This is a genomic window from Bhargavaea cecembensis (genome assembly GCF_001619585.1).
In the GTDB taxonomy this organism is placed as follows: Bacteria; Bacillota; Bacilli; order Bacillales_A; family Planococcaceae; genus Bhargavaea; species Bhargavaea cecembensis_A.
In genome coordinates this window covers 56,012-113,682 of record NZ_LQNT01000001.1, presented here as the reverse complement: position 1 = coordinate 113,682, position 57,671 = coordinate 56,012, and the positions used below count along the sequence as shown (strand labels likewise).

General features: G+C 54.5%; 51 protein-coding genes (1 of these 51 cut by a window edge). 11 read left to right on the top strand and 40 right to left on the bottom strand.

The genetic code is table 11. The annotated features are described in order from the left end of the window. The 8 genes from hflC to citZ form a co-directional block, all read right to left on the bottom strand. Positions 1 to 572, bottom strand: partial view of a protease modulator HflC gene (gene hflC / locus AV656_RS00620; protein ID WP_082818542.1) — the 5' portion only. The gene continues 481 nt to the left of window position 1, outside the view; only the first 572 of its 1,053 coding nucleotides appear in the window; its start codon is at positions 570 to 572; the stop codon falls past the left edge of the window. Next, positions 562 to 1,545 carry an FtsH protease activity modulator HflK gene (gene hflK / locus AV656_RS00615; protein WP_063177836.1) on the bottom strand — a complete coding sequence of 328 codons (984 nt, stop codon included), beginning with the start codon at positions 1,543 to 1,545 and terminating at the stop codon, positions 562 to 564. The genes hflC and hflK overlap by 11 nt, the downstream gene beginning before the upstream one ends. Before the next feature lie 145 nt (positions 1,546 to 1,690). Continuing rightward, positions 1,691 to 2,854 carry a two-component system histidine kinase PnpS gene (gene pnpS / locus AV656_RS00610; protein WP_419865544.1) on the bottom strand — a complete coding sequence of 388 codons (1,164 nt, stop codon included), beginning with the start codon at positions 2,852 to 2,854 and terminating at the stop codon, positions 1,691 to 1,693. A 350-nt stretch (positions 2,855 to 3,204) separates the two neighbouring features. After that, a complete protein-coding gene (locus AV656_RS00605) occupies positions 3,205 to 3,927 on the bottom strand; it encodes a response regulator transcription factor (protein WP_063177832.1) in 723 nt (240 codons plus the stop codon). Next, positions 3,896 to 4,417 carry a MaoC/PaaZ C-terminal domain-containing protein gene (locus AV656_RS00600; protein ID WP_063177831.1) on the bottom strand — a complete coding sequence of 174 codons (522 nt, stop codon included), beginning with the start codon at positions 4,415 to 4,417 and terminating at the stop codon, positions 3,896 to 3,898. Before AV656_RS00600 ends, AV656_RS00605 begins: the two co-directional genes overlap by 32 nt. Positions 4,418 to 4,941: 524 nt before the next feature. Continuing rightward, entirely contained in the window at positions 4,942 to 5,880 is a 939-nt protein-coding gene (gene mdh, locus AV656_RS00595) for a malate dehydrogenase (RefSeq protein ID WP_063177829.1), read from the bottom strand. 105 nt (positions 5,881 to 5,985) lie between these two features. Beyond that, on the bottom strand, positions 5,986 to 7,254 hold the full coding sequence (gene icd, locus AV656_RS00590) for an NADP-dependent isocitrate dehydrogenase (RefSeq protein WP_063177827.1): 1,269 nt from the start codon (positions 7,252 to 7,254) through the stop codon (positions 5,986 to 5,988). Between the two features lie 86 nt (positions 7,255 to 7,340). Then, on the bottom strand, positions 7,341 to 8,456 hold the full coding sequence (gene citZ / locus AV656_RS00585; RefSeq protein WP_063177825.1) for a citrate synthase: 1,116 nt from the start codon (positions 8,454 to 8,456) through the stop codon (positions 7,341 to 7,343). A gap of 225 nt (positions 8,457 to 8,681) precedes the next feature. Here citZ and AV656_RS00580 point away from each other — a divergent pair, with 225 nt between their 5' ends. Further along, entirely contained in the window at positions 8,682 to 9,644 is a 963-nt protein-coding gene (locus AV656_RS00580; protein ID WP_063177823.1) for an AI-2E family transporter, read from the top strand. On the opposite strand, the gene AV656_RS00575 is transcribed toward AV656_RS00580, so the two are convergent. The 8 genes from AV656_RS00575 to AV656_RS00540 all read right to left on the bottom strand — a co-directional run bounded on the left by AV656_RS00575 (position 9,634) and on the right by AV656_RS00540 (position 19,653). Then, positions 9,634 to 10,020: an FxsA family protein gene (locus AV656_RS00575; RefSeq protein ID WP_063177821.1), complete on the bottom strand. Its 387-nt coding sequence runs from the start codon at positions 10,018 to 10,020 to the stop codon at positions 9,634 to 9,636. The two genes, AV656_RS00580 and AV656_RS00575, sit on opposite strands and share 11 nt — an antisense overlap. A gap of 65 nt (positions 10,021 to 10,085) precedes the next feature. Next, positions 10,086 to 11,846 carry a pyruvate kinase gene (pyk, locus tag AV656_RS00570; RefSeq protein ID WP_063177819.1) on the bottom strand — a complete coding sequence of 587 codons (1,761 nt, stop codon included), beginning with the start codon at positions 11,844 to 11,846 and terminating at the stop codon, positions 10,086 to 10,088. Between the two features lie 18 nt (positions 11,847 to 11,864). Further along, a complete protein-coding gene (gene pfkA / locus AV656_RS00565) occupies positions 11,865 to 12,824 on the bottom strand; it encodes a 6-phosphofructokinase (protein WP_063177817.1) in 960 nt (319 codons plus the stop codon). A 15-nt stretch (positions 12,825 to 12,839) separates the two neighbouring features. Further along, complete coding sequence (locus AV656_RS00560) at positions 12,840 to 13,811, bottom strand: acetyl-CoA carboxylase carboxyltransferase subunit alpha (protein ID WP_063177815.1); 972 nt, start codon at positions 13,809 to 13,811, stop codon at positions 12,840 to 12,842. Position 13,812: 1 nt separating this feature from the next. Continuing rightward, the gene (accD, locus tag AV656_RS00555; RefSeq protein ID WP_063177812.1) at positions 13,813 to 14,673 is read right to left on the bottom strand and encodes an acetyl-CoA carboxylase, carboxyltransferase subunit beta; all 861 of its coding nucleotides are present in this window, start codon (positions 14,671 to 14,673) and stop codon (positions 13,813 to 13,815) included. Continuing rightward, positions 14,639 to 15,325 (bottom strand): FadR/GntR family transcriptional regulator, encoded by a 687-nt coding sequence (locus AV656_RS00550; RefSeq protein WP_063177810.1) that lies wholly within the window; start codon positions 15,323 to 15,325, stop codon positions 14,639 to 14,641. Before AV656_RS00550 ends, accD begins: the two co-directional genes overlap by 35 nt. A gap of 323 nt (positions 15,326 to 15,648) precedes the next feature. After that, entirely contained in the window at positions 15,649 to 18,702 is a 3,054-nt protein-coding gene (locus AV656_RS00545; protein ID WP_063177808.1) for a DNA polymerase III subunit alpha, read from the bottom strand. Between the two features lie 15 nt (positions 18,703 to 18,717). Next, the gene (locus tag AV656_RS00540; protein WP_156484769.1) at positions 18,718 to 19,653 is read right to left on the bottom strand and encodes a DHH family phosphoesterase; all 936 of its coding nucleotides are present in this window, start codon (positions 19,651 to 19,653) and stop codon (positions 18,718 to 18,720) included. Positions 19,654 to 19,745: 92 nt separating this feature from the next. Between AV656_RS00540 and AV656_RS00535 the strand changes: the two genes are divergently transcribed. Beyond that, on the top strand, positions 19,746 to 20,054 hold the full coding sequence (locus AV656_RS00535; protein WP_063177806.1) for a YtpI family protein: 309 nt from the start codon (positions 19,746 to 19,748) through the stop codon (positions 20,052 to 20,054). Between the two features lie 24 nt (positions 20,055 to 20,078). Here the strand turns inward: AV656_RS00535 and AV656_RS00530 are convergent, their stop codons facing one another. Together AV656_RS00530 and AV656_RS00525 are read right to left on the bottom strand one after the other, a co-directional pair. Then, positions 20,079 to 21,386: a DRTGG domain-containing protein gene (locus AV656_RS00530; protein ID WP_063177804.1), complete on the bottom strand. Its 1,308-nt coding sequence runs from the start codon at positions 21,384 to 21,386 to the stop codon at positions 20,079 to 20,081. Between the two features lie 158 nt (positions 21,387 to 21,544). Further along, a complete protein-coding gene (locus AV656_RS00525; RefSeq protein ID WP_063177802.1) occupies positions 21,545 to 22,228 on the bottom strand; it encodes a metal-dependent hydrolase in 684 nt (227 codons plus the stop codon). Between the two features lie 107 nt (positions 22,229 to 22,335). Between AV656_RS00525 and AV656_RS00520 the strand changes: the two genes are divergently transcribed. Continuing rightward, positions 22,336 to 23,430, top strand: a complete 1,095-nt coding sequence (locus AV656_RS00520) for a M24 family metallopeptidase (protein ID WP_063177800.1) — start codon at positions 22,336 to 22,338, stop codon at positions 23,428 to 23,430. 72 nt (positions 23,431 to 23,502) lie between these two features. Here the strand turns inward: AV656_RS00520 and ald are convergent, their stop codons facing one another. Then, positions 23,503 to 24,618 (bottom strand): alanine dehydrogenase, encoded by a 1,116-nt coding sequence (gene ald, locus AV656_RS00515; protein WP_063177798.1) that lies wholly within the window; start codon positions 24,616 to 24,618, stop codon positions 23,503 to 23,505. A 211-nt stretch (positions 24,619 to 24,829) separates the two neighbouring features. Between ald and AV656_RS00510 the strand changes: the two genes are divergently transcribed. Further along, on the top strand, positions 24,830 to 25,300 hold the full coding sequence (locus tag AV656_RS00510; RefSeq protein WP_063177796.1) for a universal stress protein: 471 nt from the start codon (positions 24,830 to 24,832) through the stop codon (positions 25,298 to 25,300). A 42-nt stretch (positions 25,301 to 25,342) separates the two neighbouring features. On the opposite strand, the gene AV656_RS00505 is transcribed toward AV656_RS00510, so the two are convergent. From AV656_RS00505 to ezrA, 11 genes are all read right to left on the bottom strand, one after another. Beyond that, the gene (locus AV656_RS00505; RefSeq protein WP_063177793.1) at positions 25,343 to 26,281 is read right to left on the bottom strand and encodes a class I SAM-dependent methyltransferase; all 939 of its coding nucleotides are present in this window, start codon (positions 26,279 to 26,281) and stop codon (positions 25,343 to 25,345) included. Between the two features lie 233 nt (positions 26,282 to 26,514). Further along, positions 26,515 to 27,021, bottom strand: coding sequence for a thiol peroxidase (gene tpx / locus AV656_RS00500; RefSeq protein ID WP_063177791.1), 507 nt, complete (start codon positions 27,019 to 27,021; stop codon positions 26,515 to 26,517). Between the two features lie 29 nt (positions 27,022 to 27,050). Further along, positions 27,051 to 27,590, bottom strand: a complete 540-nt coding sequence (locus AV656_RS00495; RefSeq protein ID WP_063177789.1) for an RDD family protein — start codon at positions 27,588 to 27,590, stop codon at positions 27,051 to 27,053. A 13-nt stretch (positions 27,591 to 27,603) separates the two neighbouring features. Next, positions 27,604 to 28,614, bottom strand: a complete 1,011-nt coding sequence (gene sppA, locus AV656_RS00490) for a signal peptide peptidase SppA (RefSeq protein WP_063177787.1) — start codon at positions 28,612 to 28,614, stop codon at positions 27,604 to 27,606. Positions 28,615 to 28,668: 54 nt separating this feature from the next. Next, the gene (gene rarD / locus AV656_RS00485) at positions 28,669 to 29,580 is read right to left on the bottom strand and encodes an EamA family transporter RarD (protein WP_063177785.1); all 912 of its coding nucleotides are present in this window, start codon (positions 29,578 to 29,580) and stop codon (positions 28,669 to 28,671) included. 168 nt (positions 29,581 to 29,748) lie between these two features. Next, complete coding sequence (gene mbcS / locus AV656_RS00480; protein WP_063177783.1) at positions 29,749 to 31,314, bottom strand: acyl-CoA synthetase MbcS; 1,566 nt, start codon at positions 31,312 to 31,314, stop codon at positions 29,749 to 29,751. Positions 31,315 to 31,500: 186 nt separating this feature from the next. Further along, a complete protein-coding gene (locus AV656_RS00475; protein WP_008299759.1) occupies positions 31,501 to 31,704 on the bottom strand; it encodes an alpha/beta-type small acid-soluble spore protein in 204 nt (67 codons plus the stop codon). A 169-nt stretch (positions 31,705 to 31,873) separates the two neighbouring features. Continuing rightward, positions 31,874 to 32,077: an alpha/beta-type small acid-soluble spore protein gene (locus AV656_RS00470; RefSeq protein WP_008299759.1), complete on the bottom strand. Its 204-nt coding sequence runs from the start codon at positions 32,075 to 32,077 to the stop codon at positions 31,874 to 31,876. Positions 32,078 to 32,157: 80 nt separating this feature from the next. Beyond that, positions 32,158 to 33,363, bottom strand: a complete 1,206-nt coding sequence (gene thiI, locus AV656_RS00465; protein WP_063177781.1) for a tRNA uracil 4-sulfurtransferase ThiI — start codon at positions 33,361 to 33,363, stop codon at positions 32,158 to 32,160. A gap of 7 nt (positions 33,364 to 33,370) precedes the next feature. After that, on the bottom strand, positions 33,371 to 34,498 hold the full coding sequence (locus AV656_RS00460; RefSeq protein WP_063177779.1) for a cysteine desulfurase family protein: 1,128 nt from the start codon (positions 34,496 to 34,498) through the stop codon (positions 33,371 to 33,373). A 77-nt stretch (positions 34,499 to 34,575) separates the two neighbouring features. Beyond that, positions 34,576 to 36,264: a septation ring formation regulator EzrA gene (gene ezrA / locus AV656_RS00455; protein WP_197462178.1), complete on the bottom strand. Its 1,689-nt coding sequence runs from the start codon at positions 36,262 to 36,264 to the stop codon at positions 34,576 to 34,578. A gap of 151 nt (positions 36,265 to 36,415) precedes the next feature. Between ezrA and AV656_RS00450 the strand changes: the two genes are divergently transcribed. Then, positions 36,416 to 36,901 carry a GAF domain-containing protein gene (locus AV656_RS00450; RefSeq protein WP_063177775.1) on the top strand — a complete coding sequence of 162 codons (486 nt, stop codon included), beginning with the start codon at positions 36,416 to 36,418 and terminating at the stop codon, positions 36,899 to 36,901. Positions 36,902 to 36,968: 67 nt separating this feature from the next. On the opposite strand, the gene megL is transcribed toward AV656_RS00450, so the two are convergent. Then, positions 36,969 to 38,183, bottom strand: coding sequence for a methionine gamma-lyase (gene megL / locus AV656_RS00445; RefSeq protein ID WP_063177773.1), 1,215 nt, complete (start codon positions 38,181 to 38,183; stop codon positions 36,969 to 36,971). 308 nt (positions 38,184 to 38,491) lie between these two features. Here megL and rpsD point away from each other — a divergent pair, with 308 nt between their 5' ends. Both rpsD and AV656_RS00435 read left to right on the top strand, forming a co-directional pair. Next, positions 38,492 to 39,094, top strand: a complete 603-nt coding sequence (rpsD, locus tag AV656_RS00440) for a 30S ribosomal protein S4 (protein WP_063177772.1) — start codon at positions 38,492 to 38,494, stop codon at positions 39,092 to 39,094. Between the two features lie 587 nt (positions 39,095 to 39,681). Beyond that, positions 39,682 to 40,497 (top strand): cobalamin-binding protein, encoded by an 816-nt coding sequence (locus tag AV656_RS00435; protein ID WP_063177770.1) that lies wholly within the window; start codon positions 39,682 to 39,684, stop codon positions 40,495 to 40,497. Between the two features lie 46 nt (positions 40,498 to 40,543). Here the strand turns inward: AV656_RS00435 and AV656_RS00430 are convergent, their stop codons facing one another. Beyond that, positions 40,544 to 41,722, bottom strand: coding sequence for an alanyl-tRNA editing protein (locus AV656_RS00430; RefSeq protein ID WP_082818540.1), 1,179 nt, complete (start codon positions 41,720 to 41,722; stop codon positions 40,544 to 40,546). Between the two features lie 42 nt (positions 41,723 to 41,764). Continuing rightward, complete coding sequence (tyrS, locus tag AV656_RS00425; RefSeq protein WP_063177768.1) at positions 41,765 to 43,030, bottom strand: tyrosine--tRNA ligase; 1,266 nt, start codon at positions 43,028 to 43,030, stop codon at positions 41,765 to 41,767. A 437-nt stretch (positions 43,031 to 43,467) separates the two neighbouring features. On the opposite strand from tyrS, the gene AV656_RS00420 reads away from it, so the two are divergent. After that, positions 43,468 to 46,455, top strand: a complete 2,988-nt coding sequence (locus AV656_RS00420) for a transglycosylase domain-containing protein (RefSeq protein ID WP_063177766.1) — start codon at positions 43,468 to 43,470, stop codon at positions 46,453 to 46,455. A 169-nt stretch (positions 46,456 to 46,624) separates the two neighbouring features. Here AV656_RS00420 and acsA read toward each other — a convergent pair whose 3' ends face one another. Further along, a complete protein-coding gene (gene acsA, locus AV656_RS00415; protein ID WP_419865542.1) occupies positions 46,625 to 48,352 on the bottom strand; it encodes an acetate--CoA ligase in 1,728 nt (575 codons plus the stop codon). Between the two features lie 131 nt (positions 48,353 to 48,483). Beyond that, entirely contained in the window at positions 48,484 to 49,254 is a 771-nt protein-coding gene (locus AV656_RS00410; protein WP_063177764.1) for an SDR family oxidoreductase, read from the bottom strand. Positions 49,255 to 49,651: 397 nt separating this feature from the next. On the opposite strand from AV656_RS00410, the gene AV656_RS00405 reads away from it, so the two are divergent. Genes AV656_RS00405 through AV656_RS00395 form a run of 3 tightly spaced genes read left to right on the top strand, consistent with a single transcriptional unit; the run spans position 49,652 to position 52,109 of the window. After that, positions 49,652 to 50,284 (top strand): GNAT family N-acetyltransferase, encoded by a 633-nt coding sequence (locus AV656_RS00405; protein ID WP_063177762.1) that lies wholly within the window; start codon positions 49,652 to 49,654, stop codon positions 50,282 to 50,284. A gap of 23 nt (positions 50,285 to 50,307) precedes the next feature. Beyond that, positions 50,308 to 50,955: an acetoin utilization AcuB family protein gene (locus AV656_RS00400; RefSeq protein ID WP_063177760.1), complete on the top strand. Its 648-nt coding sequence runs from the start codon at positions 50,308 to 50,310 to the stop codon at positions 50,953 to 50,955. Further along, on the top strand, positions 50,952 to 52,109 hold the full coding sequence (locus AV656_RS00395) for an acetoin utilization protein AcuC (RefSeq protein ID WP_063178825.1): 1,158 nt from the start codon (positions 50,952 to 50,954) through the stop codon (positions 52,107 to 52,109). Before AV656_RS00400 ends, AV656_RS00395 begins: the two co-directional genes overlap by 4 nt. Before the next feature lie 36 nt (positions 52,110 to 52,145). Here the strand turns inward: AV656_RS00395 and ccpA are convergent, their stop codons facing one another. The 5 genes from ccpA to murC all read right to left on the bottom strand — a co-directional run bounded on the left by ccpA (position 52,146) and on the right by murC (position 57,659). Next, positions 52,146 to 53,144, bottom strand: coding sequence for a catabolite control protein A (gene ccpA / locus AV656_RS00390; protein WP_063177758.1), 999 nt, complete (start codon positions 53,142 to 53,144; stop codon positions 52,146 to 52,148). 102 nt (positions 53,145 to 53,246) lie between these two features. Continuing rightward, entirely contained in the window at positions 53,247 to 54,332 is a 1,086-nt protein-coding gene (locus tag AV656_RS00385) for a bifunctional 3-deoxy-7-phosphoheptulonate synthase/chorismate mutase (protein ID WP_063177755.1), read from the bottom strand. A gap of 193 nt (positions 54,333 to 54,525) precedes the next feature. After that, positions 54,526 to 55,515 carry a YtxH domain-containing protein gene (locus tag AV656_RS00380; protein ID WP_063177754.1) on the bottom strand — a complete coding sequence of 330 codons (990 nt, stop codon included), beginning with the start codon at positions 55,513 to 55,515 and terminating at the stop codon, positions 54,526 to 54,528. 50 nt (positions 55,516 to 55,565) lie between these two features. Further along, entirely contained in the window at positions 55,566 to 56,060 is a 495-nt protein-coding gene (locus AV656_RS00375; protein ID WP_063177752.1) for a DUF948 domain-containing protein, read from the bottom strand. A gap of 285 nt (positions 56,061 to 56,345) precedes the next feature. After that, a complete protein-coding gene (murC, locus tag AV656_RS00370; protein ID WP_063177750.1) occupies positions 56,346 to 57,659 on the bottom strand; it encodes a UDP-N-acetylmuramate--L-alanine ligase in 1,314 nt (437 codons plus the stop codon). Positions 57,660 to 57,671 lie beyond the last annotated feature (12 nt).

The following is a 57,671-nucleotide window of genomic DNA, read 5'->3' as shown; positions in this document are numbered from 1 at the left end:
GTGTAGTCAAGCTGTCCGAGCTCCGAGCGGACGACGGAGTAAATGTACTCTTCCATCCGCGCCTCTGCATTGACGACATTCCGTGCGTTATTGATCATCAGCTTCGGGTCTGTGATTCGCCAGACCGCATAGTTGTCGATGATCATGCGCTTTTTATCCTTTGTCGTGATTTCCGCTTCGGAAACATTGTAGGCCATCTGGTTTTTCGGGAGCATGGTCACGCTTTGGAGAAACGGGACCTTGAGCTTGACACCCGGGTCGGAGTCAATGCGGACGATCTCCCCGAACTGCCGGACGACGCGGTATTCGTTTTCCTTCACGACATACACATTCGCCAGAAGGATGAGCAGCACTGCAAAAATGGCTGTGAGCACAATGGCCGGCTTGACGAACTTTCGCATGTCGGCAGGCGGCTTCGGTTCCGCCGGCCCTTGCGGTTTCTTGGACCGCTTCTTTCCAAAAGAGACGAGCTTGCTGCTGCCGCCCGATTTCTTGCTTGCCTGAGCTTGCCGCTGCCGCTCCAGAAACTTTTCTTCGATGCTCTTGAACGGATTGTTGTCATTATTGGCCATTGTTTTCCCCTCCTTCCTCCTGGGCGTTCTGATCGGTGCTTTGAGGTGCGGCCTGCTGCGGCGGCTGGATCGGCAAGTACTTCACGGTCCCTTCACCGTCATTCATGATGTAGATCTTTGCTCCAGGAAGAACCTGCTCAAGAGTCTCAAGAACCAGCCGCTCTCTCGTGATTTCCTGGTTGTCGCGATACTCGCCGTAAAGCTTATTGAACACTGCCACGTCCCCGTGCGCCTGCTCGATCCGGGAAGTTTTATCCCCCTGCGCCCTGGAGAGGATCGCGTCCCGCTCACCCGTGGCTTCGTTCTTTTTCTGGTTCTCATATTTCTTGGCCTGGTTGATCTTTGTGCTCTTCGTCTCCCGGGCATCGGTGACCGCGGTGAATGCGGAGCGGACTTCCTCGTTCGGCAGTTCGACATCCTGGAGCTTCACCCCCTGGATGGAAATCCCGATGTCATATTTATCGACAAGTGTGCTGAGAAGGTCCCTCGTCTCCGCCTCGATCTCTGCCTTCCCGTCCGTAAGTGCATCATCAATCGGCGACGAGCCGATGATTGATCGGATCGAGGCCGCGGTGGCATCATGCAGCAGTTCCCTCGGATTCTCGGAGTTGAACAGGTATTTGACCGGCTCGGTGATTTTCCACTGGACGACGAGATCAGCCAGGACGATATACTCGTCTCCTGTGATCATCTTTGTCTCTTTGTCATAGGAGATGAGGTTTCCGTCCTCATCCTGGTTGTAGCCGAACGTGGTACTGAATGTCTCCTTGGACAGTTTCTCTACTTTTTGGACAGGCCATGGCAGCTTGAACTTCAGCCCCGACTCCGTTATCGTTTCATCGGCCTTACCGAACGTGATGATGACAGCCTGTTCGCCTTCATCCACCGTATACCACGTCGTGAATGCGAGGATGATGAGAACGAGCCCCGCAACGGCCATCCCCGCTATTGTCAAAATGCGCTTAACGCTCATATCGGATTCTCCTTTGTTTGGTCTATGTATAGTTCTTATACGGGTATCAGCCCCCTGCGGTTTCATCATTTTCAGCGTTCTGACAAAAAACGGACACAAAAACTCCCCGTCTGCTTCGCTGTTGCGCGAAGCAGACGGGGAATGATCAGACATCACTCAATGGAATGTGCACTGTAAAGGTCGTGCCTATTCCCGGTTCACTCTCAACAGAGATCGTACCGCTGTGAAGGTCCACAAGATGCTTCACAATGGACAGGCCGAGCCCGGTGCCGCCGGAATCCCGGCTTCTTGCCCGGTCAACCCGGTAAAAGCGCTCGAACAGTCTTGGCAGCTCATCAGCCGGAATACCGATGCCCCGATCGGTGACGGAAATGGACGCCATGCCTTCAGTAGCGGTCGCCGTAACCTTGATGGGCGTCCCGGGCTTTGAATAGCTGATGGCATTGGACAAGAGATTGACCAGCACCTGGACGAGACGCTCGGGATCCGCCTTGACCGACAGTTCTGGCGGACAATCGGATTGAATGCTCATCTCCCGGTTTTTCAGCCTGCCTGAAACAGAATGAATGGAACGCTCGATCACATCCTGTACATTGACCGTCTTCAGCCTAAGTGTATACCCTTCTTTTTCGATCTTTGACAGGTCCAGAAGGTCTTCAATCAGCATTTCGAGCCTTTCGCTCTCTCCATGAATGATTTCCAAAAATTGCATGGTCGCTTCTTCATCTTTAATGGCCCCGTCCATCAGGGTCTCGGAAAAACCGCGAATGGATGTGACCGGTGTCCTGAGTTCGTGGGATACATTGGCGACAAAGTCTTTCCGGACCCGTTCCAGGCGGATCAGTTCGGAAATATCGTGCATGACGACGACGATGCCGAGCCATCCCCCGTGTTTGTCTATGACAGGTGCAGAATAGACCGCCACCGTAAGGTTGCCTGTGTCTGTACCGATATCTATCTGTTCTGTAACCGGCTTTTCCCGGACAGATACCGTGTCAATCAGCGTCACAAGTGCTTCCGGCAGCCCGGCAGCTTTGTATGGGTTGCCGATCAGTCCGTCCTCTTTCTGTCCGACCTGATTGAGGAAAAATGAATTGGCCATGGAAATCTCGGAATTTCTTCCGATCATGAGCAGGCCACTGCCCATATTGGCGATCAGGGTCTCCAGCCGCTCCGCTTCCGTCTCACGGATGGACTCCATCTCCTGGAGATTCCGTGCCAGTGCATTGACCGCCGTGACCAGCCCGAGCTGGATTCCCGGAGCCGTCCAGCCTGCCCTTGCAGAGTAATTGCCTTTTGCCAGTTCCATGGTGGTGTCCGTCACCAGGTCAATCGGACGGATATACCGTTCCGTCAGCCGATGGAAAACGATGATCGTTACGATGAAAGCAGCCATAAAGGCGATGACAATCAGCCTGAGAAAACGTACCGGCGCGACTCCTGCATGATCAGCGGCCATTCTTTCAGTGAGTTCTTCCTGCTCCCGATGATCCATCGCAATTCCCATCTCATCCAGATGCCGGGCGATCGCCTCAGCCTCGGACTTGAGTTCCTGATCCTGCATGATGGGAAATGTCTGGCCGAGAACGATGGCAAGACCGGCCAGGGTGATGGCCATGATAAGTGTGAATGCAAAGAACAGCCGCCTCTGGAGCGATTTCATCCTTCCTGAGGACCTTCGAATTTATAGCCGGTGCCGCGAATCGTCTTGATAAAGACCGGACGCCTTGTGTTTTCTTCAATCTTGTCACGAAGGTGGCTGATATGTACGTCAACAATTCTCGTGTCGCCGGCAAAGTCATAGTTCCAGACCGCGCTGAGAAGCTGGTCCCTCGACATCACACGGTTCCGGTTGGAGATCAGGTGGACGAGAAGTTCGAATTCCTTGGGTGTGAACTCCAGCGGGACACCATCCTTATAAGCTTCAAAACGCTCCGGATAAACCTTCAGAGCCCCGGATTCGTACACCGGTTCTGTCTCTTCTTCGTCTGTCCCCGGTATGGCTGTGCGCTGCTCCGATCTGCGCAGCACGGCCTTGATCCGTGCCACGACTTCCCTTGGGCTGAACGGCTTTGTCATATAGTCGTCAGCGCCGAGCTCCAATCCGAGGATTTTCTCCAGTTCATCCGACTTCGCGGTGAGCATGATGATCGGGGTGTCCACACCCTTCTGCCGGAGCGTACGGCAGACATCCATACCGTCCAGTTTCGGCAACATCAGGTCCAGGACAATCAGGTCAGGACTTTCCGTCTCTGCTTTTTGCAGACCTTCCTCACCGTCCGCGGCGGTAATCACTTCATAGCCCGCCTGTTTCAGGTTGTACTCAAGCAGTGTCAAAATCGGACGTTCATCATCCACGACCAGAATTCGTTTCACGTTCATCCATGCCTCCATCAGGCGCACCAAGCGCAGAAATTTCCGTACTTCCACCAGTAACCGGCGCCACTTCTGCCACCAGTTCACCGGTCATGACCGATCGGTTTTCCTCGTCTGCCGCCTCCACACGGATCAGGGCAGTACGTGCAAACAGGTCCACATTGATGACAGTCAGATCGAAGGTCACTGTGGACCCGTGCCAGGCGGCTTCCGGAAACCGGAACCGCTGCTCCAGCACCCGGGACCCGGGTCCGGGAAGATGCTTTGAAACGGCTGAACTGACGATGCCATTCAGCATGACAACGGGAACAATCGGCCGATCATAGCCTGCTGCAGCCGTGAAGTCATGCTGAATATAGAGCGGGTTGCTGTCATTGGTAAGCCCGAGGTACAGGAGCAGGTCCCGATCATCCATCTTCTCGACGATCTTCAGCGATTCCCCTTCGGTCAGCTCTTCTGCCGGACGGATCCGGACACGGCGCCGGTTGAATAGCAATTCAATCTCCCCTTTGGCGTTTGTGTAGTTTGCAGATGACAGAAATAATCCGCCGGTCTGCTTTCTTCCAATATTCTTATTATAGCATGGACGGCAATCGCAACGGGACCTCGGAACAAGAAAGATGGCATTGAAGCGATGCTTGAAAAGGGAAAAGAAGAGAAGCTGCAGAATGATAAGATTTCCTGATCCCGAAGGTGTCCATGACCCTCCACTACAATCCACCAGCGGCCGGTTTGGGTAAGATCCCCGGATTTGGAGTAAGACCTCTGGATTTGGAGTAACGGTCCCTCATTTGGAGTATGCCAACCGGATTTGGAGTAACGGTCCCTCATTTGGAGTATGCCAGCCGGATTCGGAGTAACTGTCCCTCATTTGGAGTAAGACCCCCGAATTTGGAGTATGGCGTTTTCCATGTGCAAATTTCTTGGATTCGTACGCAAACCTTGAAACGACAAATCAGACCAGGAATGATGTATTCCGGGTCCGATTTAATGTTCGTTCATTATTTCTGATGCAGTGCGTCATTCCAGTACGTTCATCACGTTTCTGACGGACTCGGCGGATTTCTCAAAGCTCTTTTTCTCATCCGGAGTCAGGTCCAGCTCGATGATCTTCTCGATGCCGCCAGATCCGAGCACCGCAGGTACGCCGATATAAAGCCCGTCCATCCCGTACTCGCCTTCAAGATATGCGACCGACGGAAGCACGCGCTTCTGATCTTTAAGGATCGCTTCTGCCATCTCGGCAAGGGACGCGGCCGGCGCATAATAGGCAGACCCGTTGCCGAGCAGATTGACGATCTCCGCTCCGCCCTTTCTCGTCCGGTCTACGATTTCATTCAGCCGTTCCGGCGAGAGGAGTTTTTCAAGCGGTATGCCGCCTGCATAGGAGTATCGGACAAGCGGGACCATATCATCGCCATGTCCGCCGAGGACAAACCCGGTGACGTCTTTGACCGATAGATTCAGCTCTTCGGCGACGAATGTCCGGAAGCGCGCCGTATCGAGCACACCGGATTGTCCGATGACCCGTTCCTTCGGGAAGCCGCTTTCCCTGAATACCGTATACGTCATCGCGTCCACCGGATTCGTCAGCACCAGAATGGTGGTATCCGGGGAATGGCCTGCCACTTCAGACGTGACAGCTTTCATGATTTTCTGGTTGGTCTGGACAAGCTCATCACGGCTCATGCCGGGCTTCCGGGCCATGCCTGCCGTGATGATGACCAGATCGGAGTCCTCCGTGTCCCGGTAGTCGGAAGTACCGGTGATTTTCGCATCAAAACCCAGTACCGGTGCCGATTCCGCCATGTCGAGCGCTTTCCCCTTGGTCGGGTTCTCCATGTCCGGAATATCGACCAGGACGACGTCACCAAGTTCTTTTTGGGCAATCAGGAAAGCTGTTGTGGCGCCTGTGAAACCTGAACCGATCACCGAGATCTTCTTGCGTCTGTTGGACATTGCTCTCACTCCTTTGAAAGGTACGTTCCTTTGAATACCAAAAAGGGAGGAGCCTGGGCTCCTCCCTTTCGTATTCCCGATATTCGGCAGAAAATGCCTTACCGATTACAGATTTTTGATCAGTTCGTCCGCGAATTCGGAAGCTTTGACTTCTGTCGCGCCTTCCATCAGACGTGCAAAGTCGTAAGTGACGACTTTCGATGCAATGGTGTTCTCGATGGATTTTGTGATAAGGTTCGCTGCTTCGTTCCAGCCGAGGTGTTCGAGCATCATGACACCGGACAGGAGAACCGAAGACGGGTTGACTTTGTCGAGGCCCGCGTATTTAGGCGCTGTGCCGTGTGTCGCTTCGAAGATGGCATGGCCTGTCACATAGTTGATGTTCGCGCCAGGTGCGATCCCGATGCCGCCGACTTGCGCAGCAAGCGCGTCGGAGATGTAGTCGCCGTTCAGGTTCATTGTCGCAACGACGTCGAACTCTTTCGGACGTGTAAGAATCTGCTGAAGGAAGATGTCGGCGATGGCATCTTTGATGATCAGCTTGCCTGCAGCTTCAGCATCCGACTGTGCTTGGTTCGCAGCATCCGTGCCCTTCTCGTCTTTGATCTTGTCGTATTCGTTCCAAGTGAAGACTTTGTCGCCGAACTCCTGTTCAGCCACTTCGTAGCCCCAGTTCTTGAACGCGCCTTCCGTGAACTTCATGATGTTGCCCTTGTGCACGAGTGTGACCGACTTGCGGCCCTCTTTGAGCGCGTACTCGATCGCAGAGCGGACGAGGCGCTTTGTGCCTTCTTCGGAAACGGGCTTGATGCCGATACCGGAAGTTTCAGGGAAGCGGATGTTCTTGACGCCCATTTCGTTCTGGAGGAAGTCGATGACTTTGTTTACTTCATCGGTGCCCTGCTTGTATTCGATGCCCGCATAGATATCTTCTGTGTTTTCACGGAAGATGACCATGTCCGTATGTTCAGGGTGCTTGACCGGCGAAGGAACGCCTTCGAAGTAACGGACAGGACGGACGCATGCGAACAGGTCAAGTTCCTGGCGCAGTGCCACGTTCAGGGAACGGAAACCGCCGCCGATTGGAGTCGTCAGAGGACCCTTGATCGCAATCAGGTATTCGTCGATTGTCTTGAGTGTTTCGTCAGGCAGCCAGTTTCCTGTTTCGTTGAACGCCTTCTCGCCTGCGAGAACTTCTTTCCAGACGATCTGCTTCTTGCCTTCATATGCTTTCTCAACCGCTGCCTCGAGGACGCGGGAAGCTGCATTCCAGATGTCAGGGCCTGTACCGTCACCGATGATGAATGGAATGACGGGTGCATCAGGTACGTTCAGTTTACCGTTGGATACTGTGATCTTTTCACCGTTTGCCATGTTGAATTCCTCCTGATTCTATCTTTATTCACAAGTAGGGGACGGCGGTTTGCCGTCCCTAACATTGTACACTATTTCACATACAATTAGCGTTCGTTTACAGGAACGTAGGATTGCATGCCAGGGCCTACATACTCTGCACGAGGGCGGATCAGGCGGTTATTCGCATATTGTTCGAGGATGTGCGCAATCCAGCCCGACATGCGGGATACCGCAAAGATTGGCGTGAACAGGTCGTGGTCGATGCCAAGCGAGTGGTAGACCGATGCCGAATAGAAGTCAACGTTCGGAGGCAGGTTCTTTTGCCCGGTCACCAATTCCTCAATCTTGATCGACATTTGGTAGAGATCTTCCTGTCCGGTAAGGCCGGTCAGCTTTTCGGACATTTCACGCAGGTGCTTCGCACGCGGGTCACCCTTGCGGTAGACACGGTGGCCGAAGCCCATGATCTTTTCCTTGTTGTCCAGCTTTTCCTGGATGTAGGACTCGACCTTATCCGCGGATCCGATCTCGGTGAGCATCTTCATGACCTGCTCGTTGGCACCGCCGTGGAGAGGCCCTTTAAGTGCGCCGATCGCTGCCGTCACACCGGAATACATATCGGACAGTGTCGCGACACATACACGTGCAGTGAACGTGGAAGCGTTCAGTTCGTGGTCTGCGTGAAGAACGAGCGCCTTGTTGAATGCTTCCTCTTCGATTGCTTCAGGTTCCTTGCCGTTCAGCATATAGAGGAAGTTCGCAGCGTAGCTGAGCTCCTTCTTCGGTGCAACCGGCTCTTCGCCTTTGCGGATGCGGGAAAATGCAGTCACGATCGTCGCAACTTTTGCCTGAAGCTTGATGGCCTTTTCATAGTTGGCCTCGTCGGACATGTCTTCCGCTTTTTCATCATACAATCCCAAGAGCGAAACCGCTGTGCGGAGCGCCGCCATCGGGTGTACGTTTCCGATCGGATAAGTCTTGAAGTGGTCAAGAACTTCCTGCGGCACTGCCATGTTGTCGGCCAGCTGCTGCTTCAGTTCCGACAGCTCGTCCGCTTTAGGCAGGCGCTTGTGCCAAAGAAGGTAAACGACTTCTTCAAAGCTTGCATGGTTTGCGAGGTCATCAATGTTGTATCCGACGTATGTAAGGGTATCGTCGATGATTGAACTGATGGAAGACTCGGTAGCCACTACTCCTTCAAGTCCGCGTGTTGCAGTCATATCAATCTCTCCTTTTTACCTGTAATGCCGTCGCCGGGCATAAAAAAAACCGGGTTCTGGCCATATGAAGCTTGTACAATCTGTTTAAACGCTTACAAGAACATTATAATCATTTCTTACATTTTTGTGAATGGAAATGCATCATTTTCTTTTGTGCTTGGCCAGAACAAGCAAAAAGAAGGGCGAAGCATCAAAAAAACCGGCTGAATTCAGGAGGGTGAACAGGTGAAAAACGGAGTCAAATTCCAAAATGGGGTGAGAACTTACGGTCCGATTGCAGCGGGGGCAGCCCTCTGCTTCTTCCTTCCTCAATTGTCATTGGCCGTAATTGCAGGCTATATTGCCTCACCCGCCGTTTCCTTCATGAAAAATCGCCTCCGCATCCCGCTCCCTGCCTCCGCTCTTCTGGCCGAACTCCTGATTCTGGCTTCTGCCGCTTTTGCATTGATCTTCGCACTTCAGCAGATTATTCTGGCCCTGCCCGCCATCCGGGCGGCCCTTTCCTCCATGCACTTTGACCATCCGCTCGCTTCCGAATGGCTGACCTATGCAGAAACAGCCGTTTCCGCGGCTGGCGACGGTCTGATCGATTCTGCGGCAGGCATGGTGCAAACAGCATTCAGCCAAGTGTTCTCATTTATCCTTTTCCTGCTCGCTTTTTATTTCGCCCTTTATGAATCCGCCAGGGACCGTTACTGGTTCCTGGCCGCCCTTCCCGCCGATGCCAGGAAAAAAGCAAAAGGAATGTTCCGTGAGGGCGGCAGCCTCTTCGGAACATTCCTATTCGTGGAGCTCAGGCTTATATTGCTGACATTCGGCATCCTAAGCATCGGCCTCGCAGCACTCGGTTTTGGATCCCCGGTCGGCCGGGCTTTTCTGATTGCCCTGGCGGACAGTCTGCCATTTCTCGGGATCGGAATCTTCCTGATTCCGATGGCAGCCTACTACCTGCTCAGCGGCAACGCCCTACTCGGTGCAGCGCTGATTGTCCTCTACGTTTTCGTCATGCTGACCCGGCAGATCGCCGAATCCCGGATGTGGGCGGCAACATTCCAGCTCAGGCCATCACATACGTTCTTCATAACAGCAGCTTCAATCCTGCTGTTCGGTCTGGCAGGGATCCTGTTGAGTCCGATCCTGCTGTTCTTGGCGGCACGCATCAGGAAGATGCCAGCCTTCAGCGGATAATGACCACATTCCCTTTTTTCATTTTTTTCCGGATCTGACGGTAGAGAAACGGTTTCAGTTTTTTCCTCACTGCCGGGATCAGCAGCAGCAGACCGATCACATCGGTTATGAAGCCCGGGAACAGGAGCAGCAGTCCGCCGGCCAAAATGAACAGTCCGTTTAATGCCGCATCCCCCGGCGGATACCCTTCGGCCGCCTGTTTTTTTATGTCCTGCCACGCCCGGAGCCCTTCCCGCTTTGCCAGATAGGACCCGGCAGCGGCAGTCAGCAGGATCAGAAGGATCGTTTCAAATACACCGATTTGGCTCCCCGCATACAGTAGGACCGCCAATTCGGTAGTCGGGACAACGATAAACAAAAGGAACAGCCATTTCAAATTGCAAAATCCTTTCGAAAAACGCCCTGGCCGGAACGGCAGGGCGTTTTGAGTTCTTGATTTAATTATAGCACGGATGCATGGCCGTTGTAGACTACGCCGGCTTCGGCATCAATTGTCAGTTCCTGGCCGTCTTCAATATCGGTCATGGCATTTTTCACGCCGATGATCACCGGTATTCCGACATTCAGGCCAACGACCGCCGCATGGCTGGTCAGCCCGCCTTCCTGGACGACCATGCCGGCGCACTGCTCGATTGCGGGCATCATTTCCCGGTCCGTCCCATATGTGACAAGGATCTTGCCCTTTATGTCGCGTTCGAGTGCTTCCTCGGCATTCCGTACGACGGCTGCCTGACCGAATGCCACTGCCTTGCCGATGCCCTGGCCTTTCGCCAGAAGGTCCCCGATGACGTGGATCTTCATCAGGTTGGTCGTGCCCGCTTCCCCGACCGGGACGCCTGCCGTGATGATCACGACATCCCCATGGGTGACGTATTTATGTTTGATGCTTTCCTCGACAGCTGTCTCCAGGATGGCATCGATCGATTTGACGCGCTCCCCGACAATCGGATACACACCCCAGACGAGTGTCAGCCTGCGGGAACATTCATCTGATGCCGTCACCGCGACGATCGGGCAGCCCGGACGGTATTTTGCGATCATCTTTGCCGTTTGTCCGCTTTCGGTAGGCGCGATCACGGCCCTGACGTTCAGGTTGACCGCCGTGTAGGCAGCCGCCTGTCCGATTGCGTCCGTCATGTTGCCTTGCTTCTCACGCCGCCTGGTTGAAATGACCGAACGGTAGTCCACGGCACCTTCCGCCGTCTTTGCAATCCTGTCCATTGTCCGGACCGACTCTGCAGGGTACTGGCCCGCCGCTGTTTCACCCGACAGCATGATGGCATCGGAACCGTCGAGAATGGCATTCGCCACATCGCTCGCCTCGGCACGGGTCGGGCGGGGATTGCGCTGCATGGAATCAAGCATCTGTGTGGCGGTGATGACCGGTTTACCGGCCTGGTTGCACTTTTCGATCATCCTTTTCTGGACAATCGGCACTTCCTCAGCCGGGATCTCCACACCGAGATCGCCGCGCGCGACCATCAGCCCGTCGGAAACCTCAAGAATGGCATCCAGGTTGTCGACGCCTTCACGGTTCTCAATCTTGGGAATGATCTGTACGTGGCCTGCTCCGTTCTCCTCCAGCAGTTTCCGGATCTCCATGACATCAGATGGCCGGCGGACAAACGATGCGGCGATAAAGTCCACTCCATTTTTGATGCCGAAGAGGATATCGGAGGCATCTTTCTCCGTGATACCCGGAAGCTGTACGGATACTCCCGGAACGTTTACGCCTTTTTTATCCTTCAGGGTCCCCGCATTCCGGATAACTGTACGGATCCTGCCCGCCTCGGGATCAGTCTCCCTGACTTCCAGCTCGATCAGGCCGTCATCCAGCAGGATTGTGGAACCGGTGTGCACATCTTCTGCAAGCTTGTCATAAGTGACCGAGAATCGTTCGGTGTTACCGAGCACCTCGGTCATCATGATGTCAATCTCCTGCCCGTTGTCCAGTTCCACCGCTCCGCCTTCCATCTTGTGGGTACGGATTTCCGGGCCTTTCGTGTCCAGCAGAATCCCGACGACCCGGTTCATCTTCCTGGCAGCGTCGCGGATATTTTCTATTCTCGCCAGGTGCTCCTCATGGTCACCGTGGGAAAAGTTGAGCCGCGCCACGTTCATGCCCGCATCGATCAACTGCTCCAGCATCTCAGGCGATTCGCTCGCCGGTCCGATCGTACATACGATTTTTGTCTTCCTCACATCGCTCGCCCCAATCCTTTAAATCGATAGTTCTTTTGAAAGTTGGTACAGGCCGTCTTCCATGCCTTCCCTTCTGCTGAAAACTTCCGTTAAAGGATAGTCTATCACTGCATGGTTTCGCATGCCAACGGCTACACCCGCCCGGCCTTCAAGAAGCACCTCTACGGCCCTTGCACCGAACTTCGAGGCGAGGACACGGTCACGGCCGGTCGGGCTGCCGCCCCTCTGGATGTGGCCGAGAACAGAGACGCGGGTTTCGATACCTGCTGCCTCCTTCAGTTTTACCGCGAGGTCTTGGCCGGACATGACGCCTTCTGCAACAATGAGGATACTGTGTTTTTTTCCGCGCCCGGTTCCCTGCCGGAGCCTTGTGATGATTTCTTCGACATCGTGGGGCCTTTCGGGAATCAGGATCGACTCGGCACCTCCGGCGACACCCGCCCATAGTGCCAGGTCGCCTGCATCCCTGCCCATCACCTCAATGATGAAAGTCCGCTCATGAGACGTGGCGGTATCCCTTATTTTGTCAATGGCATCGATTACGGTATTGAGCGCGGTGTCAAAGCCAAGTGTGTAGTCCGTGCCATTGATGTCATTGTCGATTGTCCCCGGCACCCCTACACACGGAAAACCTGACTCTGACAGGGCCTGGGCCCCCAGGAAGGATCCGTCACCGCCAATGACGATCAGCCCATCGATTCCCCGTTCACGCAATTGGCGGACACCTTTCGCCTGGCCTTCCGAAGTCTTGAATTCGGGACAGCGCGATGAATGAAGCATCGTGCCGCCCCTCTGGATGATATCTCCGACCGATCCCGCATCGAGCGGCTCAATCTTTCCTTCAATCAGTCCCTGATAGCCGTTATAGACACCGAAGACCTCAAGGCCTTCGTGAATTGCTTTCCGGACCACCGCCCGGATAGCGGCGTTCATGCCGGGAGCATCCCCGCCGCTTGTCAGAACCGCTATTTTCTTCATTCGGGCAACCTCCGGTCAATCGTTAGTCTCTTCGCCTTCCTTGTATACCCCAATGTTGCGGAATTTACGATACCGGCCTTCAATAATCCGATCTGCGTCCATCGGTAGAAGGGTGTCCATGGAAGAACGGATCGATTCCCGTATCGCTTCAGCCTGTCCGGCAGCGTCGCGGTGCGCGCCTCCCATCACTTCGGGAACGACTTCATCGATGATGTCCATCTCCTTCAGGTCCGCAGCGGTGATCTTCATCGCTTCCGCGGCCTGCTGTGCAAGGCCGGCGTCTTTCCAGAGAATGGATGCGGCACCTTCAGGTGAGATGACGGAATACGTAGAGTTCTCCAGCATATGGATATGGTTGGCCACCCCGAGCCCGAGCGCCCCTCCGCTTCCGCCTTCCCCGATCACGATACTGATGACCGGAACGCGGAGTCCGGCCATCTCGACCAGATTGCGTGCAATCGCCTCACTCTGTCCGCGCTCTTCGGCAGCCTTGCCGGGATAGGCACCTTTCGTGTCAATGAAGCAAATGATCGGACGGCCGAATTTCTCCGCCTGCTTCATCAGGCGGAGTGCTTTCCGGTAACCTTCCGGATGCGGCATCCCGAAGTTTCTGCGGATATTCTCTTTTGTGTCTTTGCCGCGCTGATGCCCGATCACGGTCACCGGCGTGCCGCCGAACGAAGCGAGGCCGCCGACAATGGCAGCGTCATCCCCGTATGCACGGTCCCCATGCAGCTCGATAAAGTCCTCGAACAGATAACCGATGTAATCAAGTGTCGTCGGGCGCTCAGGATGACGAGCCACCTGGACCCGGTCCCAGGCAGTCATGTTTCCGTAGACGTCCGCCTCCAGTTTCTCCAGTCTATCCTCCAGGCCCCGGATTTCATCCGCCATATCTACATGGGCATCGTCCGTGATATTTTTCAGTTCTTCTATCTTTTCTTTTAGCTTAATTACCGGCTCTTCAAAAGGCAGCGGCTTTACCATATCAGCGTGCCTCCTTCGTGTGGAATCGGATCAGTGTGGATAGCGTCTGTTTCATCTCCGAACGGTGGACGACCGCATCCAGCTGCCCGTGCTCCATCAGGAACTCTGCTGTCTGGAAATCTTCCGGGAGTTTCTCCCGCACAGTCTGCTCGATGACCCGGCGTCCGGCAAAACCGATCAGCGCCTTGGGTTCAGCCAGATTAATGTCACCGACGGAAGCAAAACTCGCTGACACTCCGCCTGTTGTCGGATGAGTCATCACAGATATGAACAGGAGACCGCGGTCCGCATGACGGGAAAGCGCGACGCTGGTCTTGGCCATCTGCATGAGTGACAGAACGCCCTCCTGCATTCTGGCACCTCCGCTCGCCGTGAAAATGATGAAAGGAATTCCTTCATCTGTTGCTTTTTCAATCGCACGGGTGATTTTCTCACCGACAACCGACCCCATGGAGCCCATCCGGAAATGGGAATCCATGATCGCCACCGCCGTTCGCTGGCCGCTGATTTCACCGATGCCCGTAAGCACCGCTTCATTCAGGCCGGTCTTCGCCGCGTCCGCATTCACTTTTTCTTCATACGAAGGAAAGCCGAGCGGATTGACGGTTTTCATGCCCTCATCCATCGGGATGAATGATTCCTCATCAAACAGGCAGTCCACTCGTTCGTACGCGGTCATTTTATAATGATGTCCGCAGTCCGGACAAACTTTATCACACTTCAACAGATCCTTCGTCAGCACGATGGACTTGCATTCGGGACATTTGGTCATGAGTCCCTCGGGTACATCCTTTGCCGCCTCGGAAGGCACGGTCATGTACCGTTTCTTATTTTTCTTGAACATCTCTCGGATGATCGCCATCGGTATTCCCCCTTTGAGCGTGTACAATTTCGGTCCATCTGTCATAGGCCGCCACTGCTTTTTCGGTCTCGCCGCTCCGGATCAGCCGGAGCATACTGGCGATTTCGGTCCGTTCAACCGCTTCTGCCTCTCCCGTATAGGGCTTCCCGGCATACTGGTAAAGCAGATGCCAGATTTTCAGGGACAAACGGTTGCCGGATGCAATCAGCACTTCCCGGACAATGTCTTCGCGCAGATAGGATTCATCCGATTCCACTGCATCGATGAGACTGCCCCATAGAGGAAGTGTGCGGATTTCCGTATACCCAGATGAGACACGGACCGCTTCCTTTTCATGGATCCGCATCGTTGCGCTTACGTCCTCAAGTGACTTCGGTTCCTGCAAGATGAATGCAGCCAGAACTTCGACGAGCTGATGTTTTCGGAAGTCGGACAGGAAAGTGCCCTCTCCCTGCCTTGACTCAATCAGTCCGAGCAGTTCCAGGCTGCGCAGGGCTTCCCGGATTGTCGACCGTCCGGTACCGAGCCGCTCGGCAAGTACCCGCTCGGAAGGAAGCTTATCTCCTGCCCGGATGTTTTCATTCCCGATGAGCGTGCGCAATTCCTGCACCACTTCAAGAAACATCTTGCGGGACGGTTTTGTTTCGGTCATGTCGCGCTCCTTGTTTACCATTTAATTGAAAGTGGTCTGACCACTCATACCCATACAGCATAACGGAATCGGAAAAACGAGTAAAGAAAAAACTGCACAGAACACTGAATGTTAGATTGTTAAGAAATCCGTGCAGATTTCCGCTACGGCCCCTGCTTACCTAAACTCGCAGCGGCCAACGCTCGCGCTTTTGGACAGAGGCCGTTCTCCGTAACGGCCTCTGTATCAGCAAAGCCTGCAGGCAAATTGAAAACCCGGGTCTGGCAGAATTCGTCCAGACCCGGGTTTTCTGATGCCTGATCATCCATACAGACATTAAATCGTTACCCTTCAATATTCTTTACAATCAGCTGCAGGCGTCCATTACGCAATTCGGCCTGGCCGGACAGGCGGATCCCCGCTTCTTCCGCGAGCAGGCGGTTGAAGGCTGCGTACTCTTTCGGGAACAGCGTGCACTCGACTTCTCCCGTGTCGTCCTGAAGTTTGAAGAACGCCATGGCTTCCCCTTTTTTCGTCCGGATACGTTTGATATCGGTGATGATGCCGGCGACCCGCACACGGCCGCTTCCGCCTCCAAGTGCAGCAACATCCGCAAAAGTACCGTTGCGACCGGCCTTCATCCTCGCTGCGGGGTGTTCCGATATATAGAAGCCGAGCGCGTCACGTTCGTACTGGAGCTTCAGCGCTTCGGGAAGCGTCCCCGCCTCGGAATACTTTTGCCGGCCGAACGATGCTGCGTCACCGCCGAACAGATCATCCTCTTCGGTCGGCCGCACGAGGTTCGCATAGGTTTCGGCTGCTCCGATCGAGGCAAGCAGGACAGCCCGGTCCGGATGAAAATCGTCCATCGCTCCCGACCGTGCAAGCGGCTCGGCCGCAGTCCGCGTGAAATGCGCTCCGGAAAGAGCAACTGCCATGTCGAAAAGATCTTCCCATGGTTCTGACTGTTTTCTGGCGTCCAGCAACTTTCTGATGAAGGGGGCGGGAACCCCCTTGATGCCGGAAAGCCCATAGCGGATCGCACCATCCTCCACCCTGCAGGCGTATCCGCTTTTTTTGACGGACGGCGGCAGGATCCGGATGCCCTTCATGCGAATCTCGCTGACCAGCCTGGAAACACGGTCCGCATCGCCCGCCGCCTGTGAAAGCAAAGCTGCATAAAAGTATGCCGGTTCATGTGCCTTCAGGTACGCCAGACGGAACGAAATCAAGGAATAGGCGACGGCGTGACTTTTGGGGAAGCCGTAATCCGCAAACCTGACGATGTATTCGTAAACCTTCACTGCAGACCCTCGATCGTAACCGCGGGATTCAGCCCCGCGTACAAAGTGCTCCCTTTCCCGTTCCAGCACATCCCTCTTCTTCTTGCTGACGGCACGTCTGAGAATGTCCGCCTCCCCCATCGTGAAACCGGCCATCTGTACGGCGATCTGCATGATCTGCTCCTGATAGACAATGATGCCGTATGTTTCCTCCAGAATCGGGTCGATGTCAGGGTGGATTGACGGAACACGTTCCCTGCCGTGCATCCTGCGTTCAAAGACAGGGATATTGTCCATCGGGCCCGGCCTGTACAAAGCGTTGATGGCGTAGATGTCACGGAACTGCTCCGGTTTCAGCTTCCTGAGCGTATCCCGCATGCCCGGTGACTCGAACTGAAAGACTCCGGTCATATCTCCCGCCTGGAACAGCCGGATGGTTTCGGGATCATCCAGCGGGATTTTCCCGAAGTCCAGGTATACATTGCGGTCATACCAGATCATGGACCGGATCCGGTCAAGCAGCGTCAGGTTCCTCAGACCAAGAAAATCCATTTTGAGAAGCCCGCGTTCCTCCACTTCCTTCATCGGCCACTGGGTCAGATAGATCCCTTCCGAACCGCTCGTCAGCGGAACCGCATCCACAAGCGGAACCGGAGAAAGGACGACACCCGCCGCATGGGTGGATGCGTTTCTCGGGATCCCCTCAAGGGAGAGCGCTGCGCTCAGCCATTTTTGCCTGTTCGGCGAAGCTTCCACCCAGCGCGAAAGTGGAGTGCCGGAGGCGGACGCTTCGGCAAGCGTTACCCCGGGACGTCCGGGAATCATTTTTGAGATCTCCCGCTGCTCGGCTTCCGGGAAACCGAAGACGCGTGCCGTGCTCCTGGCCGCAGCCCGTGCAGACAAAGTCCCGAACGTAATGATTTGTGCCACATGGTCACGTCCATATTTTTCGGCGACATATTCAATCACCTCATGCCGGCGGTGATCCGCAAAGTCCACATCGATGTCCGGCATGCTGACACGTTCCGGGTTAAGAAAGCGCTCAAAGATGAGACCGTAGGCAATCGGATCGACATCCGTAATCCCGAGCGCATAGGCGACCAGAGACCCGGCCGATGACCCTCGGCCGGGACCCGTTAGAATTCCCCTGGAGGCTGCATAAGCGATGAAATCTGCCGTGATGAGAAAGTAATCCGAGTACCCCATCGAAGAGATGACATCCAGTTCATGATCCAGCCTGGCTGCATACCTTTCCGGGACTGAACCGAACCGTTTCCCAAGCCCCTCCAGACAGTCCTGCCGCAGACGCCCGTCAGCTGTCCCCCCCTCGCCAATCGGGAACTTCGGCATCAGGCGCTCCGCTTCGGGAAGCGTATTGCTGCAGGACATGAGAAGGCCCGCAGTCGCTTCCAGCCACTCCGGATGATCGGAAAATCTCGTCAACAGTTCATCCGGCATCGGCAGTTCGGCTTCCGGGAGATCTGCGAGGTCGTTTTCCGAAAGCTTTCCTCCCTCATCAATCAGACGGGCTACCCGGTATGCAAATGCATCTTCACTGTTCAAATAACGGGCAACAGCCGCCGCACATACCGTCAGTCCCTCTCTTTCTGCCAAACCGACCCAGGCTTCCTCTTCGGCAGACCGCATGCCGCCAGGACGGGAAATGCCCATGAATACCCTGTCAGGCCCTCCGGTCTCAAGCACAATCTTCGTGGCACCAGCCGGATCCCCATCTTGCATCATTGCGGGGTCAACGACTAGCAGGCATCCCCTGCTGTATGCCTTCATCCAGGACAGGGGCAGCTTGTCACGGTCCTTGACGGACAGCGCACTGCTCATCTTCAGCAGATTTTGGTAACCGCCGTCATCTTTCGCATACATAAAGGCCGGCAGGACGCCGGCCTCCGTCTCGATCTGTACAGTGAGCCCGATGACGGGCCGGATGCCGGCGGATTTCATCGCCCGGGCAAACGGCAGGATGCCGTACAGTTTTGTATTGACGATCGCCGCCGCAACGGCTCCCCTCGCCTTGAGCGCTTCCGGGAGCATGCCGGGCCGGATGATGCTTTGCAGCGGATCATCCGATGTCATGATCTGCGCATATGCGATGTTCATCCCGATCCCTCCCTGTCAGTTGCTGCACAGCTCACGAAGTGCTTCTGCCGCCCGCTCTGCTTCCTCCCAGTCTGCGGCGGAAGCGCCGGCGGCGAGTGCATGGCCTCCGCCTCCGAACCGCCGGGCCAGATCATTGACGACCGGTCCCTTGGAACGGAAGCGGAGGCGGATCTGGTCTTCCTCCTCGACCTGGAAGACCCAGCAGATCAGGCCCTTGACCGCGCCGGGAACCCCGACCAGTTTTGCGGTATCCGAGGCGGTGACGCCGAACTCATCCATCGTTTCCGAAGTGATTTTCACGACACCGACCCCATTGTCCACTTCGAGATTCTGAAGGATGTAGCCGTTCAGCCTGAGAAGAGGGGCATCCATCTCGTACATCGCGTTGTGGAGGGAGGGCCGGTCAAAGCCGTGTGAAACAAGCTCCGCCGCTGCAAGGAAGGTTTCCGGGCCGGCCGACGGATGCAGGAACCGTCCTGTATCACCGATAATGCCCGCGTAAAGCAGCCGGGCAGCCCCGACGCTCATCCTCCAGCCGCGCGACTGCTCGCCTTCCTTGAACAGCCGGTAAATCAGCTCGCTTGTCGCACTGGCGTCCGGTTCCACCCACCTCTTGCTGCCATACGTGTCGTCATCGGGATGGTGGTCGATCTTGAGAAGCTCGGCACCTTTGCCGTAGTGGCTGCCGTCAATCCTCTCCGTATTCGCCGTGTCGGTCACAATGACAAGAGCCCCCTCATAGAGCGGCTCGGTCACTTCGTCCGGGCGTCCGAGATAATCCAGCGAAAAGTCGTGGTCACCCGCCGCATAGACCTGTTTGCCCGGATAATTGTCCAGGATCAGCGTTTTCAGCCCCAGCTGGGATCCGTATGCATCCGGATCCGGCCTGACATGGCGGTGGATGATGATGGTATCGTAGCGTTCAATTGTGTCAATGATTTGTCGTTTCAACCCTATTCCCTCCATCAACCGGTCTTTTCCCTTCACAATCCGGCAAAATACGAGATACAATGAGGACAGTTTTGCTTGACCGGAGGGATTCGATGCTTAACCTGATTTTCACCGCACTGATCATCTTTGCTGCGGTTGCCTACCTGTACTTCAAGACGAAGCAATTCCGGACAACGCTACAGGCTGAGCGGCAGTATCACCGCAGCAGCGCCTCGGCAGCACTCGGAGCGTTCATCATGCTGTTTGGCGCGCACCAGCTGTTCCTGTTTTCCGGAGTGATCACGTATATTGTAACAGCCGCCTTTATCCTGCTCGGGCTCTATGTCCTTGTCTATAATGTAAAGGCACGGAACCACTATGCCGGCTTCCTTGAGGAAGAGCGGCGGCTGAATGAAAAGTGATGCACAATCTGTGCATCACTTTTTTTATCGTTCAAATACCTGGAGCATCATCATGGCCTTGCCGACGATCATCTCACCGCTGTATACGGTGAACTCCATTTTGGCAAAGTGCCGGCTCATATCGAGAAGTTCCGGCCTGATGCGGACCTGCGAACCGAGCTGGACATGCTTCATGAAATAAACGGACATGCTCTCGATGACGCTCTCCCCGCGCTTGCGCTTTTTCAGGAACTGATCGGCCGCTTCCGAGAGCATGATCGTCAGCGCGCCGTGGGAAAGGGATCCGAGAGGGTTCGTCATCCTCGGAGTCACTGTGAAGAGCAGGGTAGACTCCGCCTCCCCGTCCTCTTCCATCTGCGACCGCACAAGGTCTTCGAATGTATCCCCCTGATGAGGCTGGCGCTGGGCCACCTGGAGTGCCTTCAGAACATCCTGGCGGCTGATGACCCCTTCCAGCTTGTCGCCGGTGGAAACGACCGGCATCAGGTCGATTCCTTCCCAGATCATCCTGTGAGCCGCAGAGGCAACACTCATCTTCATTCCCGCGGAGATCGGCTTCGGCGTCATTACCCGTTCGATCGGCACCTCCCCGTCCATCCCGATCACGTCCTTTGCCGTGACGATTCCGACGAGCCGGCCGCTGCCGCTCGTCACCGGAAATGCACCATGAGAGGTCGTTTTGTTGCGCGCATGGAAATCGGAGACATGATCGCCCGAATCGAGCGTAGCCGTCTGGCTGATCGGCACGATGATGTCCTCGACAAGGAGAATGTCCTTTTCGATCAGCTGGTCATAGATGGCCCGGTTGATCATCGTAGCCACGGTGAATGTGTCATAACTGGTCGAGATGATCGGAAGTTCCAGCTCATCGGCCAGTTTCTTCACTTCTTCCGATGCGTCAAATCCGCCTGTGATGAGGACGGCCGCCCCCGCACGGATTGCGTTTCCGTGCACTTTAAGCCGGTTCCCGACGATCAGCAGGCTGCCCGGATCGGTATAGCGCATCATGTCTTCCATCTGCATCGCGCCGATGACGAATTTTGTCAGTGTCTTGTGCAGCCCGTTGCGGCCGCCCAGAACCTGACCGTCAACGATATTGACCACTTCGGCAAATGTCAGACGCTCGATGTTCTCCTTTTTCTTCTGCTCGATCCGGATTGTCCCGACCCGTTCGATCGTATTGACGAGTTTCCGGTTTTCCGCTTCCTTGATGGCGCGATAGGCCGTTCCTTCGGAGACATTCATCTCCTTGGCGACCTGGCGGACGGAGATTTTGTCTCCGACCGGCAGGCTCTCGATGTATTGTAGGATTTTCTCATGTTTTGTCGCCACGTTGTCACCTTTTCCCCAACTTCTGATGATTCCATCTTACCATAGTGGGCGTGGCTGAGTCGCAAAAAGAAACCTTGGTGCAGGAGGTCTATCCTGCGGTAAGGTTCTTTAGCAGGAAGCAAAAAGCGGAAGGCGTATGCCTCCCGCAATTGATGGGGTCAGAGATCAACGGAGTCTCCCGGTTTCATGATCCTCACTTCGGTTCCGTCCACCTGTTTTCTGAAGTCTTCAGGATCCTGCCTGATTGGCGGGAACGTGTCGTAGTGGATCGGGACCGCCACCTTCGGCTTCAGGAGGCCGACCGCATAAGCCGCATCCTCCGGGCCCATCGTAAAGTTGTCTCCGATCGGCACAAAGGCGATGTCTGCAGGATGGCGCTTCCCGATCAGCTCCAGGTCGGAGAATAGCCCTGTGTCACCAAGGTGGTGGACCGTCTTCCCTTCAGCTGTAAAGAGAATCCCTGCCGGCATGCCGGTATAAATGATTTCCTCGCTGTCCTCTTTGATGAAAGAGGAGCCGTGGAACGCCTGGGTGAATTTCACTTTCCCGAAGTCGAACTCATATGCGCCGCCGATATGCATCGGATGTACGCTGACGCCCTGCCAGCCGAGCCATACGGCGAGCTCGTTCGGCGCGACGACTAGGGCACCGGAACGTTTGGCGATTTCAATCGTGTCACCCACGTGATCGCCGTGACCGTGTGTCAGAAGGATGACATCAGGGTTCTCCTCCTCCGCGTTCAGGTCCGTCAACTCATTGCCTGTGATGAACGGATCGATCAGGATCGTATGCCGTTCCGTCCTGATTTTGACGACGGAATGGCCGTGATAGGATACTTTCATGCTGCATTCTCCTTTCTCTGTTCAGCTCCCGGGCATGTTTCGACAAGGTATGCGCGGATTCCTTCTTTTTGATATGATGAATTCATTCAGAAAGGCTGGTGTTCGGAATGGAGAAATTACAGGAAATCAGGACGTACTTGGAGGAGAACGGGATTGACGCGGCTTTGGTCACGACGCCCGATAACGTGTTTTATCTTTCCGGATTCAATAGTGAGCCTCATGAGCGGCTGTTGGCGGTTGCAGTATTCCGCGATGCCGATCCGTTCATTATCGCGCCGAAGATGGAGCTTCCCGATGTTAAGGCGGCGGGATGGACGGACGAAGCCGTAGGCCATGAGGACACCGATGATGCATGGATGATCGTTGAACGGGCAATTCGCGGGCGCGGCATCACACCTTCCCGCATCGCGATCGAGAAGTCACATATGAGCGTTGAACGCTACGAACGCCTGAAGGAGCTTTATCCGGATGCCGCGTTCACCGGGCTCGACAGCAAGCTGAATGCCATGCGGAACATCAAGGACGAGGCCGAACTTGAGAAGCTCCGCAAAGCTGCGGAACTCGCGGACTATGCCATTGAAGTCGGCTGCCGAGAAATCGCGGAAGGCAAGACGGAACTGGAAATCCTGACAGCCATTGAGTTTGAAATGAAGAAAAAAGGCGTATCGCATATGTCGTTCGATACGATGGTGCTGAGCGGCAAGAAGACGGCTTCTCCGCACGGCACCCCGGGAGACCGGAAAATACAGAAGGGCGACTTCATCCTGTTCGATCTGGGTGTGGTCTGGGAAGGCTACTGCTCCGACATTACCCGTACCGTTGCATTCGGAGAGCCTACCGAAGAAATGCGGAACATTTATGAGACCGTGAAGCGCGCAGAAGAGGCTGCAGTCGCTGCGGTGAAGCCCGGAGTCCGCGCGATGGATCTCGACAAGGCGGCCCGTGATGTCATTACGGATGCGGGCTACGGCGAGTACTTCACCCACAGGCTGGGCCACGGACTCGGTATTTCCGTCCATGAATTCCCTTCCCTGCATGGCTCAAACGAGATGGAGCTTCAGGAAGGCATGGTCTTCACAATTGAACCGGGCATCTATCACCCGGATATTACAGGAGTCCGGATCGAGGACGATGTCGTCGTCACTGCCGATGGTGTTGAAGTCCTGACCAAGTTCCCGAAAGAACTCCAGATCATTAAGTAACGTCAGTTACAGTCAGATTTAGAGAAAGCAAAACCGCCAAAAGGAATTTTCCTTTGGCGGTTTTGTTTTTACTTATTGAAGAAGCGATTCGACCGGGACATATTCACGGCCCTGATCGTCTGCTACAGCCTTGTAAGTAATATGCCCTTCCAGGGTATTAAAGCCCTTTCGGAGCGCTTCGTTGTCAAGCGCCGCCTGCTTCCAGCCTTTGTTCGCAATCTGCAGCGCGTAAGGCACCGTGACGTTAGTGAGTGCCATTGTAGATGTACGCGGAACGGCACCCGGCATATTGGCGACCGCATAATGGACAACACCGTGTTTTTCGTATGTCGGATCGTCATGCGTCGTCACCCGGTCACTTGTCTCGAAGATGCCGCCCTGGTCAATCGCGATGTCGACAAGAACCGATCCCGGCTGCATTGATTTGACCATTTCCTCGGTGACGAGCTTAGGCGCCTTGGCACCCGGAATCAGCACCGCACCAATGACCAGATCAGCTTCTTTGACCGATTCTGCAATGTTGAGCGGGTTCGACATGAGTGTCTGGATATCATTGCCGAACTGGTCGTCGAGCTGACGGAGCCGCTCGGGGTTCAAGTCGAGAACTGTCACTTGTGCACCCATGCCTACCGCGACACGCGCAGCGTTCGCACCTGCCATCCCGCCTCCGACTATGGTGACTTTCCCGCGCTGGACACCCGGTACGCCGGATAGAAGAATACCCTTCCCGCCATGGATGCGCTCGAGGAACTGGGCGCCGATCTGTGTGGCCATTCGCCCTGCCACTTCACTCATCGGCGAAAGCAGCGGGAGCGAGCGGTTCGGGAGCTGCACGGTTTCGTACGCAATACCGACCACCTTGTGTTCAAGCATGGCCGCAGTGAGCGCCTCCTCCGGAGCAAGGTGAAGATAAGTGAAGAGGATCAGCCCTTCACGGAAGTATGGGTATTCGGATGCGACCGGTTCCTTGACCTTCATGACCATTTCCGCATCCCATGCTTCGCGGGCTGTACCGACAATGGTCGCCCCTGCTTCGCGGTAATCCTCATCTGTGAAGCCGGAACCCTCTCCCGCCCCTGTTTCAATCAGGACTTCATGTCCTGCCAGATTCAGCGTCACTACTCCCGCAGGTGTCATCGCCACGCGATTTTCATTGTTTTTGATTTCCTTAGGTACACCGATACGCATTTCCTAAACCCTCCCGTATGTCTATGCTTGGTTGCTGGGCAGAAGGTTGCCTTGTCCCCTGTTTCTGCAGTTCCATCATAACACTCTTTGTTCGGCACGGAAGTGCTTTTCTGCCGGAGCGACACAATTTTGCCACTGTTCCTTACCAAACTCTTGCAGGATTCGGCGTTTCTTTCGCCGAAAAAGAACAATAGAAAAGGGAGGGAACGACATGACACTGAACTACAAACAACTCCTTGTCGCGGTCGACGGTTCCAGGGAAGCCGAGTGGGCGTTCAAGAAGTCGGTCGGCATCGCCAAGCGAAACAAAGCCACATTGAACCTGGTGAACATCATCGACACCCGCTCGTTTGCGGCGGTCGAGGCATATGACCGCTCCATTGCCGATCGGGCCCAGAAGTTCGCGGATAAGCTCCTCTCCGACTATAAAAAGGAAGCCGAGGCAGCCGGCGTCAATGACGTGAATATCATCGTCGAATACGGTTCTCCAAAGACGATGATTCCGCGGGATATCTCGAAAAAAGTCGAAGCTGATCTGATTGTCTGCGGAGCAACCGGCCTCAATACGGTTGAGCGTTTCCTCATCGGATCGATCTCGGAAACGATTGTCAGGAGCGCAAAATGTGATGTGCTCGTTGTCCGTACAGAAGAACAGCCCGACGAAGGGCCAGTTAACGAGTAATGCAAAAGGGATGTGCAGCGTTGGGCTGCACATCCCTTTTTTTCATGATTTTTTATAACCGTTCTGTTCCGCCCACGCGTCGACCTTGCCGAAAAATGCCGAAACGGCATTTGCATTTTTCAGATCAGGTGCCTGAGCCAGCAAGACTTCCGGTTTCGGTCCCATAGTGCCCTCCGGCTTCCTCAGAAGAAGCAGGCTCTTTGCATTGGCCCGGTTCTTGAAGAGACCTTCAGGAAGTGCGATGACTCCGAGAATCTCGGCTTCATCCTTCAAAAACGTATGGAGCTGTGTTGCAAATTCCGACTCGAACAGATTCGCCGGGACGACGAAAATGCCGTGGCCGCCTTTTTTCAGGTACCTCATCGACTGCTCAATGAACAGATGATGGGCGTAGGAATGGCCTTCCTCCGCTCTCAGGTTGTAATTCATCGCGTTTTCATCGTCCGGATAATAGCCTACCGGCAGGTCTGTGACGACAAAGTCTGCGGGATCAACCATAAGCGGGCGCAGGGAATCCTGGTGATACAGAGTAACAGGCTGTGCCAACAGGTCTGCAGCGGCTGCTGAAATCTGGATCAGCAGATCATCGATTTCAGAGCCGCTGGCGGCAGTGCGGCCGTCCATGAAGTTCATGACCGTGAACAGCAGGTTGCCCGTGCCGATCGCCGGGTCGAACAGCGTGACATACGGTTTGCCTCCAGACAGGCGGTCTGCCAGATAACCGGCGATGAGACCGATGGAGTCCGGTGTCATCTGGTGATTCGGTTGTGCGCTTTCCTTCATGCCCTTCAGCAAGGAAAGCTGAAGGCCTTTTCGGACTTCTTCCTTGGCCGTCTTCTCCACTTCCGGGGCGATTTTCCCGTCGGCCCAAGCCCTTACTGTTTTCAGTAGGGCTTCCAAATACATCGTTCCCTCTTTTTTTGCGATCCTCCCGGCATGCCCGTCGAGGAAATTGAAAATCTGTTCTGTATTGGTTTCCATGTCCATCCTCCGCAAATGAGAAACCCACTAGCCGTGACAACCGCTGAAAAAGTGAAAAAGCTGATTTCCGCTCCAGGCCCTCGCTTACCGCGGGCGTTGCCTCAGCCTCCTCGAGCTTCGCTCTGCGGGGTCTTCGGCTAACGCTTTTCCCGCAGGTGTCTCGGGCCCTTCGCTTCAATCAGCCATACAATAGATTTTTCAGTGATCTATCGCTGGAGTAGGTTCAGTTTTGGTTATTCCGACAGTATTTTGACAGCGTCGATTGCTTTGTCGTAGTCCGGATGATCGGTGCCTTCCGGAACGTATTCGACATAGGCCACTTTACCGTCCTTATCAATCACGAAGACGCTCCGTGCCAGGAGGCGAAGTTCCTTCATGACAACACCGTATGCCGTGCCGAACGACAGGTCCCGGTGGTCGGAAAGGGTATGGGCATTATCCAGGCCTTCCGACGCCTTCCAGCGTGCCTGCGCAAACGGCAGGTCGACGGAGATCGTCAGGACCGCCACGTCATCACCAAGGTCTGTGACCGCTTCGTTGAAGCGTTTTGTCTGTGTCGAGCAGACGCCTGTGTCGATCGACGGGATGACGCTGATCAGCCGGATCTTCCCTTCCGTATCTTTCAGCGTGAACGGGGTCAGGTCGTTTTGCAGAACCGTAAAGTCCGGCGCCTCGTCACCGACCTTGATTTCCGTTCCGAGGAGTGTAACCGGTTGTTGTTTGAATGTTACTTGTGCCATATTGCAACGCCTCCTTTTTCCTCAGTGTACTAGAGTGCGTGACCGTCTTGCAAACGGTTCGCATAGCCGCGGGAAGGGGCGGCCTTCAGATAGCGCTCTTCGTGGATGACGAGTGTGTCTGCGATATAGTCGTGCAGCGCTTCTTTTCTCGGTGTAAAGCCGACCACAACATAGAGGACCGCCAGTGTTTTTGAGAAATACCGGCCGACCCATTCACGGAACAGAACCGTTTTCCAGTCCAGCGGCCCGCCGTCTCTGCGGATGACCCGGATGCCGGTGACCATCTTGCCGACTGTCTGGCCGAAGTATTTCGTCATGAGGATGAAATACAGGAAGAAGATGGCTGCGGTCAGCAGATTGTATGGTGCATACCAGGCGTCTGGTGCGATTTCAAGCCCAGTTAGCCGGAACAGCGGGCGCACTGCCAGCATGCTGATCGACCCCAGGACGATGAGATCGATCAGATAGGACCAGAAGCGGATCCAGAACCCGGCATAGGCATGCCGGAATTCCTCCGTTTCCGGATGGGATCCGGACAGATGACCGGTTCCCTGAATTGGTTCCGTCATTTCGAATCCCTCCTCACTTTTCACCGTACAGGTACATCATGCGCGGCGAGTTATAGTCGGACAGCACCTGTCCGATGATGCGGCTTTCAAGATCCCCCTGGAAAAGCGACTGCATCTTTACCCCAAACAGTGAGCCGAAGCCGGCATCGATGCTGTATTCGAACATCTGGGCGCCTTCCAGGCCATGATCTGTCCGGAGCCCGGCGATCGCATCTTCAAGCCGGCCGGTTTCGTCCGCGAGTTTCGCATCGATCGCCTGCCCGCCATTCATGATCCGGCCGTCCGCCCATTTCTTCACTTCCGCCTCGCTCATTCCCCGGCCCGCCTCGATGACGTCCACAAACCGTTCATAGGAGTCGTTCAGCATCGTCTGGAGCATCTCCCGCTCTTCCTCCGTCATCTCTCTTGTGGGGCTCAGGATATCTTTGTACTCACCCGATTTGATCGTGACAAAGTCGATTCCGTGCTCTTCAGCGAAGCCGCCGTAATTGATGCTTTCCATGATGACGCCGATCGATCCGGTCAGGGTCTCCTTATGTACAAAGATTTTGTCAGCCGGCGCGGAAATGTAGTAGCCGCCTGATGCCGCCATGGCACCCATGCTGACATATACCGGAATGTCCTTTTCTTCTTTGATTTCAACCAGCTTGTCATGGATATCGGACGATTCGACGACTCCGCCGCCCGGAGAGTTCACGTACAGGACCACGCCCTTGACGGATTTGTCCTCCCGGATCATCTCAAGCTGCTCCATGAATGCCTGGTGATTGTAGCCGGTCGGCGCAAACAGCGGAGAGGCTGCGCCCGTGTCCTGGATAATTCCGTCTACACGAAGAAGCGCGATCCGGTTTCTTGCATTCCCGTCCTCGACAACCTGTTCCATCTGCCCGCCGGCAGGTGCCAGTTGGTCTTCCATCACGGACTGCCAGTTCATCGACATGATGGAGGATACCGTATTGATGCCCGCCGCAACGACGAACAGGAGAATGGCCGCACCCAGGGCGATCCATCGTTTCATGTTCATGTGATTTCTACCTCCCTTTCCAACTCTTAATACGGGCAATAACCCCGGTCCGTTTCATTTTTCTTGCGCAGGCCTCATCTTTTTCATCATCCGGAACTTCGATACGGTTACAAGAACCAAGCCGGACCAGATGAAGGAAAAGGCGATCAGCTCAATTGCCCCGAATGCCTCACCATAGACAATGACACCCAGGAACAGCATCATCGTCGGCGCAATGTACTGGAGGAAGCCCAGCAGATACAATGGCATGTTCTGTGCCCCCTTCGCGAAAAGGACAAGCGGGACAGCCGTGGCCGCTCCGGATAAAACGAGGAGCAGGATCGTACCCATGTCAGCATCGAAAAACACGAGCTGGTCAGAGGTCTCCGCCCACATCAGATAGACAACCGCCGCCGGTGCAATAAATGCCGTTTCGATTGTCAGCCCCCTAAGGGCATCCAGATGGATCGTCTTTTTTGCAAAACCGTAAATGGCGAATGTACCTGCCAGGCCAAGCGCCAGCCACGGGAATGTGCCATGGGAAACGGTAATGATCAGGACACCCAGCAGGGCCAGGCCCACCGCTGCCTTTTCCGCTGAAGATAGCCGCTCCTTCAGGAAGATGATCCCGAGGAGGATCGAGAGAAGCGGATTGATGTAGTATCCGAGGCTGGTCTGGACGATATGGCCGTTATTGACCGCCCAGATAAACAGAAACCAGTTGCCCGAGATGATGACGGACGCGCCGAACAGGCTCCAGAATGCCCGCTGGTTTTTCCATAAGGCTTTCAGGTCCCCCGCCAGCAACTTTCCCTGACCAAGCAGCAGGACCACCGCTCCGGTCGTGATGGACGCCCAGAATATGCGCTGGGCCAGTACTTCTCCGCTCGGCACATGGCCGAGGCTTTTCCAGTAAATCGGCAGCACTCCCCATATAAGGTAAGCGGAGGCCGCCCAGATGATGCCTGCTTTCTCCTTGCTGTCCAAGGATGGTCCCTCCTTTCTCTCCCTGCTACTGCAGGGGCATTGCGGTATGAGAGACGCAGATTCCCAAACCGGAAAAAAACTCCCCGAAACGTTCGGGGAGATGATCATCGCCGCATCATCCGGTGCCGCCACCGGCATCCGGACAAAGCAGTTATGTGCAGCACAGGGTCAGCTCAAGGCTTCCTGCTTGCGAAGTTCAACCCTCATGATCTTGCCGGATGCTGTCTTCGGCAGCTCCTCGATAAATTCAACGGCCCGCGGATACTTATATGGGGCCGTAACGGTTTTGACATGCTCCTGAAGGTTCTTTACAAGCTCTTCAGATGCATCTTCGGGATTCCGCAGAACGATGAAAGCCTTGACGATACTGCCGCGGTCCGGATCCGGACTTGCGACAACCGCACATTCCTTTACCGCCGGATGTTTGGTGAGCGCGTCTTCAACCTCAAACGGTCCGATGGTATAGCCGGAGGAGATGATAATGTCGTCGGCACGGCCCTCAAACCAGAAATAACCGTCTTCGTCCATTCTCGCGCGGTCCCCCGTCACGTAGTAATCTCCACGGAACTGGCGGCTCGTCCGTTCCGGATCGTTCAGATATTCCCTGAACAGTGCAGGAGTGTCGACATGAACCGCAATGTCCCCTGCCTCTCCGGGAGCACACGGATTGCCGTCATCATCAATGATCTCAACACGGTTGCCCGGAGTCGGCTTGCCCATTGAACCGGGGCGTGCCTCCATGCCTTTCATCGTTCCGACGAGAAGCGTGTTTTCCGTCTGGCCATATCCGTCTCTGACCTCGAGAGAGAATTCACGGCGGAATGTTTCAATCACTCCGATGTTAAGAGGCTCACCGGCCGAGACGGCACTGTGGAGCGAAGAGAGGTCGTAATCCGAAAGGTTGTCCGTTTTCGCCATCAGCCGGTACTCGGTCGGGGTGCAGCAAAGCACAGTGACCCCGTACTGCCCGATCAGCTCCAGGTATTTTTCCGGCTCAAACCGTCCGTTATAGACAAACCCTGTCGAACCGCTGCCGAGCGTCGCAAGAAACGGTGACCAGATCCACTTCTGCCAGCCCGGTCCGGCAGTCGCCCAGACCGTGTCGCCATCCTCGATTCCGAGCCAGTTTGCGGCGGAAGTCCTGAGATGGGCGTAGCCCCATCCATGCGTATGGACGACACCCTTCGGCTTGCCTGTCGTTCCGGACGTGTATGACAGGAATGCCATATCGGTGCTCCGGGTCTCCGGAGAATCGAAATGTTCGGATGCCTTTTCCATTTCATCAAGCAGCGGAATCCCGTCCTCGGAATCACCGACAATAAATAATTTGACGCCTTCCATATGACGGGCTTCCTTGAACTGGTCTGCAAATGGTGCATATGCGATGATTCCCTTGGCCCCGCTGTGCACGAGCCGGTAATCGATATCCGACGCACGGAGCATTTCAGAGCTCGGGATCACGACAATACCTGCCTTCAGGGCAGCTGCATAGGCCACATATGCTTCGATTAGCCGGGGCATCATGACGATGACGACATCGCCCTTTCCGAGCCCGTGCGAGGCGAGCGCGTTGGCACAACGATTTGCGCGCGCCATCAGTTCCCGGTACGTCACTTCGCGTGTCTCATGCCCGTCTGTCCAAATCAGCGCTTTGCGCGCCGGGTCATCGGCATATTTCTCAAATTCCGAAGCCAGGTTATACAGCTCCGGAGCCACCAGGTCTTCTCTTTTCATGCCCAGTCACCCCTTTTCCATTTTCTCTTCCGATTATACGCCTAACATTTCGGCGTTTCAAAATCGAATTTGTTTTCGGAAGATAACTCCAAATAGATTAAGGGATAATCCGGGATCATGCCGCACACTTTATTCAGGACGACCGGCAAAATTAAAGACCGCCCGTCTTGGGCGGCCTTCATTGCATTATTGTTGGCCTTTCATTTGCTGCTGTGCCATCGAAACCAAACGCTTGGTGATTTCTCCGCCAACGGAACCGTTGGCACGCGATGTTGCGTCGGCACCCAGCTGAACTCCGAACTCTTGAGCGATTTCGTACTTCATTTGGTCCAGCGCTTGGCGGACACCAGGTACGAGAAGCTGATTCGAATTGTTGTTATCGTTTGCCATGGATGTATCACCTCCTTGTGCACATAGAATGTGCCGGAGGCGAATTATCATACGGCAGAATATCTGGAAATTAAATAAATCTGGCGGATAATCCGGGACTATGCCGCACACTTTATTCAGAAAGACCAAATTAAAGACCGCCCGTCTTGGACGGGCAGCCTTCATTGCATTATTGTTGGCCCTTCATTTGCTGCTGTGCCATCGAAACCAAACGCTTGGTGATTTCTCCGCCAACGGAACCGTTGGCACGCGATGTTGCGTCGGCACCCAGCTGAACTCCGAACTCTTGAGCGATTTCGTACTTCATTTGGTCCAGCGCTTGGCGGACACCAGGTACGAGAAGCTGATTCGAGTTGTTGTTGTCGTTTGCCATGATGTATCACCTCCTTGTGCACATAGAATGTGCCGGAGGCGAATTATCATACGGCATGATATCTGGAAATTTGTGCCGGATTACAGCAGGTCTGAAAACGGATCTTCTTCTTTTTTAATCGGCAGCTCGATGATTTCCCGCTCGGCCACGGCTTTTTCAATCATCGGCCCGAAATCGGCGTTGCCCTCATAATAAATGACTTTGTCCGTTTTCGGTTTAGTGGCCGGATTGGCCGGAGTAAAGATGGTGCAGCAGTCTTCAAATGGGCGGATCGATGTTTCGTATGTGCCGATTTTTTCTGCAATGCTGATGATATCCAGTTTGTCCATTGCAATGAGCGGCCGGAGCACCGGCGTCGAGGTCACTTCATTAATGGCACTCAGGCTGTCGAGTGTCTGGCTGGCGACCTGGCCCAGGCTTTCGCCGGTGACAATCGCCTTGGCTCTGATCTCTTCGCGAACCATGTCGGCAATTTTCATCATCATTCGGCGCGTAGTCGTCATCGTAAGTGCTGATGGAACTGCATCCTGTACCGCCTGCTGAATTTCGGTGAACTGAATGGTATGCATGCGGATCCGCGTCCCGAATGCGCTTAGCCGTTCTGCCAGCTCCACGACTTTTTGCTTAGATTGCTCACTCGTAAACGGCGGGCTGTGGAAGTGGATGACATCCAGTTTCAGGCCGCGCTTCATCATCAGATAGCCCGCGACCGGACTGTCGATCCCTCCTGACAGCATCAGGAGAGCATGGCCATTGGATCCTGCCGGAAGACCGCCGGCTCCCTGGATCGTTGTTGTGGAGAGATAAGCACCGTCCTCCCGAATGTCGATGAGAAGGCGGATTTCAGGATTTTTCATCTTCACTACCAATCCGGGGTAGATCGGGAGAAGATGACCGCCCATTTCCTGCTGGAGTTCGATCGTTTTCAGCGGGAATGTCTTGTCCGCGCGGCGTACTTCAACCTTAAAGGTCTTCCCTTCCGTTTCCATGTGCGAAAGTATCCGTTCTGCGGTCTCCTTGATGGTGTCGAGGTCAGCTTTGCAGCGGACCGCCGGGCTGAATGACTGGATCCCGAACACATCCGGCAGGCGCTTGAGGGCCTCCTCAATCTCCCGGCCTTCTTCTGCGAACAGGTACATCCGGTCATGCTCCGCCTTGACCTTGACCGTCGGCAGGTCTTTCATAATCCGGCGAATGTTGTCTCTGAGCTTGCGGATAAATACGTTCCGGTTCTTCCCTTTCAGCGAAAGCTCCCCGTAACGGATCATGATTTCGTGGTACATCATATTCGGATCAAACCCTTTCTATCGTTTCCATGAACGATGTGAATACTTCCTTAAATTGCGCAATCTCCCCGGCTGAGTTCATCCGCCCGAAACTGATCCGGATCACGCCGTGACGGTAATCATCGGGAACACCCATCGCCTGCAGGACATGGCTTTCCTTTCTGCTTCTTGAAGAGCATGCGCTCGATGTGGATACATAGATGTCCCGCTCCTGTAGAGCATTGACGGCAATTTCTCCCTTGATGCCCCTAATAGCAACGGAGAGGATATGCGGCGCATTATTTTCCGAACCGAGCACCTTCACCTTGCCGAAGTTCCCGAAATACCGGATCAGCTCGCTTCTCCACTCTGCATATGGTGTTTGGTCCAGCTCTTCCACGGCCAGACGCATTGCCTTGGCCAGAGCCGCCGCGTGGGCGACCGGCACCGTTCCGCTTCGGAGGCCGCCTTGCTGGCCTCCGCCGAACAGGATCGGTTCCAGCCCATGCCGCTTTTTCAGGATGAGCGCACCGGACCCTTCGATGCCGTGAATCTTATGGGCAGAGACGGATATGGCATCGGGACCGGCCTCGGATACCGGAATGGTGATTTTCCCGAAACTTTGTACCGCATCCGAATGGTATACGGCCCTGGTTTTGGCCCGGATGAGCCTGCCCGCTTCCTCCAGCGGCTGGATGGCGCCGGTTTCGTTATTGACGTGCATGATGGAGACCACCGAGGTGTCCGGCGTCAGCTTCCGGTCCAGGTCGGACAGGTCGATGACTCCGTTCCGGTCCACACGGATCATCCCAACCTCAAAACCTTCAGCTTCCAGCTGTGGAATTGAGTGCAGGACGGCGGGATGTTCGATTTCCGAAATGAGGATTTTCCTCCCGTGATTACGGTTGCCCCGTGCCAGGCCGAAAAGAGCCAGATTATCGGCCTCGGTTCCGCCTGATGTGAAGACAACCTTGCCGCCCGGCATGCCCGCAAGCTCTGCCACCTGCTCGCTTGCCCGGCCAAGCAGACGGTCGGCCTCGATGCCGAGCCGGTGCAGCGAGGAAGGGTTCGCAAAAAAAGCCTTTGATGATTTTATGAATGTATCCAGTACCCGGTCATCGGGCATTGTCGTCGCACTGTTGTCGAAATAGATCATGATGCTTGCTTCCTTTCCAAACGAAAGCCACCGTCACAAGTCTGTGAGGTGGCTGATTCCCTGACTTATTATGTACGTCAGACTTCCTGTTTGACAAGTACTTCGATTTTCTTGAGCGCACCCGGTTCCGCTGCCTCGACGGCGGATGCGGCGTCTTCAAGCGCTTTGCCGTACCTGCACTGGCGGAATGCCTCCTCGGCTTCCGCCAACTGCTCATCAATTGCAGGGTTGGAACGGTAGCGGTTGCCGTATTGGATCAGGCGTTCGATCAGGTCGACGTTTTCAAGCATTTCATCCGCTTTCTCGGACACCTCATGAATACATTTTTCCGCTTTTGTGAGGCTTTCATTCACAAGCGACATATTCAATGGCATATCCTGAAGATTTTGGCTGACAATGAACAGCTGCTCTTCCGCTTCCTCAAGACGCACATCCATGTCTTCAGGGATTCCCGGAGTATTCGCCTTGAACAGCTTCCTGTCTGTCTCCTGCAAAATCTTGCCAAGTTCGGACAGCCGGGCACGCGCCTCCGTTTCGTTGATGCGGAGTTCCTTCAGGCGATCGGAGAAGCGGCCCTGCTCTTCCAGCAGCTGCCGCGATTCCTGATCGATCTCCTTCAGCTCTTCACCAAGCACAGAGGAAGCGGACTGGCCGGCATTGATCCGGTCCGTCAGCAGGCCAAAGCGCTTCTCCAGGCCGGCCACCTGTTCCAGGGCCGCCTCCGGGATGGCCGCTTCCTTCTCGCTGAGCCGGTAGTTTTGCTGGACAAAGCGGGCCTCGTCCGCCGTGCTTCTCGTGAATGCGCTGAGCTCGCCGAGGTTCGCGGCGACGTGAGCATGATTCTCCTCGACATAATGCCGGGCATACACTTCCTGCTCCAGCTTGTCGTAGAAGCCGTTGATCTCCTCTTCCAGGGAAGCCGTGCGCTCCTTGACTTCGGTCACTTCAAGTGCTTCAAGCGCAGCTTTCAGGTCCTCCAGTTCAAGATCGATTTCTGCAAGGCGCTCTTGCATCTCCAGATGTCCGATGTAGTAACCGCCGTCTTCCATCTCCCGGATGCCTGCGCGCAACTCCCTGATCGACTGGGGCATCTTCGTCTGGATCTCTGTGAGGAGGACCGGCACGTCTTCAATCAGCGCAAACGTCTCTTTTGCTTCATCGGACAGTCCGAGTACGGTCTCGCGGGCTTTCAGGTAATTGCCTGATGCCGTAAGCTCATCATACTCTTCAAACCGGGGGTTGATGGCCTCCAGACGCTTTTCAAGCCGGCCAATCGCGTTTCCGAAAGAATGCTGATGGGCAAGAAGGCTTTTGCGTGCGGCCTTGTGCCGCTTTTTCAGCTCTTCCATCTCCACCCTGTTCAGCTCTTCACTCCCGATCAGTTCATCGAGCTCTTCGAGAATCCGGTTCATCTCACCGTCGGCATAGGCAATTTTCGACTCGATCTCTTTTTCAATCTCCGTCGCCTTGCCGAAGCGGATGCGGTCGATCGCCTCTTCCGCATCAAAAAGGAGGTTGTCGATGGCCGGCATGTGGTCGTCCATGACTTCCGTCCAGCTGCTCCGCCAGCGCTCGAACTTCTCCTCCGTCTCTCCGTTCATATTAAGCTGTTTTACTTTTGTCAGTTCTTCAAGAATCGGCTTATGCTGTATCTGGAGCTTCTCCACTTCCAGCTTATTGATGATGGCTGTATGCTTTCGCCTCATAATGAAGGCGACGATGATCAAAGCAATGAGAATAATAATCCCAATGATGATGTACTTCATCATAGTCCCCCTGTTCCAAAATCACTGTAAACACTGTATGATCTATGGTATCATGTTTCACGATTTTATGCCGTTGTTTTTCGCAAGAATTTGCATGATTCGCCATCATTCATCAAACACCCAGGGACCTTCCCTGAAAGGAGAGATGACCGTGTTCACTCAACAGCAATATGCAGGCACGCTCCAGGAAAACTATGATCTGCTCTGCAAGCAGCTGGATGCACTGCTCGAAGGCGAGCGGAACGTCATGGCAAACCTCGCCAACGCCTCTGCCCTCCTTAACCAATTCCTCGACCGGACCAACTGGGTCGGCTTCTATGTGATGGACGGAGAAGATGAGCTCGTACTCGGACCCTTCCAGGGCTTGCCGGCATGTGTTCGGATCGCTCTCGGAAAAGGTGTATGCGGAACAGCCGCCCGGGACCGGCAGACTCAGCTGGTGGAAGACGTCCATGCCTTCCCCGGCCACATTGCATGCGATGCCGCCTCCCGCTCCGAAGTGGTCGTGCCGATCATTGTGGAAGACCGTGTCTTCGGAGTCCTCGATATTGACAGTCCTGAACTGGCGCGCTTCTCGGAAGAGGACGCACGCGGCCTCGAAAAGTTCGTCCGGGTGCTGGAAAAGCACCTGCAATAAGCGTCATACGATCTGAACACAGCAAAGGACAGCCGGCCATCTGCCGTGCTGCCCTATTCTTATTGGGTTATTCGGCTGCTGTCGGGGCAGTCCGCTTTTTCAGGGCGGCGAATGCCGAGTCCAGATCGGCGATGATGTCGTCCGGATGCTCAAGCCCCGCGGAGAAACGGATCATCGAATCAGTGATCCCCATCTCCTTCCGCTCTTCTTCCGGTATCGGCGAGTGCGTCATGGAAGCCGGGTGCTGGATCAGCGACTCGGCATCCCCGAGACTCACTGCCAATTTGACCAGCCGGAGTTCATCCAGGAAGATACGGGCTTCCTCCAGCCCCCCGTCCAGAGTGAAGGAGAAGATTCCGCCGCCGGCATTCATCTGCCGTTTTGCAATTTCCACATCCGGGTGAGCAGGATCGAGCGGATAGTGGACTTCACTGACCGCGGGAACGGTCTTCAGGTACTCGATGACCGCCTCGGCATTGGATGTGTGGCGCTCCATCCGTACGGCCAGCGTCTTCAGACCCCGGATCATGAGCCAGGCATCGAATGGGGAGATGATCCCGCCGTAATCTTTCTGGACGGTCATCCGGAGCTGCCCGATCTCCTCTGCATCCGCTCCGATCAGCAGGCCTCCAATCACATCGCCGTGGCCGTTGATATACTTGGTTGCGCTGTGCAGGACAAAATCCGCCCCCAGTTCAATCGGGTTCTGGATATATGGCGAGCAAAAAGTATTATCCACAATGACCTTAAGGCCGTGGCGCCTGGCAACGTTGGCTGCAGCACGGATATCGGCCACCTCCATCGTAGGGTTGACCGGCGACTCCACATAGATGACGCTTGTCTCCGGCCGGACATGCCGCTCGATATCCTCTTCACTCTTCATGGCAATCAGGTCATGCGTGATGCCGTACTTTTCTTCCAGGATGTTCAGAAGGCCGAATGTGCAACCGTAGATTCCCCTGGAGCACAGGATATGGTCCCCCGCCTTTGTCGCATGGACGAGCACGGCGCTGACCGCCGCCATGCCCGAGCCGAACGCAAGCGCGCCGGCTCCTTTTTCCAATGACGCGATCCGTTCCTCAAGAACTTTGACGGTCGGGTTCGTCAGCCTGGAGTAGATGTTGCCCTCCTGCTCACCCGCAAAACGGGCCGCCCCGGAAGCCGCGTCGGGGAACACGTAAGTGGATGTCTGATAAAGCGGAACGGCCAGGCTATCGTGGTGGTCATGTGAATCATACCCCTCGTGGATGATGAGTGTATCCCGGTGGACCTTCTTATTCATCGCTGCCCCTCCTGTTTTGTAAACGCTCTCATTTCCTACTATTATATCTCGGTGCCTCTGAAAAGGAAACCATCCTTGTCCCTTGACTTCCTTTCGCACCCGTTATATGATAGTCGTTGTGTAAAATAAACGCAGCAGTTGTGTGAGCAAGGCCGACCATTTCATCCCTTTACCTGAGAGTGAACGGTGCATCGTGTAACCCTTGGCTGCTGGGGCGAAGGTGCAAGATGATGAAATGGCACCGTGTTTGAACACATCTGGTTTTTATTTTACTCAAAATAAAACCAACTTAAGAGGAGGAGTCATCCATGGCTCGCTACACAGGTCCATCTTGGAAAATCTCCCGCCGCCTCGGTATTTCCCTGAGCGGTACGGGCAAAGAACTCGAAAAACGTCCTTACGCTCCAGGCCCGCACGGCCCGAACCAGCGTAAAAAACTCTCGGAATACGGCATGCAGCTTCAAGAGAAGCAAAAACTCCGTCACATGTACGGTGTTAACGAACGCCAATTCCACACAGTATTCCTCCGTGCAGGCAAAATGCCTGGTAAGCACGGCGAAAACTTCATGATCCTGCTTGAAACGCGCCTCGACAACGTCGTGTACCGCATGGGCCTTGCCCGCACACGCCGCCAGGCACGCCAGCTCGTCAACCACGGCCACGTCCTCGTTGACGGCAAGCGCGTCGACATCCCGTCGTACCGCGTAGCGCCTGGTCAGGAAATCTCGCTCCGCGAGCGTTCCCAGAACCTTTCGGCTGTCAACGAAGCGATCGAAGCGACAAACTTCGTTCCTGACTACGTGACATTCGATGCGGAAGCGAAGAAAGGCACATTCGTCCGCCTTCCTGAGCGCAGCGAACTTCCTGCAGAGATCAACGAAGCGCTGATCGTTGAATTCTACAACCGCTAATCAGCTCTTACAGGCTGCAGACAAAGCGAGGTTCTCCTCCTTGTCTGCAGCTTTTTTGTGTTCGCTCATAAAGAAAAAACGGACTGTGTTTTAGAAACTATAAAAGAGAACATGAAACCTATCTTGTCATAATCCTTCGGATTTCCGCTTATGTCCCTCCCTTACCGCGGACGTTGCCGACGCCAATGCGAAGTTTGGCGTCTGCGCTCAAAAGCGTCAGCGTTGAGCGGCATTAGCTGCACTCCTCGAGCTGCGCTCTGCGGGGTCTTCGGCTAACGCTTTTCCCGCAGGTGTCTCGGGCCCTCCGCTTCAATCTTACAAATATCTATCTATTCAAGTATTTGCCTCGCCATGGGATGTGCAGCTGACATGAATTTCATTTCATACATACAAATCATATTGCAGAAAAAGATCTAACCATGACAGTTGAAGCGGCAAAGTGTAGCAGTATGCCCATCAACAGTTTGTTACGGAAGCATCCTGCCAACGCCGTAGAGTCAAACACAATTGCTTCAGTTCGTTCTCCGGCTACCTCGCTGCCCTCCCCTCCTTCTGATACAATCGATTTACATGAACGGAGGGGTAGTATGAAACTTGTCTCGATTTGTCCGAGCAATACGGAATTGCTGGCCTATCTTGGCTTGGACGGACAGCTTGTTGGAGTGGATGACTTTTCCGACTGGCCGGCGTCCGTATCGGATCTGCCGAAGCTCGGGCCTGACCTGTCGATTGATATGGACCGCCTGGAAGCGACCGGTCCGGATCTTGTTCTTGCCTCGCTGAGTGTGCCGGGAATGGAGCGAAACGTGGAAGAGCTCGTGAAACGCGGCATTCCCCACCTCGTAACGAATCCGCAGAGCCTCGGGGATATCGCTGAAGATCTGGTCACCGTCGGCCGGGCATGCGGTATTGAAGAACGGGCACGACACATTGCGCGGGAATACCTGGATTTCATCAGTGAACTTAATCTGCGCTCGGAGCGCGTTGCGGACAGGCCGTCTTTATACTGGGAGTGGTGGCCAAAGCCGGTGTTCACTCCCGGAAGCATCAACTGGCTCACTGAAATCAGCCGGATTTCCGGCGGGTACAATATATATGAAGATGTAGAACTAGCCAGCATCCAGACGGACTGGGATGATGTGGCCTCACGCGACCCCGACCGGATTCTGCTTGCATGGGTCGGTGTCCGCACCGAAAAGATCCGGCCGGAACTGCTCCGGAAGCGACAGGGCTGGCCTGAACTCCGTGCTGTCCGTGAAGGTCACGTTGATGTCATGGAAGAATGGCTCTATTGCCGCCCTTCACCGCGTCTGCTGGAAGGCGCCCTGAAACTGGGGAACCTGCTTCATCCGGAACTGTACGGAAACCTCCGGCTGCCGGAATGGGTCAGTACGGCAAAGTGAACAAAAATAGCCCCTGCGGATTCGCCAAGTCCGCAGGGGCTTCTTTCTATTCTCCGATGGATTCGGCCATGATGACCAGAAGTTCTTCCGCAGACAGGGATGTGTCTCCCCCGCCCTGCACAAAAGCTTCGCTCCCGCCGCCTTTTCCGCCGGTCGCTTCAAGTGCAGCCGATGCCACCTGTTTCATGGATGCCGTGGCCTCACTGCCCCGTGATGCGACAAACTGCAACTTGGCTCCGTTCCGAACTGCGAGCAGGACGATGGCGTCTTCCCGTGCAGAAGCAGCGGCCCTGCCCAATTTCTGGAGCTCTGCGATCGGCCGATCGCTGTAGGCCGCCTTCACCAATCGCCCGGCGGTGACAAGAGATTGGGCCTCTGCCTCAAGGAGACGGTCTTCCGTTTCAGACAGCCTCTTCTCCAGAGAACGGTTTGTCATCAGAAGACGCCGGATCGCCTCTGCCGCATCCTCTTCGGGAACACTCAGGAGTCCGACCGCTTCCTTGAGGATGCGATTCTTTTCCCTTAGCTGCAACAGTACACGGTTGCCGCACACAAAATGGACACGCGTTTTTTTCTTCATGCGCTCCATGCCAATTATTTTCAGCTGGCCGACTTCGCCCGTTGAATGCGGATGCGTTCCTCCGCAGCCGTTATAGTCGTAGTCCGGGATGATGACAAGCCGGATTTCCTCTTCCACTGCGACGGCTTTCCTCAGGCGGCCCCTGTCCAGTTCCTCTTCCGTAACCCAGCGGGTCTCGATCTTCCGATTCTCACGGATGATTTCATTTGCCCGCTTTTCGGCTGCCTCCAGCTGTTCATCGATCAGGTGCTCGGTGTCCAGATCGATCGACACGAGTTCCCTTCCCAGATGAAAACTGACCGTCTGGCATCCAGCCGTCTCGATGAAGGCGGCTGTCAGGATATGCTGGCCCGTGTGCTGCTGCATATGATCGTGGCGGCGCGTCCAGTCGATCTTGCCGGATGCAATCAGCGCATTCAGCGGTTTCTCCACATAGTGCAAGATCTCGCCGTCCCGCTCTTCCACATCCATCACCCGGATGCCGTTCAGCCTCCCGGTATCATGCGGCTGTCCGCCTCCGGTCGGGTAAAACAGGGTGTTTTCCAGTACGGCGTACGGTCTGCCGTCCTCAATCCCCTCCCGGACGACATTCGCCTTGAAAGTGGTCCGGTAAGGGTCTTTATAATAAAGACGATCTTTCAGCATCAGTATTCCCTCCCTGCATGACGGTCCTCTAAGGCGTTCCGATCAGCTAAACCGGATCATCGTGTATTTCTTCTTGCCCCGGCGGATGATGGTGAAAGCGTCATCCAGCCGGTCAGCTGCGCTTATTGTGTAATCCAGCTCCTTCACCCGCTCCCCATTGATGGAGATCGCACCATTGGTCACGTCTTCCCGAGCCTGGCGTTTTGATGAGGAAATGCCCGCTTCGACAATCAGGTCGATGATGTTCCGGTCTTCCTTCGCCATCTCATAGCTCGGCACGTCTTTGAAGGCATCTTTCATTTCGGAGACGGACAAGGTTTTCAGGTCGCCGCTGAAGAGAGCGGCTGTAATGCGTTCGGCCTGTGCAAGGGCCTCGTCGCCGTGGATCAGGCGCGTCATTTCTTCGGCCAGTGTCTTTTGGGCCTTGCGGAGGTGCGGCTCTTCTTCGACCGCTTTTTCCAGTCCGGAGATCTCTTCTTTGCTGAGGAACGTGAAGATCTTCAAGTACTTGATGACGTCTGCATCGGCCGTATTGATCCAGAACTGGTAGAACTCATATGGCGAAGTTTTTTCCGGATCGAGCCAGACACTTCCGCCGGCTGTCTTGCCGAATTTTGTACCGTCGGCTTTCGTGACAAGCGGAATGGTCAGCCCGAATGCTTTCGCATGCTCATCATGGGTTTTGCGGATGATTTCGAGGCCTGTTGTGATATTGCCCCACTGGTCGGATCCGCCCACCTGCACGCGGCAGTTGTAATTGTCGTACAGATGGTTAAAGTCCGAGCCCTGGATAAGCATGTAGGAAAACTCGGTAAACGAGATGCCGGTCTCAAGGCGTGTCGCGACGTTTTCCTTTGCCAGCATGTAGTTTACACTCAAGAGCTTTCCGTAATCGCGCAGGAAGTCTATTGCCGTCATTTTGCCGAACCAGTCCTTGTTGTTGACCATGACCGCGGCATTCTTGTCACTGAAGTCGAAAATCTGCTCAAGTTGCCCGCGGATGCCGGCTACGTTGTGGCTGAGCTGTTCTTCCGAAAGCAATTGCCGCTCATCGGCCTTGAACGACGGGTCGCCGATCATGCCGGTCGCTCCGCCGACCAGTACGATCGGCCGGTGACCGTGCTTCTGGAATCGGCGCAGCGTCAGGAATGGCACGATATGCCCGATATGCAGGCTGTCGGCTGTCGGGTCAACCCCGCAGTAGAGGGAGATGCTTTCCTTGTTCAGCAGTTCGGCAAGGGCTTCCTCATCCGTCGTCTGGTAAAGGAGGCCCCTCCATTTCAGGTCTTCGATCAGTTCGTTCGTCATTGTTATCCCCTCCAGAAAATAATAAAAGCCCCTGCGGATCCGAAGATCCTGCAGGGGCGCTGATTCCATCAACGCGGTACCACCCGGCTTGGGAAGCGCAAACCGCTTCCCCGCTCATGCATGCTAACGCCATGCCGGCGCCTTGCTCCGGAGCTGTAATTCACAGATCGTCCGCCGGGCAGCTTCCACCAGCCGCTGCCTCTCTGATTGCTCGGCGGACGGCGCTACTTCGGCCCCATCCTCGCTCGGTTCTTATTAATAATCCCCATTTTATCCGAATCAGATACGATGTCAATACTGATTTCTCACCTTGTGAATTGGGGGAGGGATTAAAGGCAAAATCCCCATCTATTGGGACACAGCTGAAACTACTAATATAGATTCCGAGACTCTGTCGCAATATGGTATAATATGACGAGATTTTAAGGGGGGATCCTGTGGAATCAAAGAATCCATTTAAATATATTGAAGAAAAAGTCGCGGAGTTCCAGGAATCGCAATGGGGCAGGCGGCTCAGGATTGGATCGGGCGTGGCCTGGAACCTCCTCCTCCTCTTCGGGGTCACGGGCATCCTGCTCGGGGTTTTTGCGGGTTCTGTCGGGGCGGGCTATTTTGCTTCGCTCGTTGTTGAAGAACCGCTCCGCACAAAGGAAGAAATGCGACAGACCGTGCTGACCTATGAGGAAACGTCCGAATTGTACTTTGCCGATGGTGTCTACCTCGGCAAGGTCAATGCGGATATCGAGCGACGGGAGACCAAGCTTGGCGATGTTTCCCCTCACCTCATCGATGCGGTGCTTGCGACCGAAGACGAATACTTCGATGAACATGAGGGGATTGTCCCGAAAGCGATTCTGCGGGGCCTGTTCCAGGACGTCACAAACGCCGACTCCCAGACAGGAGGCTCGACACTGACCCAGCAGCTGATCAAGAACCAGGTCCTCACGAACGAAGTGTCCTATGAACGGAAAGCGAAGGAAATTCTTCTTGCGATGCGCCTCGAAAAGTTCATGGGGAAAGAAGAGATTCTTGAGGCCTACCTGAACATCATCCCGTACGGCCGAAATGCATCCGGCCAGAACATCGCCGGTGTCGCGACCGCAGCGGAGGGGCTGTTCGACGTTACGCCGAAGGAACTCAATCTTCCGCAGGCGGCGTACATCGCCGGTCTTCCCCAGGCACCATTCCTCTACACCCCGTTCTACTCCGGCCAGAGGGGAATGAAGACGCCGGAGGAACTGGAACCGGGCATCGAGCGGATGAAAACCGTCCTGTTCCGGATGAAGGAGACCGGCTATATCACCGAGGAAGAGTATGAACAGGCTGTCGTCTATGACATCACCAAGGACTTCAAACAGCCCGAGCAGCGTGCGACGGAACGTTATCCGTTCCTGACTCCTGAAATCCAGGCACGTGCCAAAGAGATCCTCGCCCGGATCCTCGCGGAAAAGGACGGAATCGACCCTGCAAGGCTCGACGAAGAATCCGAACTCCTCGCCAAGTACATGCAGCTGGCGGCCCGGGACCTGGAAAGCGGCGGCTACCGGATCCACTCAACAATCAAAAAGGATCTGTATGACCGCTTCCAGGAAATCAAAAACAACTTTGAGCATTACGGACCGACGCTGACCGAGACGAAAGTCGACAGCGAGACCGGCGAATCGGTCGAAGAGCTGAATCCTGTCGAAGTCGGTTCCATGGCAGTGGAAAACGGAACCGGCCGCATCCTTGCCTTTGTGGGCGGTCGTGACCATAAGATTGAGCAGACCAACCACGCCACGAGTGCATTCCGGCAGGTCGGTTCCTCCGTCAAACCGCTTCTTGTATACGGCCCTGCAATAGAATATGGCCTCATTGGTGCGGGCAGCCCGGTCGTGGACGTCTGGGCCAACATCGGCGGCTGGAAGCCGAAGAACTTCTTTGCTGCCCGCCAATACGGGATTGTTCCGGCTCGGGAAGCACTTTCCAACTCCTATAACCTGGCTGCCGTCCGAACACTCGGCAAGATCGCGGACAAAGACCCGACCCAGTTCCTCGACAAGATGGGCTTCAACCATATCCAAGATCACCAGCGGAACGTCCCTTCCGCCGCGCTCGGTGTGTACTCGGCATCCGTCGAACAGAATGTCGGCGGATTCTCGACCCTGGCCAATGGCGGTAAGTTCGTGAAGCCTTACATCATTGAGCGAATCGAAGACAGCGAAGGCAACCTGGTCTATGAACACGATACGGAGCCGGTTGATGTATTCAGCCCGCAAACGGCATATCTGATCACTGATATGCTGAGAGATACGGTATCATCCGGTACAGCCATCATCATGGGGCGCGATCTGAATTTCAGAACCGATCTAGCGGCCAAGAGTGGTACCTCCAATAGTTATAGGGACGTCTGGATGATGGGATACAATCCGAATGTCACGCTCGGTGTCTGGCTCGGCTATGATAACGAAAATAAATATAACCTTGGAAGAATGACATCAGGCGACCTGCAGCCGAGCACCCGGGTGAACAAGCTGTTCGCCCGGCTCATGAACGGCATGAACGAAGTGGCGCCGGACATCGTGGACGCCGGCGAGCGCTTCCAGCAACCGGAAGGTGTCGTCACCCGCTCCTTCTGCGGCATCTCGGGGCTTGCCCCATCCGAAGCCTGCCAGAAAGCCGGCCTTGTACGTTCTGACCTGTTCAACGCCCACGCATACGTGCCGAACAAGCCGGACGACAGTTTCGGCGCAGGAGGAGGTTCCTTTGTCGTAGCAGGCGGCACCCGCTACCAGGCCCTGCCGTCCACGCCGAAAGAATTCGTGCAGAGCGGTGCGACCGGAATCAACAAAGACTTCGTCGACCGCATGCTTTCACCTTACGGCGGTGACCCGGCAGGACTCTTCCCTAACGGGTCCAGGTTCGGAACCAATATCGTCTCCGCACGCAGCTACAGCGGCATTGACGGCGCACCTGTCGCACCGGGCGCGTCACGCTCGGGAGGAAACATTGTCTGGAGCAACTCCCCTTCCGCTGATGTGGTCGGCTACTATGTCTACAAAGACGGGAAGAAAATCGCATCAGTGGCATATGGCGGATCCTATAGCGTGAGCGCATCGTCACCGGGTTCCTATAGCGTCCGCGCCGTCGATATAACCGGACAGCAGTCAAGCCCGTCGAATGTCATCACGACCGATGCGCCTGAATCTAAAGAGAAACCTAAAAACAATGAAAAGCCTGGTAACAACAGTGATAACGAATCCCGGAACGATTCGGCACCTTCGGACCAGGAAAAAGCCAAGGACAAAGAAGAAAAGAAACCGGAAAAAGATCAATCCGGGGACCAAAATGGAAACGGCGATGGCGATAGCGGCAAAGAAAATGCAGATGACAAGAAAGAAGACAAACCGAACGATAATGGCGGAAACAGTGGAGATGGCGACTGATTCTCCTTCATTTGCCCGGCATCCGGAATAGGGTGCCGGGTTTTTTGTATTCAATTTACGGAGGAAGAAGATCAATGCCGACTGAAACCTTCATGGAACCAGTCACCGTTTTTCTCCATCATAAAAAGCAGGCAGGAAAAACCCTGCCTGCTTTTTATGATGTTGATTCTCAATCTTCCATTGTCGACAGGTCGCCTGTCGGAAGATCAAGTTCCCATGCTTTCAGGACACGGCGCATGATCTTGCCGCTCCGGGTTTTCGGAAGCTTGTCCTTGAATTCGATCTCGCGCGGTGCCGCATGGGCAGCGAGGCCTTTCTTGACGAACTGGCGGATTTCTTCCTTGAGTTCGTCCGTCGGCTCGTAGCCGTCATATAGGGCAACAAATGCTTTGATGATCTCGCCGCGCACCGGATCCGGCTTGCCGATCACACCCGCTTCCACGATTGCCGGGTGCTCAATCAGCTTGCTCTCGACCTCAAACGGCCCGACCCGTTCGCCCGAGGTCATGATGACATCATCTACTCGTCCCTGGAACCAGAAGTAGCCGTCTTCATCCATATAGGCGGAGTCACCGGATACGTACCATTCTCCGTTCAGGAAGTACGAGTCGTACTTTTCCTGGTTGTTCCAGATTTTTCTCATCATCGCAGGCCATCCTTTTTTCAGCGCGAGGTTCCCCATCGAGTTGGGAGGGAGCACCTTGCCCTGATCGTCGACGATGGCCGCTTCGATGCCCGGTACCGGCTTGCCCATCGAACCGGGCTTGATCGGCATCGAACCGATGTTCACGATCATCTGGGCGCCAGTTTCCGTCATCCACCATGTGTCATGGATACGCTTATCGAATACTTCAAGGCCCCACTTCACGACTTCCGGGTTCAGCGGCTCGCCGACTGAAAGGACGTGGCGGAGAGAAGACAGATCGAATTCCTTGATCAGCTCATTTCCGGCGCCCATCAGCATACGGAACGCAGTTGGCGCGGAATACCAGACTGTGACGCCATAATCCTCAATCGCCTGGTACCAGTCCTCCGTCTTGAAACGGCCGCCGACGATGAGTGATGTTGCGCCGGCGAGCATCGGGCCGAATACCCCGTATGCTGTCCCGGTAACCCAGCCCGGGTCGGCGGTGCACCAGTAGACGTCGGTTTCTTTCAGATCCAGAACCCATTTTGCGGTTTGGAGTTGCTGAACCATTGCGTACTGGACGTGCAGCACGCCTTTCGGACGTCCGGTCGAGCCGGAGGTATAGTGGAGAACCGTACCGTCCTCCTTGCCGAGCCATACCGGCTCGAAGTCGGCAGATGCTTCTTTCATATGTTTATTGAAGTCGACAATCTTGTCGGACTCTTCGATGTTCTCACCCACCAGGAATACCTTTTCGAGCTTTGGAAGGCGGTCGACCGGAACCCGCTCCAGCAGGTCAGGCGTCGTGATAATGGCCTTTGCCTCGGAATCATCCAGACGGTCAAATACAGCGCCTTCCATGAAAGCCTCGAATAGCGGGCCGACGATGGTTCCCACTTTCAGCCCGCCGAGAAGCGCAAAATACAGTTCCGGAGAGCGCGGCATGAAGATAAACAGACGGTCGCCCTTGTCAAGAGTTGAATGCGCTTTCAGCACATTCGCGGCTTTGTTCGTCATGCGCTTCATCTGGCCGTACGTATACGCTTCTTTCCGGTTCTGGTCTTTGTAGTAGAGTGCAACTTTATTTTTCCGGAAGGATTCAGCATGGCGGTCAACGGCTTCGTAGGCGATATTCACCTTGCCTGACTCAGACCAGCTAAATTCCTTTTCGGCATCTTCCCAACGGAACTCTTTAGCGGTCTTTTCATAGTCCGCCAGGTTAAAGTCCCCCTCTTTAACCGGAATGATGCTCTTTTCCATTGTTGCCATAAAATCACCCTTTCGTTATACGAATACTCTATCATTCTACACGAAAATGAACGATATGTGGCAATTTTTTAACTTTTGGGCCTTTGGAAAGAGACTTCGGGGAATTTTAAACGATCCTCTGATTCCGGACATTACATGGCATGCATGCCGCCGTCTACTGTGAGGATATCTCCCGTGACATAATCGGAGGCAGATGAAGCCAGGAAAAGCGCAGCTCCCTTCAGGTCGGAATCATTGCCCAGCCGTCCGAGCGGCGTGTTTTGCATGATTGCATCCTTGCCTCTTTCAATCAGAACAGTCGACATCTTGGTCGGGAAGAATCCCGGTGCGATGGCATTGACGTTGATCCCGTGCCGGCCCCATTTCACCGCAAGGTCTTTTGTGAATGTCATCACCGCGCCCTTGCTCGTGTTGTAGCCGATCGTCTGCATAAACGGTGGCGTCCCGCCGAATCCTGCAATGGATGCTATATTGATGATCTTCCCGCCTTTTTGGGAAATCATGGCTTTCCCGGCTTCCTGGCTCATCAGGAATGTACCGGTTACATTCACGTTGATGACCTTTTCCCAGGCCTCGATCGGCATCTCCTCCACTGTTGCTCCCCAGGTCGCCCCGCTGTTGTTGACGAGAATATCGATCCTGCCGAAATGTTCCAGCGTTCCGTCCACGACTGCCCTGACCTCTTCGGGATCTGTGACATCACAGCGGAAAGCAAGTGAATCCGTCCCCCTCTCCTTCAGCTTCCGGCTCATCTCCTCACATGCCTCAAGATTCCGTGAACAGACCACCACATTGGCTCCCGCCTCCGCATAAGCTTCCGCGATCTGTGCACCGAGCCCCCTTCCTCCGCCCGTGACAATCGCCGTCTTTCCATCAAGTCTGAACAAATCCAATACACTCATCTTGCAAACACCCTTCCCCCTGATATTTTTAACTCTATTTTGCATGTCTGCCGGTTATGGACTTGAAATCGCTGCATCAATCCTCAGCCTCCCGGCATCGGTGCCGACCGGGCAACGAAATTGTCATTGCTGCCCCCGCCTACCGAAATATCCGAACCGACCGGTCTGCACCCCCTAAATCTTTTTTTACAGCAACCAGTCAGTATGTTTAAAATATTAAAATAACACGATGTCGTCAACTTTATGATTCCGGTGTCCGATTAAGGGAAAAGGAGTTTTGCCGGTTTCTTGGAACTCAAGCCTATTCAGTGATCACAAAAATGAGAAAATTCTCCCCCATGATGTGAGCGCATTCATGTATAATCTGAAATAGCCACTATAATGAGGCGGTGACAATTTGGAACACGTGAAAACTTACTATTCGGCAGAACTGGCCCATTCATCGGGTGACTTGATCATCGAGGGGCCGGTCTCCACTGAAACCCTGGAATCCCTGGAATTCCACGGAGACCTGGTTGCCTTCCGCCAGCCGGAGCAGCAGCACCGGGCCATTATCGGCATCTCCAAACTGCCCGAGGGGCGGATCATCATAGCACGCCATGAAAACATGATTGTCGGCTATGTGACTTTCCTTTACCCTGATCCGCTGGAGCGCTGGTCCGAAGGCAAAATGGAAAACTTGATCGAATTGGGAGCAATCGAAGTCATTCCTGCCTTCCGGAGCGGAGGCGTCGGCAAACAACTTCTGAAAGTTGCAATGAAAGATGATCAGATGGAAGACTACATCGTCATCACGACCGAGTACTACTGGCACTGGGATCTAAAGGGTACAAACCTGAATGTGTGGGAGTATCGGAAAGTAATGGAGAAAATGATGAATGCGGGGGGTCTCACCTACTATGCGACGGATGATCCTGAAATCAGTTCACACCCGGCAAACTGCCTCATGGCCAGAATCGGCAGCCGTGTGGAGCAGGAATCCGTCCAGAAATTTGACCAACTCCGGTTCATGAACCGGTTCATGTACTGACTCACAGAAGGGGGTTGTTCGGGATGATTCTGGAGGAAATGATGAATACGGAGGTCGTGACGCTCGGTCCCGGCCATACCATCAGAGAAGCGCGCGAACTGATGGAAGACAGGAAGATCCGGCATCTGCCGATCGTTGATGATGAAGGAGGAATCGTTGGTGTCGTCTCGGACCGGGACCTGAAGGAAGCCATCCCGTCATCCTTGATCGGGAAACAGGATTTGTCAGTCTACGACACCCCGCTTTCCGATATTATGACCACAGACCCGCTGACCGGACACCCGCTCGATTTCGTCGAAGAAGCTGCGGTGATCTTTTATGAAAACGGCATCGGCTGCCTGCCTGTTGTCTCGTCGGGGAAAGTGGTCGGCATCATCACAGAGACCGATCTTCTCTATCGGTATATTGAGCTGACCGGCGCCAGCAAGCCCGGCTCGCAGATTGAAGTCCGGGTTCCCGATGTTGCGGGAGTCCTGTTTGGCGTTTCAAAAGTCTTTTACGAACACAATGCGAACGTGCTTAGCGTGCTGGTCTATCCGGATAAAGAGAGGCTGGATCATAAAATCCTCGCCATCCGGGTCAAGACGATGAACCCGCTTGCAATCATCGAAGAACTGCGCAAGGAAGGATATGACGTGCTATGGCCGAATCTACCCGGAATGCAGCAATGAAACGGGCGGCGTTCGTCTATTCCGAGGGGCAACTCGACTATAAGTTCTCGGAGACCCATCCGTTCAATCAGAAACGGCTCGTGCTGACGGCCGATCTCCTGCGCTCCATTGGCGCGCTGTCCGACTCTGCCATAGTCGGGCCGAGGGTCGCGACCGACGAGGAACTGGCGCTGATTCATGATGAACGTTACATCGAAATCGTAAAGCAGGCCGGAAATGGTGAAGTCGACCAGATCGTTGCCGAGAATTACGGAATCGGAACTGAAGACACGCCGATCTTCCCGCATATGCACGAAGCAAGTGCGCAGCTGGTCGGCGGCACCCTGACCGCCGTGGACGAGGTGATGGAGGGCCGTGCCAGGCGCGCGGTCAATCTGGGCGGAGGTCTTCACCACGGATTCCGCGGCAAAGCATCAGGATTCTGCGTTTATAATGACAGCTCGGTTGCCATTCGCTATATGCAGGAAAAGTACGGAGCGCGTGTCCTGTACATCGATACCGATGCGCACCACGGAGACGGCGTGCAATGGAGCTTTTACGACGATCCGGATGTCTGTACGGTGTCCATCCATGAAACGGGACGCTACCTCTTCCCCGGCACCGGCTCGATCACTGAGCGCGGAAGCGGTCAGGGGTACGGCACCTCTTTTAATTTTCCGGTCGATGCCTTTACAGAAGATGATTCGTTTCTCGAGGTGTACCGGACCTCAGTCAGGGAAGTCGCAGAGTTTTTCAAGCCTGATGTGATTCTCACACAAAATGGTGCGGATGCTCATTACTTTGATCCACTCACCCATCTTCACTCGACCATGAGAACCTACAGGGAAATCCCCAAAGTGGCCATGGAACTTGCAGAACAGTATTGCGGCGGCAGATGGATTGCCGTCGGTGGCGGAGGCTATGATATCTGGCGCGTCGTTCCCAGGGCGTGGTCGCTTATCTGGCTCACGATGAACGAGGCGGAAATTCCGACAGGTCCGCTGCCCCAAAGCTGGCTGATTAAATACAGCAGCGAGGCCCCCGTGCCGCTGATGCCGAACTGGGAAGACCCGGATCCGCTTTATAAGCCCATCCCCCGCAAATCGGAAATTGAGGAAAAAAACCGCCTGATGATGGAGAAAGCCCTGCACATCATCCGAAGCGAGAAAAATTGAAAAAGGAGTTGCCGATGCCCGGCAACTCCTTTTTGTTCAGTCATTAAATTTTGCGGATTCCCGCACTTCGATACGATGAGGAAGGATAAAGGTCGGATCGCCGACTTCCTCATTGTTCATATACTTTGTCAGGAGGCGCATCGAAACAGCACCGATGTCATACAGCGGCAGAACAACTGATGTCAGTCTTGGGCGAACCATCCTCGAAAGTTTCGTGTTTTCGAATGCCACGACTTCCACATCATCCGGTACCGTCTGGCCGGCATCCATCACCCCGTGAATGACCCCGATCGCCAGCTCATCACTGCCGGCAAATACAGCAGTCGGGCGCCGGTCCGTCGCATGCCATGCCTCGAGTGCGGCGTCATATGAATCTTCAACCTCAAAAACAAGGCCTTCATCGTACTCCACACCCCCATTTTGAAGGGCATCCTTATATCCCTCCAGAAGGTGGTCGCGATTGATGGTTGTATCGAGCGGCCCGGTGACGAGCGCCACTTCTTTATGGCCATTCTCGAGCAGATGTGAGACTGCCTCGCGCGCAGCTGTGCGGTAATTGATGTTGACGGACGGAAACGCACCGGTTTCATCAACCGTACCCGCAAGGACCACCGGCACCGAAGACCGGCTGATTTCTTCCCTGAGTCCGGGAGAGATCTGGTCGCTCATGAGAATGATACCGTCCACCTGCTTGCCGAGCATCGTTTCAATCAGGCGAATCTCCTTATCCTCATTCTCGTCGGAGTTCGACAGGATGATATTGTATTCATACATTGTGGCAATGTCACTGATCCCGCGGGCCAATTCGGCGTAGAACCCTTTCGAAATATCCGGGATGATCACGCCGACCGTAGTCGTCTTCTTGCTGGCAAGGCCCCGTGCCACCGCATTCGGGCGGTAGCCGAGTTTCTCAATGGCTTCCTTTACCCGCTTCCGTGTTGCCGGCTTAACGTTCGGGTTGCCGTTGACTACCCGCGAAACGGTCGCCATTGAAACATTGGCTTCCCGCGCCACATCATAAATCGTCACTGTCATGAAAAGATCCCTCCGATGAAAACGCTTCTTATTTCTTTCATTTTACGACAGTTTCTCTCGAACTTAAACGAAAAAGCCGGAACTTTTCGTTCCGGCTCCCCTTTATGCCATTACAGCATGGGTTTTCATGAATTTTTGAAGTTCGCCGTAAAATTCGTCGAACTGTTCGAGGTTCATCTGCTGTGCAGAATCCGAAAGCGCGACTGCCGGATCCGGATGCACTTCCGCCATGACGCCGTCTGCGCCGACTGCAATTGCAGCCTTGGCTGTTGGAAGCAGCAGGTCGCGGCGGCCTGTGGAGTGAGTCACGTCGACAAATACCGGAAGGTGCGTTTCTTGCTTCAGAATCGGAACAGCCGAAATATCGAGCGTGTTGCGGGTCGCTTTCTCGTAAGTGCGGATCCCCCGCTCGCAAAGCATAATCTGATCGTTGCCCTGGGAGATGATGTACTCCGCCGCATTGATGAATTCATCAATGGTCGCGGCGAGTCCCCGCTTGAGCAGGACCGGTTTATTCACCTGTCCGGCTGCCTTCAAAAGTTCGAAGTTTTGCATGTTGCGGGCGCCGATCTGGATGACATCCACGTAATCGAGTGCTTCCTCAAGGTGACCCGGCGTCACGATTTCGGAGACGACCGCGAGTCCGTTCTCATCAGCTGCACGCTTCAGGATCTTGAGGCCTTCAAGACCGAGCCCCTGGAAGTCGTACGGCGAAGTGCGTGGCTTGTAGGCACCGCCACGGATCAGCTTCTGTCCCTTTGCCGCAAGCGCAGCCGCTACAGTCGACACCTGCTCGTAAGATTCAACAGCACACGGTCCGAAGATGAATGTCGGTACGTCTTTGCCGATTTGTGCACCGTTTACATCAACGATTGTGTCCTCCTGCTTCTTCTTCCGGGAGACGAGGAGCGCTTTGCGGTGATCATCTTCTTGAAGTTCCAGAGCCGTCTTGAAGATTTCTTTGAAAATATGGTCAACAGTCGATTGCGGCACAGGACCGTTGTTGTTGTCTTTCAGAAGGTTCAACATATGGCGCTCACGGAGAGGGTCATAACGGTTGACACCTTGCTTTTCCTTAACTTTACCGATTTCCTGGACGACTTCCGCACGCTCGTTGATCAGGCGCAGGATTTCCAGGTTCAATTCGTCTACCTTGCCTCGAAGGCTTTCCAAATCATTTAGGCCCATTCCCGTATCCCCTCTCTTATTGGATTAACTGTGGCGGCAGCTGCTGCATGTGCCGCCTTTTACAGATAATGAACCCATTATAGTAGAGTATGCACGGTTTTGTCACGACTTATTTGCTGAATAATATTTCTTTTCAGATGTAAGCGATTACAAATGAAAACAAAGGAAAAGTCCGCCAGGGCGGACTTTTCCTTTAAGTGTTTTTGTTGTCTTTTTTGTTATTTTCAATTTTGGAGATATGGTTCATCCCCATGACTTTGTTGTCTCCGGTGTTTTCCGAGTTATCGTAGCTGTATGGGGTATTGCCGCTGTGCTGGTCTTTCGTGCTCGGGTCATTAGGGGTGTTGTTGGAGTTTGTGTCGGGCATCTTATTATTCGCGGACTTCGTGTTGTTGCCGGACTTCGCGGATCCCTTGTTCGATTTGGCATTATTATTGGATTGGGCGCTGTTATTGGATTTGGCGTTGTTATTGGATTTGGCATTGTTATTGGATTTCTTCGCCATATCCTTCGCCTCTTTTTCTTTTTCTTCAACAGCGGTCTTCAGCGCGTCGGCAGTGGAGTTGATCGTGTCCTGACTGCCCTCGATGGCTGATTCCACTTTTTCTGCGACTGTGTCGATCAGCTCAATCGGTTCTTCCCCTTCGGATGAAGCGGTCCCGTCATCCATCGGAGCGTTCTGGCCTTTTTTCGACTTCACCTTGTCGACGACCTTGTTCGTCTGATCCTGGACCTTCTTGGTGATATCGCCCGTCTTCTCCTTCACCGTTCCGGTGATGTTGGACGTCTTGTCCTTCGCCACGTGGGTCAGCTCGATGCCTTTTTCTTTGATGGTGCCGGCCTGACTGCTCACATCACTGCGCAGTTCCTTCCCGGTCTTCGGTGCAAGAAGGAGTGCAGCGCCGGCGCCGATCAATGCACCGATCAGCGCACCTGCAATGAAGCCGCCGCCGTTATCTTCCCTTTCTTGGCCTTCATGGTAGAAAGAATCGCTGTAGTTATTGCGGTAGCTGTAGTCATACTGATTTGGACTGTACATGTCGTAAGAAGGTTTGCTTTCCGCATAATCGGTTGCATAGTCCGTATTGACGCCGGATGCGGCCGCCTGCTCCTGTGCCTCGTAATAATCGCGGTTCATGCCCGGTTCATTGTAGTTTGGTTTCAGGTGTTTGTCATTGTTCATGTTTGTTCCTCCCTTATTGGAATAATGGTTTTGTAACAATCGGTGCCTGGTCAGGAATCGATTCTGCCTGGTTCCGGCAGGCGCCTCTGGGCCGGTACAGAATACCGGTTCCATCCGTCCTTATCCTTGCCGGTACCCGTACGTTCTTTCCATTTATCTCGTATTTCCATGACCACATTGCTCCACTGCACGACCTGTGCAATCTTTTCTTCATTGCGCTCCACTTCGGATGCGACGGAAGACGTGATCCTTCGTACGGAGGAATTGAGGTTTCCGACCGATTCGCCTACGCCCTGCACTGCCTGTACGACTGTATTGAGCTTTTGGCTCTTTTCCTGGATGTCTTCAGCAAGCAGATTCGTCTTGTGAAGCAATTCGGTCGATTCCTTCGTGAGCCCCTGAAGTTGGCCTTCAAGGCCGTCTACCGTGGAGGCGACGTTATTCAGCGTCTTTTTCACGGAGTTGAGGGTCACGGCCAGTGCGATGCATAAAATCAGAAAAGCAACGGCCGCTACAATCGCCGCGATGTACAACAAATTTTCCATGCCACTTCCTCCTATTCATGATGCCAGTTCCATACTAACGTTGTACCCCTGTCCTAAAGGGAATAAACGCTCCTTCCCCCTATTCAACATGCACCTTCGCGGTTCCTTCCTAAACACGGAATTTGCACATCAAAAATCAATAGCCGGAACTGTCCGAAACATATGCCCGGGCTGATGCTGCACCGGACATCTGCATCTGAACATCCATCATTTTGTTTTACATCAGTAAAAAAGCCATCGCTCCGGGCATCCGGAGCGATGGCTCTGACTGAAGCAGTTTCCTGTTCAGGCTGTTTTTCCATCCTTCACAAGCTCAGTGAAGGCTTTTTCATATTTCTGCACGTCACCGGCTCCCATAAACAGGAGGACTGCATTGTCATGTACGAGCAACTGATCGACTTCACCGTCATGGATTGCCCGGCTTCCTCCGATCTTCTCGGCCAAATCTTCCGCTTTCAGATCACCTTTCTGTTCGCGGGCCGACCCGAAGATTTCTGCAATATAAACGGCATCCGCTGTACTGAGACTCTCCGCGAATTCGTCCATGAACTTTGCCGTTCTGGTAAAGGTGTGCGGCTGGAAAATCGCCACAAGTTCCCGGCCGGGATACTTTTGGCGTGCTGATTGGATGGTTGCACGGATTTCGGTCGGATGATGTGCATAATCATCGATGATGACTCTGCTTCCGATCACCGATTCAGTAAACCGCCGCTTGACCCCGCCAAACGTGTCAAGCCGTTCCTGGATGATGTCCGCAGGAATGTTTTCGTATTTGCAGAGCGAAATGACGGAAAGTGCATTCAGCACGGCATGGTCGCCCGGCTGGGGCACATGGAATGTCTGATAGGCTTCGTTCCGGACCCTCACATCAAACGTTGTTCCCGTTTCGCTCCGTTGCAGGTTATGGGCGACAAAATCGTTTTCCGGCGAGAAACCGTAGTAGACGACCGGAACATTGGCCTGGATGCGCTGCAATTGTTCATCATCCCCGCAGGCAATGATGCATTTTTTCACTTTGTAGGCCATCTCCTGGAACGCAGCAAACACATCGTCGACATCGGCAAAGTAATCCGGATGGTCGAAATCGATGTTCGTCATGATTGCATAGTCGGGATCATAGGCAAGGAAATGGCGCTTGTATTCACATGCTTCGAGCGCAAAGAATTTCGCATCGGGATCTCCCTTCCCTGTCCCGTCCCCGATCAAATAAGACGTCGGGCCATATCCGGCCAGTACGTGGGCGAGAAGCCCGGTGGTCGATGTCTTGCCATGGGAACCGGTCACCGCAACCGAAACGAACGAATCAATGTAAGACCCGAGGAATTCATGGTAGCGGATGACATCCAGTCCCATTTCACGTGCTTTGATCAGTTCCGGATGGTCGTCCGGAAACGCATTGCCCGCGATGATGGTCAGTCCTTCGCGGATATTTTCCGCGTCAAACGGAAGGATCGGAATATTCCGTTCCTTCAGGGGTTCTTCAGTGAAGAAATATTTGTCGACATCAGAGCCTTGAACTTTATATCCGGTGTCATGCAGGATCTGCGCGAGAGAACTCATGCCCGATCCTTTGATTCCGGTGAAATGATAAACTGTCATGCTAAACCTCCC

Coding starts and splice junctions, on each gene's coding strand:
- acsA (WP_419865542.1), bottom strand. CDS start 48,352: ATGGCAACAATGGAAAAGAGCATCATTCCGGTTAAAGAGGGGGACTTT.
- AV656_RS00470 (WP_008299759.1), bottom strand. CDS start 32,077: ATGGCAAACGACAACAACAACTCGAATCAGCTTCTCGTACCTGGTGTC.
- AV656_RS00510 (WP_063177796.1), top strand. CDS start 24,830: ATGACACTGAACTACAAACAACTCCTTGTCGCGGTCGACGGTTCCAGG.
- AV656_RS00525 (WP_063177802.1), bottom strand. CDS start 22,228: ATGAAAGTATCCTATCACGGCCATTCCGTCGTCAAAATCAGGACGGAA.
- AV656_RS00605 (WP_063177832.1), bottom strand. CDS start 3,927: ATGAACGTGAAACGAATTCTGGTCGTGGATGATGAACGTCCGATTTTG.
- pnpS (WP_419865544.1), bottom strand. CDS start 2,854: ATGGAACTGGCAAAAGGCAATTACTCTGCAAGGGCAGGCTGGACGGCT.
- AV656_RS00400 (WP_063177760.1), top strand. CDS start 50,308: ATGATTCTGGAGGAAATGATGAATACGGAGGTCGTGACGCTCGGTCCC.
- AV656_RS00475 (WP_008299759.1), bottom strand. CDS start 31,704: ATGGCAAACGATAACAACAATTCGAATCAGCTTCTCGTACCTGGTGTC.
- hflK (WP_063177836.1), bottom strand. CDS start 1,545: ATGAGCGTTAAGCGCATTTTGACAATAGCGGGGATGGCCGTTGCGGGG.
- megL (WP_063177773.1), bottom strand. CDS start 38,183: ATGAATAAGAAGGTCCACCGGGATACACTCATCATCCACGAGGGGTAT.
- AV656_RS00495 (WP_063177789.1), bottom strand. CDS start 27,590: ATGACGGAACCAATTCAGGGAACCGGTCATCTGTCCGGATCCCATCCG.
- accD (WP_063177812.1), bottom strand. CDS start 14,673: ATGGCGATCATCCGAGAGATGTTCAAGAAAAATAAGAAACGGTACATG.
- ezrA (WP_197462178.1), bottom strand. CDS start 36,264: ATGAAGTACATCATCATTGGGATTATTATTCTCATTGCTTTGATCATC.
- tyrS (WP_063177768.1), bottom strand. CDS start 43,030: ATGACGAACGAACTGATCGAAGACCTGAAATGGAGGGGCCTCCTTTAC.
- AV656_RS00550 (WP_063177810.1), bottom strand. CDS start 15,325: ATGACCGAAACAAAACCGTCCCGCAAGATGTTTCTTGAAGTGGTGCAG.
- tpx (WP_063177791.1), bottom strand. CDS start 27,021: ATGGCACAAGTAACATTCAAACAACAACCGGTTACACTCCTCGGAACG.
- pfkA (WP_063177817.1), bottom strand. CDS start 12,824: ATGAAGAAAATAGCGGTTCTGACAAGCGGCGGGGATGCTCCCGGCATG.
- AV656_RS00380 (WP_063177754.1), bottom strand. CDS start 55,515: ATGAACAATGACAAACACCTGAAACCAAACTACAATGAACCGGGCATG.
- rpsD (WP_063177772.1), top strand. CDS start 38,492: ATGGCTCGCTACACAGGTCCATCTTGGAAAATCTCCCGCCGCCTCGGT.
- AV656_RS00395 (WP_063178825.1), top strand. CDS start 50,952: ATGAAACGGGCGGCGTTCGTCTATTCCGAGGGGCAACTCGACTATAAG.
- AV656_RS00410 (WP_063177764.1), bottom strand. CDS start 49,254: ATGAGTGTATTGGATTTGTTCAGACTTGATGGAAAGACGGCGATTGTC.
- AV656_RS00560 (WP_063177815.1), bottom strand. CDS start 13,811: ATGGTAAAGCCGCTGCCTTTTGAAGAGCCGGTAATTAAGCTAAAAGAA.
- mbcS (WP_063177783.1), bottom strand. CDS start 31,314: ATGAAAAGAGAAGACCTGGTGGCTCCGGAGCTGTATAACCTGGCTTCG.
- thiI (WP_063177781.1), bottom strand. CDS start 33,363: ATGATGTACCACGAAATCATGATCCGTTACGGGGAGCTTTCGCTGAAA.
- mdh (WP_063177829.1), bottom strand. CDS start 5,880: ATGTCCAACAGACGCAAGAAGATCTCGGTGATCGGTTCAGGTTTCACA.
- AV656_RS00545 (WP_063177808.1), bottom strand. CDS start 18,702: ATGAACATCGCATATGCGCAGATCATGACATCGGATGATCCGCTGCAA.
- AV656_RS00375 (WP_063177752.1), bottom strand. CDS start 56,060: ATGGAAAATTTGTTGTACATCGCGGCGATTGTAGCGGCCGTTGCTTTT.
- AV656_RS00430 (WP_082818540.1), bottom strand. CDS start 41,722: ATGCTGAAAGATCGTCTTTATTATAAAGACCCTTACCGGACCACTTTC.
- sppA (WP_063177787.1), bottom strand. CDS start 28,614: ATGAACATGAAACGATGGATCGCCCTGGGTGCGGCCATTCTCCTGTTC.
- citZ (WP_063177825.1), bottom strand. CDS start 8,456: ATGACTGCAACACGCGGACTTGAAGGAGTAGTGGCTACCGAGTCTTCC.
- AV656_RS00385 (WP_063177755.1), bottom strand. CDS start 54,332: ATGGGCCTAAATGATTTGGAAAGCCTTCGAGGCAAGGTAGACGAATTG.
- ccpA (WP_063177758.1), bottom strand. CDS start 53,144: ATGACAGTGACGATTTATGATGTGGCGCGGGAAGCCAATGTTTCAATG.
- AV656_RS00435 (WP_063177770.1), top strand. CDS start 39,682: ATGAAACTTGTCTCGATTTGTCCGAGCAATACGGAATTGCTGGCCTAT.
- ald (WP_063177798.1), bottom strand. CDS start 24,618: ATGCGTATCGGTGTACCTAAGGAAATCAAAAACAATGAAAATCGCGTG.
- AV656_RS00460 (WP_063177779.1), bottom strand. CDS start 34,498: ATGATCTATTTCGACAACAGTGCGACGACAATGCCCGATGACCGGGTA.
- AV656_RS00520 (WP_063177800.1), top strand. CDS start 22,336: ATGGAGAAATTACAGGAAATCAGGACGTACTTGGAGGAGAACGGGATT.
- AV656_RS00535 (WP_063177806.1), top strand. CDS start 19,746: ATGCTTAACCTGATTTTCACCGCACTGATCATCTTTGCTGCGGTTGCC.
- icd (WP_063177827.1), bottom strand. CDS start 7,254: ATGGCAAACGGTGAAAAGATCACAGTATCCAACGGTAAACTGAACGTA.
- murC (WP_063177750.1), bottom strand. CDS start 57,659: ATGACAGTTTATCATTTCACCGGAATCAAAGGATCGGGCATGAGTTCT.
- AV656_RS00505 (WP_063177793.1), bottom strand. CDS start 26,281: ATGGAAACCAATACAGAACAGATTTTCAATTTCCTCGACGGGCATGCC.